At 44.2% G+C, this 57,671-nt stretch carries 56 protein-coding genes and 1 pseudogene (1 of these 57 running past the window's edge); 24 read left to right on the forward strand and 33 right to left on the reverse strand.

From position 1 onward, the window contains the following. Nucleotides 1–716: 716 nt before the first annotated feature. From LAY57_RS06090 to LAY57_RS06110, 5 genes are all read right to left on the reverse strand, one after another. Nucleotides 717–2,450: a helicase HerA domain-containing protein gene (locus LAY57_RS06090; RefSeq protein WP_249065434.1), complete on the reverse strand. Its 1,734-nt coding sequence runs from the start codon at nt 2,448–2,450 to the stop codon at nt 717–719. 414 nt (nt 2,451–2,864) lie between these two features. After that, on the reverse strand, nt 2,865–3,701 hold the full coding sequence (locus LAY57_RS06095; protein WP_338022362.1) for a glutathione S-transferase family protein: 837 nt from the start codon (nt 3,699–3,701) through the stop codon (nt 2,865–2,867). Between the two features lie 171 nt (nt 3,702–3,872). Beyond that, nucleotides 3,873–4,142 (reverse strand): GlsB/YeaQ/YmgE family stress response membrane protein, encoded by a 270-nt coding sequence (locus tag LAY57_RS06100; RefSeq protein ID WP_249065435.1) that lies wholly within the window; start codon nt 4,140–4,142, stop codon nt 3,873–3,875. Nucleotides 4,143–4,378: 236 nt separating this feature from the next. Then, nucleotides 4,379–4,555 (reverse strand): hypothetical protein, encoded by a 177-nt coding sequence (locus LAY57_RS06105; RefSeq protein WP_249065436.1) that lies wholly within the window; start codon nt 4,553–4,555, stop codon nt 4,379–4,381. A 168-nt stretch (nt 4,556–4,723) separates the two neighbouring features. Continuing rightward, the gene (locus LAY57_RS06110; RefSeq protein ID WP_249065437.1) at nt 4,724–5,302 is read right to left on the reverse strand and encodes a GNAT family N-acetyltransferase; all 579 of its coding nucleotides are present in this window, start codon (nt 5,300–5,302) and stop codon (nt 4,724–4,726) included. A 162-nt stretch (nt 5,303–5,464) separates the two neighbouring features. Here LAY57_RS06110 and LAY57_RS06115 point away from each other — a divergent pair, with 162 nt between their 5' ends. The 3 genes from LAY57_RS06115 to LAY57_RS06125 all read left to right on the forward strand — a co-directional run bounded on the left by LAY57_RS06115 (nt 5,465) and on the right by LAY57_RS06125 (nt 7,501). Further along, a complete protein-coding gene (locus LAY57_RS06115; RefSeq protein WP_249065438.1) occupies nt 5,465–5,878 on the forward strand; it encodes a HEPN domain-containing protein in 414 nt (137 codons plus the stop codon). Further along, on the forward strand, nt 5,857–6,249 hold the full coding sequence (locus LAY57_RS06120) for a hypothetical protein (protein WP_249065439.1): 393 nt from the start codon (nt 5,857–5,859) through the stop codon (nt 6,247–6,249). The genes LAY57_RS06115 and LAY57_RS06120 overlap by 22 nt, the downstream gene beginning before the upstream one ends. A 61-nt stretch (nt 6,250–6,310) precedes the next feature. Beyond that, on the forward strand, nt 6,311–7,501 hold the full coding sequence (locus LAY57_RS06125; protein ID WP_249065440.1) for a glycosyltransferase: 1,191 nt from the start codon (nt 6,311–6,313) through the stop codon (nt 7,499–7,501). Between the two features lie 35 nt (nt 7,502–7,536). Here the strand turns inward: LAY57_RS06125 and LAY57_RS06130 are convergent, their stop codons facing one another. Continuing rightward, complete coding sequence (locus LAY57_RS06130) at nt 7,537–8,280, reverse strand: carbonic anhydrase (RefSeq protein ID WP_249065441.1); 744 nt, start codon at nt 8,278–8,280, stop codon at nt 7,537–7,539. 277 nt (nt 8,281–8,557) lie between these two features. Between LAY57_RS06130 and LAY57_RS06135 the strand changes: the two genes are divergently transcribed. The 9 genes from LAY57_RS06135 to LAY57_RS06175 all read left to right on the forward strand — a co-directional run bounded on the left by LAY57_RS06135 (nt 8,558) and on the right by LAY57_RS06175 (nt 18,769). Further along, nucleotides 8,558–9,331, forward strand: a complete 774-nt coding sequence (locus LAY57_RS06135; RefSeq protein WP_249065442.1) for an MOSC domain-containing protein — start codon at nt 8,558–8,560, stop codon at nt 9,329–9,331. Nucleotides 9,332–9,702: 371 nt separating this feature from the next. Beyond that, nucleotides 9,703–11,463 carry an alpha/beta hydrolase gene (locus LAY57_RS06140; protein ID WP_249065443.1) on the forward strand — a complete coding sequence of 587 codons (1,761 nt, stop codon included), beginning with the start codon at nt 9,703–9,705 and terminating at the stop codon, nt 11,461–11,463. A 240-nt stretch (nt 11,464–11,703) separates the two neighbouring features. After that, nucleotides 11,704–12,420, forward strand: coding sequence for a Uma2 family endonuclease (locus LAY57_RS06145; protein ID WP_249065444.1), 717 nt, complete (start codon nt 11,704–11,706; stop codon nt 12,418–12,420). A gap of 113 nt (nt 12,421–12,533) precedes the next feature. Beyond that, nucleotides 12,534–13,208 carry a Uma2 family endonuclease gene (locus LAY57_RS06150; protein WP_249065445.1) on the forward strand — a complete coding sequence of 225 codons (675 nt, stop codon included), beginning with the start codon at nt 12,534–12,536 and terminating at the stop codon, nt 13,206–13,208. A 333-nt stretch (nt 13,209–13,541) separates the two neighbouring features. Then, nucleotides 13,542–13,883, forward strand: a complete 342-nt coding sequence (locus LAY57_RS06155; RefSeq protein WP_249065446.1) for a hypothetical protein — start codon at nt 13,542–13,544, stop codon at nt 13,881–13,883. A 2-nt stretch (nt 13,884–13,885) separates the two neighbouring features. Beyond that, nucleotides 13,886–14,077, forward strand: a complete 192-nt coding sequence (locus LAY57_RS06160; RefSeq protein WP_249065447.1) for a hypothetical protein — start codon at nt 13,886–13,888, stop codon at nt 14,075–14,077. Nucleotides 14,078–14,311: 234 nt separating this feature from the next. Beyond that, on the forward strand, nt 14,312–16,171 hold the full coding sequence (locus LAY57_RS06165; RefSeq protein WP_249065448.1) for a hypothetical protein: 1,860 nt from the start codon (nt 14,312–14,314) through the stop codon (nt 16,169–16,171). Nucleotides 16,172–16,193: 22 nt separating this feature from the next. Next, complete coding sequence (locus LAY57_RS06170; RefSeq protein ID WP_249065449.1) at nt 16,194–17,261, forward strand: DUF533 domain-containing protein; 1,068 nt, start codon at nt 16,194–16,196, stop codon at nt 17,259–17,261. A gap of 62 nt (nt 17,262–17,323) precedes the next feature. Continuing rightward, nucleotides 17,324–18,769 carry a hypothetical protein gene (locus LAY57_RS06175; RefSeq protein WP_249065450.1) on the forward strand — a complete coding sequence of 482 codons (1,446 nt, stop codon included), beginning with the start codon at nt 17,324–17,326 and terminating at the stop codon, nt 18,767–18,769. A 52-nt stretch (nt 18,770–18,821) separates the two neighbouring features. Here LAY57_RS06175 and LAY57_RS06180 read toward each other — a convergent pair whose 3' ends face one another. The 11 genes from LAY57_RS06180 to LAY57_RS06230 all read right to left on the reverse strand — a co-directional run bounded on the left by LAY57_RS06180 (nt 18,822) and on the right by LAY57_RS06230 (nt 30,777). Further along, complete coding sequence (locus LAY57_RS06180; RefSeq protein WP_249065451.1) at nt 18,822–19,367, reverse strand: type II toxin-antitoxin system VapC family toxin; 546 nt, start codon at nt 19,365–19,367, stop codon at nt 18,822–18,824. After that, nucleotides 19,360–19,749, reverse strand: a complete 390-nt coding sequence (locus LAY57_RS06185) for an STAS-like domain-containing protein (RefSeq protein ID WP_249065452.1) — start codon at nt 19,747–19,749, stop codon at nt 19,360–19,362. Before LAY57_RS06185 ends, LAY57_RS06180 begins: the two co-directional genes overlap by 8 nt. Before the next feature lie 431 nt (nt 19,750–20,180). After that, nucleotides 20,181–22,283: a M3 family metallopeptidase gene (locus LAY57_RS06190; RefSeq protein ID WP_249065453.1), complete on the reverse strand. Its 2,103-nt coding sequence runs from the start codon at nt 22,281–22,283 to the stop codon at nt 20,181–20,183. Between the two features lie 285 nt (nt 22,284–22,568). Beyond that, nucleotides 22,569–24,827 (reverse strand): PAS domain S-box protein, encoded by a 2,259-nt coding sequence (locus LAY57_RS06195; protein ID WP_249065454.1) that lies wholly within the window; start codon nt 24,825–24,827, stop codon nt 22,569–22,571. Nucleotides 24,828–25,338: 511 nt separating this feature from the next. Beyond that, entirely contained in the window at nt 25,339–25,653 is a 315-nt protein-coding gene (locus LAY57_RS06200) for a carbon dioxide-concentrating mechanism protein CcmK (protein WP_249065455.1), read from the reverse strand. Between the two features lie 389 nt (nt 25,654–26,042). After that, on the reverse strand, nt 26,043–26,480 hold the full coding sequence (locus LAY57_RS06205; RefSeq protein WP_249065456.1) for a DUF3574 domain-containing protein: 438 nt from the start codon (nt 26,478–26,480) through the stop codon (nt 26,043–26,045). Between the two features lie 92 nt (nt 26,481–26,572). Next, a complete protein-coding gene (locus LAY57_RS06210) occupies nt 26,573–27,220 on the reverse strand; it encodes a DedA family protein (protein WP_249065457.1) in 648 nt (215 codons plus the stop codon). Between the two features lie 208 nt (nt 27,221–27,428). Beyond that, nucleotides 27,429–28,208: a hypothetical protein gene (locus LAY57_RS06215; RefSeq protein ID WP_249065458.1), complete on the reverse strand. Its 780-nt coding sequence runs from the start codon at nt 28,206–28,208 to the stop codon at nt 27,429–27,431. After that, nucleotides 28,201–28,761: an Npun_F5560 family protein gene (locus LAY57_RS06220; protein WP_249065459.1), complete on the reverse strand. Its 561-nt coding sequence runs from the start codon at nt 28,759–28,761 to the stop codon at nt 28,201–28,203. The genes LAY57_RS06215 and LAY57_RS06220 overlap by 8 nt, the downstream gene beginning before the upstream one ends. Nucleotides 28,762–29,016: 255 nt before the next feature. Further along, nucleotides 29,017–29,340 (reverse strand): 30S ribosomal protein S6, encoded by a 324-nt coding sequence (gene rpsF, locus LAY57_RS06225; RefSeq protein WP_249065460.1) that lies wholly within the window; start codon nt 29,338–29,340, stop codon nt 29,017–29,019. 258 nt (nt 29,341–29,598) lie between these two features. After that, nucleotides 29,599–30,777, reverse strand: a complete 1,179-nt coding sequence (locus LAY57_RS06230) for an AI-2E family transporter (RefSeq protein ID WP_249065461.1) — start codon at nt 30,775–30,777, stop codon at nt 29,599–29,601. A gap of 181 nt (nt 30,778–30,958) precedes the next feature. Between LAY57_RS06230 and LAY57_RS06235 the strand changes: the two genes are divergently transcribed. From LAY57_RS06235 to LAY57_RS06245, 4 genes and pseudogenes are all read left to right on the forward strand, one after another. After that, nucleotides 30,959–31,294, forward strand: coding sequence for a 2Fe-2S iron-sulfur cluster-binding protein (locus LAY57_RS06235; RefSeq protein ID WP_249065462.1), 336 nt, complete (start codon nt 30,959–30,961; stop codon nt 31,292–31,294). 71 nt (nt 31,295–31,365) lie between these two features. Further along, nucleotides 31,366–31,806 carry a hypothetical protein gene (locus LAY57_RS06240; protein ID WP_249065463.1) on the forward strand — a complete coding sequence of 147 codons (441 nt, stop codon included), beginning with the start codon at nt 31,366–31,368 and terminating at the stop codon, nt 31,804–31,806. Nucleotides 31,807–31,818: 12 nt separating this feature from the next. Next, a pseudogene (locus LAY57_RS36425) lies at nt 31,819–31,905 on the forward strand (hypothetical protein); the annotation flags it as partial. Continuing rightward, nucleotides 31,868–32,071 (forward strand): hypothetical protein, encoded by a 204-nt coding sequence (locus tag LAY57_RS06245; RefSeq protein ID WP_420839068.1) that lies wholly within the window; start codon nt 31,868–31,870, stop codon nt 32,069–32,071. The pseudogene LAY57_RS36425 and the gene LAY57_RS06245, both read left to right, overlap by 38 nt. A 12-nt stretch (nt 32,072–32,083) precedes the next feature. Here LAY57_RS06245 and LAY57_RS06250 read toward each other — a convergent pair whose 3' ends face one another. Then, nucleotides 32,084–33,631: an ABC transporter ATP-binding protein gene (locus tag LAY57_RS06250; RefSeq protein WP_249065465.1), complete on the reverse strand. Its 1,548-nt coding sequence runs from the start codon at nt 33,629–33,631 to the stop codon at nt 32,084–32,086. A gap of 345 nt (nt 33,632–33,976) precedes the next feature. Here LAY57_RS06250 and LAY57_RS06255 point away from each other — a divergent pair, with 345 nt between their 5' ends. Both LAY57_RS06255 and LAY57_RS06260 read left to right on the forward strand, forming a co-directional pair. Beyond that, on the forward strand, nt 33,977–34,294 hold the full coding sequence (locus tag LAY57_RS06255; protein WP_249065466.1) for a slr1957 family protein: 318 nt from the start codon (nt 33,977–33,979) through the stop codon (nt 34,292–34,294). A gap of 82 nt (nt 34,295–34,376) precedes the next feature. Next, on the forward strand, nt 34,377–34,742 hold the full coding sequence (locus tag LAY57_RS06260) for a hypothetical protein (RefSeq protein ID WP_249065467.1): 366 nt from the start codon (nt 34,377–34,379) through the stop codon (nt 34,740–34,742). Nucleotides 34,743–34,817: 75 nt separating this feature from the next. On the opposite strand, the gene LAY57_RS06265 is transcribed toward LAY57_RS06260, so the two are convergent. From LAY57_RS06265 to LAY57_RS06285, 5 genes are all read right to left on the reverse strand, one after another. Beyond that, nucleotides 34,818–35,648 (reverse strand): ABC transporter permease, encoded by an 831-nt coding sequence (locus LAY57_RS06265; RefSeq protein ID WP_249065468.1) that lies wholly within the window; start codon nt 35,646–35,648, stop codon nt 34,818–34,820. 47 nt (nt 35,649–35,695) lie between these two features. After that, nucleotides 35,696–36,049 carry a four helix bundle protein gene (locus tag LAY57_RS06270; protein WP_249065469.1) on the reverse strand — a complete coding sequence of 118 codons (354 nt, stop codon included), beginning with the start codon at nt 36,047–36,049 and terminating at the stop codon, nt 35,696–35,698. Between the two features lie 120 nt (nt 36,050–36,169). Further along, a complete protein-coding gene (locus LAY57_RS06275) occupies nt 36,170–37,180 on the reverse strand; it encodes an ABC transporter permease (RefSeq protein WP_249065470.1) in 1,011 nt (336 codons plus the stop codon). Between the two features lie 296 nt (nt 37,181–37,476). Further along, nucleotides 37,477–39,108: an ABC transporter substrate-binding protein gene (locus LAY57_RS06280; protein ID WP_249065471.1), complete on the reverse strand. Its 1,632-nt coding sequence runs from the start codon at nt 39,106–39,108 to the stop codon at nt 37,477–37,479. A gap of 371 nt (nt 39,109–39,479) precedes the next feature. Continuing rightward, on the reverse strand, nt 39,480–40,406 hold the full coding sequence (locus LAY57_RS06285) for a DUF8832 domain-containing protein (protein ID WP_249065472.1): 927 nt from the start codon (nt 40,404–40,406) through the stop codon (nt 39,480–39,482). A 497-nt stretch (nt 40,407–40,903) separates the two neighbouring features. Between LAY57_RS06285 and LAY57_RS06290 the strand changes: the two genes are divergently transcribed. Genes LAY57_RS06290 through LAY57_RS06300 form a run of 3 tightly spaced genes read left to right on the forward strand, consistent with a single transcriptional unit; the run spans nt 40,904 to nt 43,962 of the window. Then, nucleotides 40,904–41,296, forward strand: a complete 393-nt coding sequence (locus LAY57_RS06290; RefSeq protein ID WP_249065473.1) for a response regulator — start codon at nt 40,904–40,906, stop codon at nt 41,294–41,296. Continuing rightward, on the forward strand, nt 41,280–41,930 hold the full coding sequence (locus LAY57_RS06295; protein ID WP_249065474.1) for a chemotaxis protein CheC: 651 nt from the start codon (nt 41,280–41,282) through the stop codon (nt 41,928–41,930). The genes LAY57_RS06290 and LAY57_RS06295 overlap by 17 nt, the downstream gene beginning before the upstream one ends. Continuing rightward, nucleotides 41,887–43,962, forward strand: coding sequence for a sensor domain-containing diguanylate cyclase (locus LAY57_RS06300; RefSeq protein WP_249065475.1), 2,076 nt, complete (start codon nt 41,887–41,889; stop codon nt 43,960–43,962). The genes LAY57_RS06295 and LAY57_RS06300 overlap by 44 nt, the downstream gene beginning before the upstream one ends. Nucleotides 43,963–44,294: 332 nt before the next feature. Here the strand turns inward: LAY57_RS06300 and rnc are convergent, their stop codons facing one another. The 5 genes from rnc to LAY57_RS06325 form a co-directional block, all read right to left on the reverse strand. Further along, complete coding sequence (gene rnc, locus LAY57_RS06305; protein WP_249065476.1) at nt 44,295–45,080, reverse strand: ribonuclease III; 786 nt, start codon at nt 45,078–45,080, stop codon at nt 44,295–44,297. Between the two features lie 114 nt (nt 45,081–45,194). After that, entirely contained in the window at nt 45,195–45,941 is a 747-nt protein-coding gene (locus tag LAY57_RS06310; RefSeq protein WP_249065477.1) for an NYN domain-containing protein, read from the reverse strand. Nucleotides 45,942–46,128: 187 nt separating this feature from the next. Continuing rightward, nucleotides 46,129–46,272 (reverse strand): hypothetical protein, encoded by a 144-nt coding sequence (locus tag LAY57_RS06315; RefSeq protein WP_249065478.1) that lies wholly within the window; start codon nt 46,270–46,272, stop codon nt 46,129–46,131. Nucleotides 46,273–46,593: 321 nt separating this feature from the next. Then, nucleotides 46,594–47,181 (reverse strand): Uma2 family endonuclease, encoded by a 588-nt coding sequence (locus tag LAY57_RS06320; RefSeq protein ID WP_249065479.1) that lies wholly within the window; start codon nt 47,179–47,181, stop codon nt 46,594–46,596. A gap of 169 nt (nt 47,182–47,350) precedes the next feature. After that, the gene (locus LAY57_RS06325; protein ID WP_249065480.1) at nt 47,351–47,929 is read right to left on the reverse strand and encodes a Uma2 family endonuclease; all 579 of its coding nucleotides are present in this window, start codon (nt 47,927–47,929) and stop codon (nt 47,351–47,353) included. Nucleotides 47,930–48,241: 312 nt separating this feature from the next. Here LAY57_RS06325 and LAY57_RS06330 point away from each other — a divergent pair, with 312 nt between their 5' ends. Beyond that, a complete protein-coding gene (locus tag LAY57_RS06330) occupies nt 48,242–48,463 on the forward strand; it encodes a hypothetical protein (protein WP_249065481.1) in 222 nt (73 codons plus the stop codon). An 81-nt stretch (nt 48,464–48,544) separates the two neighbouring features. Here the strand turns inward: LAY57_RS06330 and LAY57_RS06335 are convergent, their stop codons facing one another. Both LAY57_RS06335 and LAY57_RS06340 read right to left on the reverse strand, forming a co-directional pair. Next, nucleotides 48,545–48,982 carry a DUF4112 domain-containing protein gene (locus LAY57_RS06335; protein WP_249065482.1) on the reverse strand — a complete coding sequence of 146 codons (438 nt, stop codon included), beginning with the start codon at nt 48,980–48,982 and terminating at the stop codon, nt 48,545–48,547. A 170-nt stretch (nt 48,983–49,152) separates the two neighbouring features. Continuing rightward, complete coding sequence (locus LAY57_RS06340) at nt 49,153–49,602, reverse strand: acyl-CoA thioesterase (protein WP_249065483.1); 450 nt, start codon at nt 49,600–49,602, stop codon at nt 49,153–49,155. Between the two features lie 316 nt (nt 49,603–49,918). Here LAY57_RS06340 and LAY57_RS06345 point away from each other — a divergent pair, with 316 nt between their 5' ends. Further along, nucleotides 49,919–50,503, forward strand: a complete 585-nt coding sequence (locus tag LAY57_RS06345) for a hypothetical protein (RefSeq protein WP_249065484.1) — start codon at nt 49,919–49,921, stop codon at nt 50,501–50,503. Between the two features lie 396 nt (nt 50,504–50,899). On the opposite strand, the gene LAY57_RS06350 is transcribed toward LAY57_RS06345, so the two are convergent. Next, nucleotides 50,900–53,740 carry a two-partner secretion domain-containing protein gene (locus tag LAY57_RS06350; protein ID WP_249065485.1) on the reverse strand — a complete coding sequence of 947 codons (2,841 nt, stop codon included), beginning with the start codon at nt 53,738–53,740 and terminating at the stop codon, nt 50,900–50,902. Here LAY57_RS06350 and LAY57_RS06355 point away from each other — a divergent pair. Next, nucleotides 53,727–53,954 (forward strand): hypothetical protein, encoded by a 228-nt coding sequence (locus LAY57_RS06355; protein ID WP_249065486.1) that lies wholly within the window; start codon nt 53,727–53,729, stop codon nt 53,952–53,954. The two genes, LAY57_RS06350 and LAY57_RS06355, sit on opposite strands and share 14 nt — an antisense overlap. 197 nt (nt 53,955–54,151) lie before the next feature. Here LAY57_RS06355 and LAY57_RS06360 read toward each other — a convergent pair whose 3' ends face one another. Together LAY57_RS06360 and LAY57_RS06365 are read right to left on the reverse strand one after the other, a co-directional pair. Beyond that, nucleotides 54,152–57,136, reverse strand: coding sequence for a two-partner secretion domain-containing protein (locus LAY57_RS06360; RefSeq protein WP_249065487.1), 2,985 nt, complete (start codon nt 57,134–57,136; stop codon nt 54,152–54,154). Beyond that, nucleotides 57,096–57,671, reverse strand: the end of a protein-coding gene (locus LAY57_RS06365; RefSeq protein WP_249065488.1) for a two-partner secretion domain-containing protein. 2,226 nt of this gene lie beyond the right edge of the window; the window shows 576 of its 2,802 coding nt (coding positions 2,227–2,802); its start codon lies off the right edge, out of view; it ends in the stop codon at nt 57,096–57,098. Before LAY57_RS06365 ends, LAY57_RS06360 begins: the two co-directional genes overlap by 41 nt.

A 57,671-nucleotide genomic window follows, 5' to 3' on the forward strand; every position in this document is an offset into this window, starting at 1 on the left:
TAGCAAGGTTATACTGGGTAAGTGTAAGCGAGTGCGAACTGCTAGCCTGTGCATGAGTACCCTGCTTAATAGGGAAACTAACGCTTGGAAAGACGATCGCATTTTTTCTCCCTTAAGAGAGATAATGGCAGAGGATGAAATGTTTATTCGCTGGCATAGCTGGGCAACCTCAAAGAAGTGAACTACTTAAACCAAGAACCCGATCTGCTTTAGCATTGGCAATAATAAACGTTTAGACGGGGAGCGAGGGTCAAAGGTTCACTGCTATATTTAATATTCCCCAGATTTGCTCAAAAATTGCGCTGCGATTAGAAATCTTTTGTTTTTGATGGCACAAGGGATGATATAGCTAGGGACTAGGGTCTAGGGGCTAGGGACTAGGGAAGAGGGAAGAGGAAAAAGCTTGACGAAGTAAGGGATTATGGACTAAAGGTAACAGTTGGAGTTGCCTTAATCGCCCTAAAGTTGCTATATCTAGTCCTATTTATAAGTATGGGCTAATCATCCCCTGACTGAAAAGCCCCAAGCGTATGAAATAACCGAACTTTTTGGGCGTAGTTTTCCACACAGGTGCAAAAGTCAAAAGTCAAAAGTCAAAAGTCAAAAGAAAACAGGGACTAGGGACTAGGGGCTAGGGGAAGAAGGGTTTGGTGGAATTAAGAACGTCCTAACCGCCTTGGTGGTTGCTATACTTAGAGTAAGTGACAAAAGCAGCACTAAAAGCCTAGATCGGCTTTAGCGGCTTCAGCAGCTGCGAAAACTTCTCCATCAGACCTTTCTTCCCAGCAGGTATCGCCAATTTCTCGGTAGAAGGTTTCGTCGTAGGGACGGGTACGTATGACTACCGGCATGGGGACGGCGTGGCCCAAAATCAAAGCTTGTTGCTTAGAATCGAGCTTAGCCAGAACGGATCGGAGGCTACCACCACCGGAGACGCCAGTAAAAATGGCATCGATGTCCTTTTCGTCGTTGAGTAAGGCGGTGATGCGCGTGCCGATTTGGGACATAACTTCGTTATCGATTCCAGAGGGACGCTGATCCACGATCAAAAGCGTAACGAAGTACTTCCGCATTTCACGAGCTATTATACCAAAAATTGTACTTTGCACAATGCTCGGATCGAGAAATCTATGAGCTTCTTCGATCGTGATTACCAGCGGCTGGGGGCGATCGATCGGATTTTTGGTTTGCAAGAACAACTCTGCCTTGCGGACGTATTCTTTGTGAATGCGACGGGTGATGACGTTGGTCACCAGCATATAGGAGAGCATATCTGACTGGGAACCAAATTCCACCACGACGTGCTTACCTGCTTCCAGGGATTGCAAAATTTGACTGACGTAATTGCGGGGACAGGTCGATCGCATATATTTAAGGTTTTCCAGACGCAGGAGTTTGCGCTGCAAAGCCATAATCGAACCGATATGACCTTTCTTCTCCTCGCAAAACATCTTGATATCTTCGTTATTCATATTGAGCAACTGAAGAATCCAAGCGTTGCCAAACTCGCCGCGAAGGATGTTAGCGTTGTCTAGGCTGGCTTCGGAAAGACCTAATTCTTGTCCTACCAACTTAATATCTTCTACTTCAATTTGGTCGTAAGCCAGGTAAAGTTCTTGGGCGTCGCGCACACCCCGCCGCGTGGTGGATTGGGGGTCGAGGGTGTACATTTGCACTTGTCCTGGAAACAGCTGGCGCAAACCTTTGACAGTGTTGTAGTTTTTGCCTTCGGAAACAGCTTCCCAGCCATATTCCGAGTGCATATCAAAAATTAGGTTAACTGCTGCTTGCCTGCGGATGATACCAGATAACAGTACTCTGGTGAGAAAAGATTTGCCAGTTCCAGATTTGCCAAATACGCCGTTGCTGCGTTCCACAAATCTGTCTAAATCGATACAGACGGGAACGTCCATATCCAAGGGTTGACCGATCGCAAAGTTGCGTCGATGGGGGTCATCTTCCCAACCGAAGACAGTGCGAAAATCTCGTTCCGTGGCGTCATATACTTGGCTGAAATGGCTGGGAATAGTTTTGACTGGACGCAATTCTAATTCTTCGCTGCTTTGGGCCTGAAAGGATGCCAGTACTGCCTGACCCTCCGATGGTAGCTTAGGGGTTTTCCCGTTGGAAATATATAAGCCGGGTGGTTCTGGTGTCGGAGTAAACATCAACATCGGAGCGAGTTCGATCGTCCCGTAAGTACCGCTTCCCGCCAGGACTTCGCGCAGGAAATCGTCCTCAGCTGCTGGTGGATTGGCGATAATCCGAGGGCTGGATGTGCCTAATTCTACATCGGTTAACAGGCAGAAAAAACGCGATCGCACCCCCTGCACCACCAAAAACTTGCCCACGCGCATATCTTCTACCGAAATATCCGGGTGCAGTCGTACTTGCAACCCTTCGCTGAGGGAACCTTCAATTACTGAACCTAATGGTTTACTTAAATCCATGTGGAGTTCATCGGGGAATTGCTAATGCTTAAAAGCCTATCCGAAAAATCAGATTTTATGTGCATACCTGATGATAAAAATATTAGCAATTAGCTCTTAGATATTAACGCAAGTTCCTAATTATATCATGTCCGGTGGCATCGGTTGCCTAAAAAAATCCCCTCTTATCTGTGTTCATCTGTGTTCATCTGTCTACCCTACGGGAAGGCGAAGCGCCTACATCTGTGGTAAAAATTGAACCACCGATGACAACAAAAAATTTGACGATATCACTCTTACACTAACAATGCTACCGGACATGATATTACTTGCATTCGCTCTTGTTTGGAATGGGTAATGGGTACGTAGTTGCGCTAAAGCGCTTTAGCGCAACTACGTACCTAAGCTGCTACGCAATTTGCGCTATTAGCGAGACTAATCTATTTCGATCGAAGTGGGAGCTTTGGGATTGGTGGTTGTGGTTGGTGTAGGTTGTTTGCGATATTGGGCGTAGAGACGATCGCGCCAGTTAAAAAACGTCTCGTATGCGGCGCTATCAGCCAATCCTGGGACTCCTTTACCTTTTAAGTTTTCTGGAATTTCCAGATAGGGGCCTTCGGGGAATTTGATGTACATACTCAAACCAGCGACGGCAAAATCTGCCAACGTAGGGTAATCTGCCACCAAATAGGGCCGATCCAGCAGTATAAGGCTGAGGGCTTCCAGGTCTTGTTTGAGGTCTTCTTGTGCTGATTTTACAACATCCGGGCCGAAGCCTATGCCCGAACCCAGCAGATTGAGAAAGTCACCTGGCACTGCCCCCACCAGCAGTTTAACAAAATCGGGCGTTGTTGAGGGCAAAACGGAAGTGCGGAAGGTCTGACTTTGGCTAAGACCTCCAAACAACGCTTTACGAGCTTTAAGCCCGATCGACTCATCGGCCCACTCTTCTATTAATAAGCACAGTCCTCGCTGTTCGGGATTTACGGGAATAATGGGCCGTTCTGGGTATTTGCGATCGAGGTATTTTGCGATCGCCGTCGAATCTGCCACAATCTCCTGACCGTCTTTCAGCACTGGCACCTGTCGCTGACCGGACATTTTGTAAAGTTCTAATTGTCCAATTCCTGGCGTCACCTCTATTTTACGGTACGCCAGCCCTTTATAATCCAAGATCAGCCGCACTTTCTCAGCGTAGTGGGACATTTCAAACTGGTATAACTCCAGCATTTTTTCTCCTTGCTGCTTGTTTGGATAACGTTTCTGGCTCATTCTTAAAGAGTTTAGTCTACTTTAGTCATTTCTTATTTGTCAAAATTTATTTTATTTTAAATTAACCAATATCCACCCTGACTAATGACCAATAACTAAATTACATAAAAAGCCCCCTACTTTGTGTGGGGGGTTTTTGATACCGTGTTGAAGGGAACAGATATTTGACTATTATGCACTTTGACGAGTTAATAAACCCCACAGGAAAATCAGAACCATAGCGCCGATGACAGCGAAAGCAATACTCGGAATTGACAGCGCTCCGTAGGCGGCTCCGCCACTTGTCCCCAAAAACAAATTGCCCAACCAGCCACCAACCATCGCGCCCAAGATTCCCAAACCCATTGTGGCAAATATACCGCCACCTTGATTACCTGGATATATTGCTTTAGCAATTGCTCCAGCAATCAGACCTAAAATAACCCAAGCTAAAATTCCCATTTCGTTTTCTCCTTTGTTATTGACTATTTTTGCTTTGTTATCTATACGTTATCAAGCTAAATCAAACGGCAACCTCTATCAGAGGGAATATCCATAGGGCATAGCTTTTCTGGCGATCGCTTACCTTTTTATAGGAGAATAGCATCTCTACCTTTTTATAGTTTCAAAATATATTTAGATTGCTGAAATATTTAGTGCTTCAAGTCGGGTCTGTTTCTACAGAGTCATCTATTTGATTAAGTATCCCAGTCGCCAAGGCGATTAGGACAGTATGAAACGCTCAAAGCAAGATCGATCGGGACGGTGTTTGTACTAAAGCCGAAGCACGGCTTCCGTTGCACTTTGCTATAGAAAAACTTAGCAACCATTTCGAGGGGCTTTTCCGCGATCGCCTTTTCGGCTTTGAGTTGCACAAAGGACACCCCAGAAACCGGGTTTCTTTGTAGCCCACTCACCTAAAAATGACTGTAAGTCCAAGCCTTTGGCATCACCCCATCGACAGATAAAATATATCTTGACAATCTTTAATAAATTAGCCCTAAGTCAAGAGCTACCGATCGAGTTAAATTTGGACGTAATTTTTAACTTTTAATTAGTAATTCAACCCATTCTCTCCTTAAAATAGAGTACATTTTGAGGTCGTGATAGATGCCTTTGACAAATAAGTGTTCCCGCAGGATGCCTTCAAATTTCATACCAACTTTTTCCATTACTTTGGCGGAAGGGATATTTTCAATTTTGCATCGGGCTTCAATACGATTTAGATCCATAGTACTAAATCCAAAGGCGATGACTGCGCGAACCGCTTCGGTCATATATCCTTTTCCCCAATATTTCCTAGACAGTGCATAGCCAATCTCAGCGCGATCGTCGTCAACAATCCAATTAACGAATCCGCAAGTTCCAATTAGCTTATTGTCTTCTCGATCTACGATTCCCCACGGTGCAATCTGATGGTTGTTGTAGTCTTTGATGACGGAGATGAGGAAATTTTTGCTCTCTTCTATTGATTCATGTACTGACCAGGTGGTGTACTTACAAACCAATGGGTCTGAGGCGTAATCAAAAATATCTTTTTTATCATCTAACTGAAGTTTACGTAATAGGAGTCGATCGGTTTCTAAAATTGGTAGCTCGCTAAATATGTCTTCGATTTCCACGGCTATTTTCCTTTGTTAAGGCTGTGTTTAAATTTTACCAGTCCGCCGTGCTTGCGATCGCACTTTGGAGAAAACATACGCTTCCACTTGTGCTACGCCAAAAATGAGGTAATGTAAAAATATACCTCTTCACGTAAAAATTATCCAAACGCCGCTAATTTTGTGAATAGAAAGCATCTCCAAGACATAGCTCGCCTTAGACTGAAAGAAGCAAAAGTGCTGCTGGATAACGGACATTACGACGGAGCATACTATCTTTGCGGGTATGCAATAGAATGCGCCTTAAAAGCTTGCATTGCTAAAAAAACGAATAAGTATGACTTCCCAGACAAGAAGACTGTTCTGGACAGCTATACCCACGATTTTAAGAAGCTTGCTCAAGTGGCTGAAATTTCGTCATTTATAGCACAGGAAAGTAACAGCGATCCACTTTTTGCGGCTAATTGGGCAATTGTTGTACAATGGTCAGAAGAAAGTCGTTACCAAAGATGGACTGAAGCGGAAGCTCGGAGTATCTACAACGCAGTTGCTAAAAGAAATCATGGAGTTTTGCAATGGATAAAGCAATTTTGGTAGAAAAAGATATAGAAGAAGGACGAAAAGTGATAGAAGCTCTCAAAGAAAATGGCTTCCCAGTAAATTCGGCCTTCTGGCTTTACAAATCTGAACCAGATGAATGGCGGCTGACATTCGCATCACCATTATACGACGAGCAAGGGCCATTTAAAGCTTACAGCTTTGTTCAAAAAGTATTGTCAAAGTTTTCACCTCCATTGGGAATAGCTGTCGCGGAAACTACAGTCCTCAGCGATAAGGATGAATTGGTGGAAGGATTGCGGCGTATGGACAAACAAACTCCCGGCATATTACCGAATATGAGAATGAGGAGAAGCTCGATCAATAAGAGATACGTGGATGATATTTATATCTACTATGCTACGCCATAGGTAATGGTGCGATCGCTCCTCTATAATTGCACCTGTTGCATAACCAGTTCCCCGGTGCGAGATGATGCTTAGCCTTTGTGCGATCGTTAAAAATGAGGAAAAATCCCTATCTAGCTGCCTCAGCAGCGTCAAGGGTGTCGTAGATGAGATAGTAGTGGTGGATACCGGCTCGACTGACAGGACGCCTGAAATTGCCAGGGAGTTTGGCGCGAGGGTTTATCATTTTGAATGGTGTAATGATTTCGCAGCTGCTAGAAATGAGTCGCTGAAATACGTGCGGGGGGATTGGGTGCTGGTTTTGGATGCGGATGAGGTGCTGACGCCGGAAATTGTGCCGCTGCTGAAACAAGCTATTCTCCAGGCAGACAATCTGGTTGTAAACTTAGTACGGGAAGAGGTAGGCGCGACAGGATCGCCGTATTCTCTGGTTTCGCGGTTGTTTCGCAATCACCCGGCAGTTCGCTTTTCTCGCCCTTATCATGAGATGGTGGATGATAGCGTTGTGGAACTTTTGCAGCGCGAATCTCAGTGGCAGGTGGGTTATTTGTCGGATGTGGCGATTTTACACTACGGTTATCAACCAGAAGCGATCGCATCCAAACACAAATTCCAAAAAGCACAGGCTGCAATGGAAGGTTATCTGGCAAACCACCCAAATGACGTATATGTATGCAGTAAGCTCGGAGCATTATACATCCAATCGGGTGACATTGCACGCGGTGTCCAACTCCTGAAACGCAGTTTAGACTCAGGATCGGTCGATGATTTGGTGCTGTACGAACTTCACTACCACTTGGGGATTGCTTACGAGCATTTGCAACAGCTAAGCTTGGCTAAATACCATTATCAAGCTGCTACCCAGTTGCCTATTTTACCTAAGCTAAAGTTAGCTGCTTATAATAATTTGGGTAATGTGCTGAAGGATAATTCTAAACTTCAAGCAGCTAAAACGGTATATGAAACTGCTTTGCAGATTGAGCCAAGTTTTGCCGTGGGTTACTACAATTTGGGGATGACGTTGAAGGTGTTGGGGCGTTTGGAGGATGCGATCGCATCTTACCAAAAAGCAATTGATTTGAACCCCGATTATGCCGACGCTTACCAAAACTTGGGCGTTGCGCTGCTGAAAGTAGGCAGTGTCTCCGAAAGTTTGTCAGCGTTTAAAAGAGCGATCGCACTTCACGAACAGCGCAACTCATCAGAAGCACAACGACTCCGCCAAGGTTTAAGGGAAATGGGTTTCAATGTTTGATTTATACTGACTACAGATTCCGTATGATTTATCAATTAACTAATCATACTTACTATTCCTGTATCCAGATCGTAACGAGCGCCCACAATTTTTAGTTTGCCTTCCTTAATCATTTTAGACAGTACGAGCGAGTTTTCTTGCAATAATTCAACTTGAAGTTGAACATTGGCAGTGACTGCATTATCAATTAAGTCGCCCGGTTTGTTTCGTACTCTTTCCACCGCTGGCTTGATGTCTTCAACAAAGCTGCTAATTCTACCAGGAAGTAGTTCGTCTTTTACCGCCGCCGATACTGCGCCGCATCTTTTATGACCCATTACCACGATTAGCTGAGTTCCTAATATCAATGTAGCGTATTCAAGGCTGCCCATAACCTCGGAATTGACGACATTCCCAGCGACGCGAACTACAAACAAGTCCCCAAGCCCTTGGTCGAAGACAATTTCCCCAGGTACCCGCGAATCAGCACAGCCCAGCAAAGTTGCAAACGGATGTTGAGCTGCGGCGGTTTGGTGAAGGCGTGAGGTTGATTGGTCGGGAAATTGACGCTTTTGGTCTACAAACCGTTTATTACCATCCAGCAATCTTTTTAAAGCTTCATCAGATCTGACTGGGTTAGGGTTTTCTGAAGGTTGATCGGCTGTAGCTATTTGTGGCCCAACAGCTTGCTGTGCGCTCCAGAGTGCCCCAGTGGTAGCAGTCACTGCTAAACTAACCCCGCCAATGCCTGCCAGCTTCAAAAGATTCCGACGGCCAAGATATCCATTTATTCGAGTCATAAGTATGTTTTGATTTTGACGGCAATTGTAAAATTAAAGATAAAGCATTATAAGTATATATAAGTGTTGTATGTCAATAGTCTATAATATAAAGTGAGTGTGTAATTAATCACAGGTTTAAGTTTTTTAGATCGGTACAAAACTTACTTCTGAGGACTAAAGTCCTCAAGATGAACTCTGCGATCGCGATCGGGTAGGATTAAGATAACCAAAATAGGATATATTAAAATATTTGATGCGATCGGCATATCGCTCCCCTATCGTCAGAACTATCCAGATGCCATATATTGCAAGCATTTTCATTTACCCGATTAAGTCCCTGGATGCAGTAGCAGTGACTCAGGCAACCGTTCTAGCTAGTGGCGCTCTAGAGGGCGATCGCGAATTTGCTATAGTTGACGCACAAGGTCGATTTGTCAATGGCAAGCGCAACGCCAAAGTTCATTTATTGCGATCGACATGGGATGCAACAGCGAAAGCCGTCTCCCTCCAAATCCAAGGCACAGAAGAAAAACAAACATTTCATTTAGAAGAAGAACTTACCGAACTAGAAGCTTGGTTAAGCGAGTATTTCGGCTTGACCGTCCAACTGGCCAGGAACTCGCTCTTGGGTTTTCCAGACGATCCCATTGCGTCGGGGCCAACCGTCATCAGCACCGCCACCCTGGAAACAATCGCATCCTGGTTTCCTGGAATCAGCGTCGATGAGATGCGGCTACGTCTACGAGCTAACATCGAGATTGGCGGCGTCCCACCATTTTGGGAAGATCGACTATTTGCGAATGCCGAAGAGGTGGTTCGGTTTCAAGTCGGAGAAGTAATGCTTGAGGGGATTAATCCATGCCAACGCTGTGTTGTTCCCACACGGAACCCCCTCAGTGGAGAAACTTATCCCAACTTCCAAAAAGTGTTTTCCGAAAAGCGGCGAGAAACTTTGCCATCCTGGGTAAATTTATCGCGCTTCAATCATTTTTATCGGCTGAGTGTTAATACGAAAGTATCTCCATCTTCAGCGGGAAAAGTTTTACATATTCAAGATGAAGTGGGGTAAATTTCAGATTTATAGCGGCTTGCAGTTGGATGAAGTTGTCACTTGAAAAAGAAATTGGCCAGGTTTAGAAGAAGAAATGGTCATTACCCTTTTCATAATTGCTCTTAATTTCTATAAATTACCGACTTATTTTAATATTTTAGCACACTAAGTACGGAAAAACCGAGAATTACCGTTAACGATCGCTCTGTGCAGATGATAATCATTCTCATCTGCGTTCAGCTAGTGGTAGCTCAAAAATTAAGGCTGGTAAAGCTTTGGAGTTTTGCACCAGAATCTAGTCTAAACTCCAGTATATAGCAAAACATTGATTACTGTTCGGTAATACAGGTAAAATACGGCTGTTTCCAAAACTCTGCTCTGCAAAAAAAATGGCAAGAACTATAAGTAATCTGATTGGGAATCGTCTTTTTCTAGATGTTTCCAATATTGCTAAACATAATAATTGGATCGGAATTGCCCTTGGTTCATTGGGATTTTGGTTATTTCCCACAGTCTTAACCGGAATTCCTGCCTTTAGTGCCGAGCAAGTGGCTGTTTTTTACGGCCCTTTGGAGTTTTCCCTTTCTGTTGAGGCTTTGGAAGCGTTCGCCAAGGAAGGTAAAATTACCGAGGAACTTGCTCCCTATGCTGGAACTATTCCGCCAAAAGCTCAGGCGCAACTGCGTGAACTCTTACAACAACGCTTTGAAGCAAGTCCTACCCTGATCTCTCAGTTTACCGGCGCTGCGGTGGGAGGAACTGTGTTGGCGCGGATGGGGAAAATACTTCAAACTGAAACTGGCGAAAATGGCTCCACTGCTTTGCGTACCGCTTTAATTTCAGCTGCTGGCGATCCGCAAGGTTTGACTCTCCTAAATATACTACGCAAATTCCCCAACCGGGTTATCCGAGTTAACTTAAGCTTGGGACTGCAAATTACGGAACAGTTTGAAGAATTGACCAGAAATAAAGATGCGATCGTCAAACTAATTGAACAGCAAGCAGCAACTGAGGCTGCAAGTGCTAATAAAGTCAACTTTTCCCAACAGTCAGATTTACGGCAACCTGGATCTTTTAAATGGACGCAACAAACGATAACGCTGACTGACACTTTGCGCGATCGCCCTTTACCCTTCGATCTTTATCTACCTCAAACAGCAGATGGGGGAACTACTCAGCAGCCATCTCCCGTAATTGTAATCTCTCACGGTGCAGCTGGAAACCGCACAAGTTTTGCTTACTTAGCGCAACATTTAGCATCTTATGGTTTTGCAGTAGTTGTCCTCGAACACCCTGGCGATAACACTAAACTTTTCGAGCAATTCTTTAGTGGATTAAGCGCTTCGCCACAACCAATAGAATTGGTAAACCGACCTTTAGAAGTGAAATTAGTCTTAGACGAACTTCAGCGTCGCGAACAATCGGAACCGGCACTTCAAGGTAAATTAAATCTACAACAAGTGGGGGTAATCGGTCAATCTGTTGGTGGCTACACTGCTTTAGCTTTAGCAGGGGCAAAGATTAATTTTGCACAACTGCAAAAAGATTGTAACAGCGACCAATTATTGAATTTGTCCCTGTTAGTTCAGTGCGAAGCTGCTAGGTTACCTATATCCAATTATTCTTTACAAGATGAACGGATTAAAGCAGTTTTGGCTATTAATCCTTTCACTAGCTCTATTTTCGGACAAACTGGTCTTAGTTCGCTAAAAGTTCCCGTCATGCTAGTTGCAGGTAGCGACGATATTTTCACGCCAGCAGTACCGGAGCAAATCCAACCTTTTACTTGGTTAAGTACTCCAGAAAAGTATTTAGTTTTGATCGAAAAAGCAACTCATTTTACAACTATTGGAGGCAGTAGTTCGGAGAGGAGCGTACTGCCTATTCCTGCCGAGGTGCTAGGCCCAAATCCTTCTCTCGCTCGTCCTTATATCAATGCTTTGAGTACGGCTTTTTTTCAAAATTATCTGGCTAATAAATCAGAATATAGTTCTTATTTGAGTGCTGCTTACACTCAATCAATTAGTCAAGAACCGTTTAAACTGAGTCTTGTGCGATCGCTAACCGCAATTCAGATAAATCAGGCAATTGATAGCGTCACCCCAAAATCACCTTCCCAACCGCAACAAGCGCCTAATTCTCAACCTTGATTACTGAGAATATCGCCCTTTTCAGGTGAATGAGATACAGAGAAACCCGGTTTCTTGAAGAAACCGGGTTTCTGGGCTACAATACATAATTCTGTAGAGACACGGCACCATCACATAATATCGATCGTCCAAAAATTTTATTATGCCGTGTCCCTACAAAAATGTTAACCTTGGAACATCAGCATAATAATTCCAAAAGACTCAGTTATCGTAAAATTATTAAAGTTGGATAAATCTGCTATGTTAAAGTACAAACCGTTAGACTGTTTACCCCCTGCGGAAGCTCTACCCAACTCAGACGATACTCCTGTGGATAACGAACTGCAAGATTTAATTCCCCACCTGCTGAAATCGATATTAGCAATGGTGTGGGCAAACCGCTGGGATTGGTTCTTTGGTGTTGATATGGGTATTTATTATGACCCCAAAGAACCTGCCATAGTACCGGATGGGTTTCTTAGCTTTGGTGTTGAGCGGTTTTTTGATGAAGGACTGCGCTCTTCTTATGTACTTTGGGAAGAAAATTATATAGTGCCGATTTTAGTGCTAGAAGTCGTATCCCATAAACCAGGAGGGGAATATAAGCGGAAAAAAGGAATGTATGCCGAAATGGGAGTTTTGTACTATGCAATTTACAATCCCCTGCGTCGCCAAAAACCCCGTTTGGAAGTGCATCATTTAGTAAATGGTTCATATAACTTGCTGTCGGGAAATCCCATTTGGCTACCTGAAATTGGTTTGGGAATTGACAAAGAAAGGGGAACATTTCAGGGAATCACGCGAGAGTGGTTGTATTGGTACAACGAACAAGGACAAAGATTGCTGACACCGGAAGAACAACTAACCGAAGTACAACAGGTAGCTCAATTTGAGCTTCAACGCCGTCAAGAAGCGGAACGACGCGCCCAGAGGTTGGCAGAACAATTGCGAAATGCTGGAATAGAACCGGATTTCTAGGAAAGGCAAGTTGCTAGTTATTAATTTTCAGCCTGTAGGGTGCGTCAGAGGGCAGAATTTTGGTTCTTTTTCTGCTCGCTATCATAAAGCTATTAGTTTTGAGGAAATCCATCATGTTAAAGTACAAATCGTGGGAATACTTGCCCCCAGCCGAGGAGCTAGCCTACTCTGACGATACACCTGTCAATAACGAACTGCAAGATTTAATTCCCCACCTGCTAAAAACGATACTAGCTTTGGCGTGGGCAAACCGCTGGGATTGGTTCTTTGGAGTGGGTATGGGGATTTATTATGACCCGGAAGAATCTGCCATAGTGCCTGATGGTTTTCTCAGCTTAGGAGTAGAGCGGTTTATTGATGAAGGACTCCGCTCTTCGTATGTACTTTGGGAAGAAAATGATATAGTCCCTATTTTAGTGCTAGAAGTCGTATCTCAGGTATCAGGCGAGGAATATATCACGAAGAAGGAAACCTATGTGGAAATGGGAGTTTTGTACTATGTAATTTACAATCTCCTGAGTCGCAGAAGACCACCCCTGGAAGTATATTGTTTAGTGAATGGTTCATATCATTTGCAGTCGGGAAATCCTGTTTGGCTAACAGAAATAGGTTTGGGAATTGGCAAAGAACGGGGAACTTTTCAGGGAATCACGCGAGAGTGGTTGTATTGGTATGACGAACAAGGACAAAGATTGCTGACACCGGAAGAACGCGCTGTGGAAGCGGAACGACGCGCTCAAAGGTTGGCGGAACAATTGCGATCGCTTGGAATAGAACCGGATTTGTAATATTGGCGATCGCCTAACGCTTGCGAACAGCTTCCTGTAGCGTAGCGATCGCACTGTCTTCTCATCACCTAACAAATTGGCGAAAACACTGTTTAATCATCGATCCAAAGGGGTATACTTAAACCAGCACTTTGAACTAGAGCGATCGATAACTAACCCTAAATCAAGGATAGGTCGCTTAATTTGTTTGCGTTTGGCCCAAAGCGATTAAATCTCAAAATGAATCTGTCTGCTTCCAGTCCGCCAGTTAAAAATGAAGAAAATCGCAGCTACACTAATACTTGGTTACTCTATTATTGATATTATGCTCTAAAGGTTCGATTTTAATTCACAATGCCTATACCATCCCAAATTTTAGCTCTCATTGACCGACTAAATCAAGAACTAGAGCAAACTGAACGAGATGCTACAGAGGGACTGAACTTAGTCAGACAAAGATTGTCCCGCTTTCCTGATAACGTTGTGCTTACTCAGTTTTTTGCTGCTCTGAGTAATATCCTGCTTTTTGTAGAAATATATAGAGGGAGAATTCAGAGTATTGTCGATCGCATCTCGCCAGAAAATGTCGCTAGTGAAATAATTCAGGAGGCGGGAGAAGATTTAGGAATAATCCTGGGGCGGGTATTGGAAGTTAAAATAAATGCTAATAGGCTCAAAACTCGTTTGGAGAACTGACAATGACACAACCATCAATGAGCGAACAGGAACTAGCCGAACTGACAGAACTGCTTGAACTTGCGAAAATAACCGAACAAAAAGCTAAAGAATTGTGCGACCTGACATTGGAAATAGACCAAAAATATGAAAAACGTTTGGCCGAGTTAAGAGTTGCTGAAAAATTGAAATTGAAAGTTGCGGGAATTTCGTAAGATGAAGGAATGGTGTAATATCACACTCCTAACTAATTACTGAGGTCTAACGACTAAGTGAGAAGTCCTGGGAAATTGATGAGTGCGATCGCCTAACGCTTGCGAACAGCTTCCTGTAGCGTAGCGATCGCACTGTCTTCTCATCACCTAACAAATTGGTGAAAACACTGTTTAATTATTCATCCAAAGGGAGTAGACTTAAACCAATGGTTAAAGTCCTCACCTCTGCCAATTATGACTCAGCCGAATCTTCTGGAACTTGCCAAGCAGGGCGATGTGAATGCGATCGCAACCCTGATGAACCGCAAGCTACAACCCAAAGGCATCACTGCAAAAGCTTCCATGAAAAATGATTGTCTGCAAATCATGTTGGAAGCGGCGCAAGTGCCACCGCAAGAAACTTTGGTTTCCCTGCTGCGTAAGTCGATACCGAGTTTAGGGGCTGAGTCGATTAAGCGCGTAAAGGTTTACGGCAAACAGGTAGGGGAAGAATTTCCGGCTTGGAATGAGGAATTTGAGGTAGAAGCGCAGAAGTTGCCGAATGGGGAAGAGTTGGCTAAACAGGGTGATGTGAATGCGATCGCAACTTTGATTAATCAGTGGTTAAACTCCGAAAGCATTACTGCAAAAGTGAGTCATAAAGATAGTTGCTTACAGGTAATGCTGATATCAGCCCAAGTTCCAAAACAACAGACAGTTGTTCCGCCGATTCGTGAGGGATTGATAAGTTTAGGTATTCAATCTGTCAAAAAAGTCAAGATATACGGACGAGAAACGGGTGAGGATTTTCCTGATTGGCAACAATACTTTGAGTTAGAAGAACAGATAAATTTACCTTCGTTAACATCTGAAGCAGCAACAAAAGTTGAAAATTTGACTTCTATTATCAAAACAGAAGCAGATAGCCAATCATCTATAGAAAAGAGGTCTAACCAACCATCTTTTTGGGGTTCAATTACTAAGATGGCTACAAATGCTGGAGGTGCGATCGCAGGCGCTACCATGCAAGCAGGTAAAGCGGCGATGGGGAAAACGCCAGAAATTGGCGGTGCGATCGCAGGCGCTACCATGCAAGCAGGCAAAGCGGCGATGGGGAAAGCTTCAGAAGTTGGCGGTGCGATCGCAGGTACTGCCACCCAAGCAGGTAAAGCAGTTGTCAAAACAGCTACATATTATGTAGTTGCGCCCATCGTTGATACTACTGGCAAAACAATTGAAAGAGCCAAAAAGGTAAGCACTGATTGGCTAATCCGCTTCATAGACAAAGTTGATATAGTTAAAGCCGAAGCGGAAGTAAGACAGCTAGAGCAGCAGTACCCCGACGAAAAGCCAAGTCAGATTGCCCATCATCTGATGCTAAATAAAGCGCTGCTTGCAGCAGGATCTGGGCTAGCTAGCAACTTGCTGCCGGGAGCAGCGCTGGCAATGGCAGGAGTCGATTTGGCAGCTACTACTGCATTGTCAGCAGAATTGGTTTATCAGATTGCCGCTGCTTATGGACAGGATTTACAATCGAGCGATCGCAAGGGCGAAGTCCTCACAATTTTCGGTCTGTCTCTTGGTGGTAATTTAGCGATCGATGCAGGTTTGGGCTTGTTGCGAAAGGTGCCGATTGCAGGGGCAGTGATTAATGCCAGCGCTAGTGCAGCAATGATCTATGCACTGGGATATGGAGCTTGTCGTTTCTACGAAGCCAAAAACGAGCCATTGACTATGGAAGCTATACTTGAAACTTCTCTGGTAGAAAGTGAAAAGTATTTAGAGGGTGCGATCGAGCAACAAGTAGTCATGGATCAAATTTTGGTTCATGTTGTTTTGGCAGATAATCCAGACAAAACTTGGCCGGAGATTTTGCCAGAATTACAAACGTTGAATCTGAGTCCCGCTTCAATGGATGCGATCGCTGCCAATATCAAATCACGACCACCTTTAGAAACATTGCTGGAGCAAATCAATAGCGACTTTGCTGTACCGCTTCTGGCTCAATGCGAAAAACTTGCACAGCTAGATGGAGTTATTACTCTTGAAGAAGCGAAGGTAATTGAGACTATTACCAAAAACTTTGGTATCGAAATTAATTCCATCGTTAAATAAAAGTGGGAAATCTAGATTAATTATGGCACAATCTAATTTTTGGGAATCAATCACAGAAACAGCCGCCAATGCCGGAAAAGCTATTGGTAATGCGGCATCACAAGCTACTAAAGCCGCAGCAGAAACAGCCGCCAATGCTGGTACATCTGTTAGCACCGCTGCATTTCAGGCAACTCTAGCAGCCACAGATATGCTAAAAAAAGGTGAAAACTCAAACCCACAGCAACCCTTAGATTTGGCCCAAGTACCGGAGAGCGATCGCATTTCTTTCTACGGTGCTTTATTTGCCATTGCGACAGCCGATGGTTCCCTCGACAAAGACGAAATCGATCTAATTTTTGGCATCATGGATTTAGATGGAATGTCTGAATCTGCCAAACGCCAAGTGCAATCATATATTATTGAGCCTCCATCATTACAACATTGCTTAAAAGCGTTGTCAAATGCAGACGAAAAACTGCGTTTTGGATTGATGTTAAACCTTATAGACACTGCATGGGCAAACGATGAACTCGACCCGAATGAAGAAAAAGCAATTAAGTTGGCACAGCAAGAATTAGGCGTCACGGATAAACAGGTAGAAGCCATTGAAAAATTTGTCCAAGAAATAAAGAAAATTCGCGATCGCGGTTTAGATGACAACCAAGCTGCTGACGCGATTAAAACTGCTGCTTCTGGGCTTTCTGCCGTTGGCGTTCCCATTGCTGCCGTTTATTTTTCTGGTTCCGTGATAGGATTGAGCGCAGCCGGAATTACATCAGGATTAGCAGCACTTGGTTTAGGTTTTGGGATGGTTCCCGGTATTGGCGTTGCCGTTCTTTTAGGTGCAGGTATTTTTTGGGGAGTATCCCAACTTTTGGATACGGGAGGTACACGCGCCAAAGAAGAAGAAATGCTCAAAAGAGAAAGGAAAGCACAACTTGTAATTCAAAATCTGCAAGGCGCACTCAATCAATTAATCGAAAGAATAGATAATTTACAAAAAGCTGCTGCTGATGCCGAAACTAATCGAGAAGCGATTCAGATTTTAACTGAAAAAATGCGATATCTCCAGCAATTACTTGCCAAACGGAAACCAGCACAAATTTAAGTATTAGGTACGTTATTGCGCTTTAGCGCTAAAGCGCAACAACATACTCAGAGGAGTTTAAAATGATTTGCGATCGCTTTGTTGCCGAGTTAAGATCTGTACTGCAAACACAGCATCATATCCTGCGCCAGCTTGATGTTGCAGTCACAGATATAGAAGTAAAACTAGCAGATGTTTCCCAGCAATCTCAAGATATTCAAGAACTTGAGAAAATGATAGCAGAATTAGAAGCATCTGTCGATTTTCTTGATGCAGATGACTTCAGTGATTTTGATGCAGATGAGATTTTACAATTGTACGATCGTCGTCGCAATGCTGTCAATCGAGAGTTAGTAAAAATTGGTTTCAAAGATTGGGATAGTTTTGTCAGACAGTGCCAAATTTACGCACTTCAGCAACAACTCGATCCGCTTGCACCTTACGAAGCTTTTTTAACAGATGCAGACTTGAATAAATTGCAAAATGAATCCTACGATGCACAGTACGCCTGGGATAAATGGGATTATATTTTTGTTGGCGCTAGTGGCGTTTTGGCAGCATTAACTGATTTCATGTTAGTCAGAATTCCCGCCACGATGACTAGCGGCGAATATAGCGGACAAATCGGCAGTCCTCTCACCGCATGGCTAAAGCAATACAATATTAAAAAAGCCGATGATTGGTTTGCACAATGGGCGAAATATCTAGAAAAAGTCTGCAAAGTTCCTTATGATAATCAGAAACTTATTGGGGGAATGTATCCCAAATCTCATCGCTTCCAATCATTAGGACACGATCCCGTTTTGGGATTTATTTTTGGTGTCCTTGACATCATGCGAGGAAGCGTTACTGGTTTTTCCTACGAAACGCTTACTGGGATGCACAATTTAGAGATTAAATTTGTGCCAAATAGCCAACCTGTCGGACTAATTGAAGCTATTTTAAAACATATCGGCCATTTAATTTCTGATGTTGCAACGCCGATGGGATTACCCGCGCCATTTATGACTTTAGTGCAAGGAATCAATGCTGGTAGCTTTGGCGAAAATAATCGAACTTTGGGAGAATTATCGCGATGGATGTATTTGAATGGCTACGATTTTCGGCATTTTCTAGTATCGGGAATTACACCAGCGGTAATAGAAATCGTGCTGAGAGCTTATATAATGTTAAGGCACTATTCCGAACATGGGGAAACTAAATTTATTTTAAACGACCATCCCAAATATCGTTCTATGCTGCTGGTAGCGCATAGTATTGCTGCTTTGGGAAATGCAGGTAAAATTGCACTCATGCAAGGTAATCCGTTAGCTTTCAATTTAGCAGAATGGATGGCTTTGATTCGGTATCTTTTACCCAGCCTTAAGTATTGGGTGTTTGACGAACATCGCCTGCGCCTGGAACAGATAGAGCGAATTAACGAAGCTGGTTGGAATGAACTATTGCAAAATAGTGAAAAAATTGTGGAAATTATTGCTAAAACTGAATCTTCCTCGATCGATCTCGTACACTTGCCAGTTTTGTGTTAGGGTTAGACTATAGAAAAATGCGATCGCACCCCACCATCATCTCAAAAACCCATCATCTAAGTAACTGTGGATTACCCGTAATAATCGTCAAATCTTCACCCTGAAAATCAGCATCGTGCGTCACCAACTTCAGCCCTTTTGTCCTGCACAATTCAGCTAATATCTGGTCATTAAAATCCTTCTCTCCAGTCGCGTAATCGCTCATTATTGGGATCAAATCTGCTGACTCAAAACCGCTCTCAGTTCGCTCAGACTTCTCTAGTATTCTCCGAGAGTATTTGGCAATTTGTTCGGCAACAGGTTTGAAATCAGCACTATTCCTGAAAGCCTTAAAATTTTCTTGTTTTGTAGTTTCGGACAAATTGTTGTAAACAAATCGAGAGTAGGCATTAATAAATTCAGAAAGCACAAGCACGTCGAGCAATATTCGACCTTTCGCACTGCGAATCCGCCTAAATGCCCAAGTATATGCTCTCCGGTATTGAGGATATCGATCGCCATGCGGCCCATAAATGTAAAGCCAAACATTTGCATCAAACAACACAGCATCAGCATTGCCAAATATATATTGATCGATGCTGTAGACTTGGTTACTCATAGTAATCACCGAAAGCTTCCCGTGCAGCTGCCTCAAATCTCTGCGGGTCTTTTAAATACTGCTTTGTCCAATAAATTGCGTCATCAATCATGTCCGCATCATCAGTATCTATATCAATTACGCTGAGTGATGTTTGAATTTGCTCTTCGGGAAACGTGGCGTACAAATGACCGATCGCATCGCTTAAGAAAGCAGGAGTGATATCCTCACCATTTTTAAACGAAAGAATCACATTTTTACCTTCTTTAAAAGCTGTTGCAATCAGTTCATAAACTTTCTGTCCGTCATCTGAGGCTATACACAAATTGTCTCCGATAACTTCCGTTACCACAATTTTGACGGTATTCTCGGTTTGGGGATGGGAGTAAATTAAGGAATTCATATTAAACTAGGGTGAATTGATTTTTAAGATAATTTTAGCAGAAAATTAGCGATCGCACTCACTGAGCCTACACAATAAGGAGAATTTTTATATTTTAGACCGCGTAGGCAGTCTTTGTTTGTGTAGCCGCGACCGCTTTCGTCGGTTAAGCCATAAATCTGGGGAGGGGGCTAGGGGCTAGGGGCGAAGCATTCGGGTAGTAAATCTTCGGTTTTAACCAATAAATTATATGCCCGAATGCTAATGCCTCCGGCACGCACTTGCGTTCGCCCCTACTGCCCTAATCGCCTTGGCGGTTGCTATAGCCGCGACTTTAGTCTACTAAAAAATAGCCAGCATAGAAAACCCCCCTTTCATCCCTCCGTCAACGGAGGGAAAGAGGGGGGGTATAGCCGCAGATTTCCATCAGACGGCATTATTAAAATAGCTAATTAAGCAGCAACCAAACCGTTATGCCTCAGCAAAGCTACCACACTCGGTTCCCTTCCTCGGAAAGCTTTAAACACTTCCATCGGGTGCAAACTCCCACCAGAAGCTAACACCGTATCCCGGAAGCGCAAACCAGTATTAGTTAAAGCTTTCTCATCCTCCAAACCGGCTTCTTCAAAAGCAGCAAAAGCATCTGCACTCAATACTTCTGCCCACTTGTAGCTGTAATAACCAGCTGCATAACCGCCAGCAAAGATATGCCCAAACGCACATAAGAAAGCGTCTTCTGGCAAAGGTGGCAAAATAGTAGTGGTTTTGGCAAGACGGTTACGCACATCAGCGGGAGTTTCATCGCCACCAGGTTGATAGCGATGGTGCAATTCTATGTCAAGGCTGCTAAAGTGAATTTGCCGCAACGTTACACTGCCACTCATGTAATTGCGTGCAGCCAATAGCTTTTGATAATACTCTTCTGGCAGGGTTTCACCAGTTTCGTAATGCTTCGCCATACCGAACAGTGTTTCCTGGTGATAGCACCAGTTTTCCATAAACTGGCTGGGCAATTCGACGGCATCCCACTCTATATTATTGATGCCTGATGCTCCCGGATAATCCACTTTGGTCAGCATATGTTGCAAGCCGTGACCGAATTCGTGGAACAATGTTTCCACTTCGCCAAAAGTCATTAGGCTAGGCTTATCATCTATCGGAGGAGTTTGGTTGCATACCAAATATGCTACTGGTAAGCGAGTAGTGGATGTACCATTTTCGATGATTTTGGCGCGGACTATGCACTCATCCATCCAAGCACCGCCGCGTTTTTCGGCTGGACGACTGAAAGGATCTAAATAGAAGTAAGCTATTGGTGTACCAGTTTCATCAGCAATTTGAAAATAACGCACATCTTCATGCCACACTGGCGCAGTACCATCGGCTGCGGTGATAGTGACGCCAAACAACCTTTTTGCTAATGAGAACAACCCATCTAAAACTTGGGGTAAGGGAAAGTAAGGGCGCAATTCTTCTGCATTGAAGGCAAATTTTTCTTCCCGTTGGCGTTCTGACCAAAAACTAACATCCCAGTGCTTCAAATCGCTACTTTCTTTAACACCTTTAGCAGCAGCAAAGGCTTTCAATTCTTCCAAATCTTTGGCAGCAGCATCGTAACTAACGCGGCGCAGTTCTTCTAGCAAAGCTTCTACTGCTTCAACAGAAGGAGCCATTTTGCGGGCTAAGCTTAATTCAGCGTAACTGTTAAAGCCGAGCAGCGCTGCTTTTTCCTTACGTAATTGTAAGATGCGATCGATCGACGGTTTGTTATCCAATTCCCCACTAGAAGCGCGGCTGATGAAAGCTTTATACAGCTTTTCGCGCAAATCTCGACGGGTGCTGTGCTGCATGAAAGGGCCATAACTGGGGAAATCTAAGGTGATCCGCCAAGGGCCATTCTCAGGGGTGGCGTTTTCTTCACCGGCTGCACGCGCCGATTGTGCTGCTAAACTCAGTAAGCTTGGGGGTAATCCGTCAACTTCCTCAAAGCTTGTCAGGGTAAGGCTAAAGGCTTTGGTGGCGTCGAGTACGTGGTTGGAAAATTTGGTGGAAAGTTCTGCCAGTTCCAGTTGAATGGCATTGAAACGCTCTTTCTGTTCGCCTGACAAACCGACGCCAGAAAGTTCTGCGTCTTTGATGGCAGTTTCCACAATGCGGTGTTGTGCTGATTCTAGAGTAGCCCAGCGATCGCTCTCACGCAATGCCTTAAAAGCGTCGTAGATAGGTTTGCTTTGGCTGAGCTTGTTGTAAAACTGCACCAGTTTTGGCTGCACAGTTTCGTGGGCTAGGCGCAGTTCGGGGCTATTCTTGACGCCCATCAAATGGCTCACCGCGCCCCAACTCCAGTTTAGGGGATCTTTCAGGCGATCTAGTGGCTCTACCAAACCGCTCCAAGTCGGCTCTAACTGAGCTGACAAGCTGGCAAGATCGGCGTCTAGTTTAGCCAGCAGCTGTTCAAAAGCAGGCACCACATACTCTGGCTTAATGGCTTCAAACGGGGGCAATCCTTTGCCAATTAGCAAAGGGTTCTCAGTAATAGTAGCGTTGTCACTCATTTGTAGTTTTTCGGCTCGTATTGAAACAAGTTACTTAAAGTATTAGCAAGTCTTGGCAAATTTTAACATATATGTTACGATTTGGCTCCAAACAACCTTTCAACTGCTGACAAGATTGATTATAGCCAATTTCTAAATTATAAAACGCATTTGCTTTTATAATTACTAGGACGCTGTGGAAATTCCATCGCCAGCAAAAAGCGATCTTGGCTGTAGCCCAGATCTGATTTTATCCGATCTGAGCGATATTTTTAAGTTGCCAAGGCGCTGCATTATAATACAATTTTATTTTTTTGCTGGCGTTGCGGTGTTCTGATTTTGCTGTCGAATTGGAATCTTAATCACGAACTCCGTCCCCTGTTTTTCTTCGGAATTACACTCCAATTTACCGCCGTGTCTTTCCACAATAATTTGATAACTAATTGACAAACCCAGTCCTGTACCTTTACCCACTTGTTTTGTTGTAAAGAATGGGTCAAATATTCTTTGCTTCACTTCAGATCTTATACCAGGTCCGTTGTCAGAAATCTTGATGACCGCGTAATCCCTATCTATTACTTCGGTGTGAATGCTAATCTTACTAACATTCTTTTGCATCTCTTGGGATGAACACTCTTTGTGGTAATCATCCATAGCATCGATCGCATTGCTGAGAATATTCATGAATACTTGGTTCATCGGGCCTGGATAACACTCCACTTGAGGAAGATCGCCGTATTTTTTGACAACTTCAATATTAGGCTCTCCCGCCTTAAATTTGAGGCGATTTTGCAAAATCAGCAGCGTGCTATCAATACCTTCGTGGATGTTAACAGGTTTCATCTCTGCTTCGTCAAGGCGCGAGAAGTTCCGTAGCGACAGGACAATCTGACAAATGCGCTCAACACCCAGTTTCATTGAAGACAGTATTTTGGGTAAATCCTCAACCAGAAAATCGAGTTCAATGGCGTCCATTTTCTCTTGAATCTGCGCTCCTGGGTTAGGATAGTGTTGGTGGAATAGTTGTAGCAATTCTAACAATTCTTGAGTGTATTGATTGACATAATTGAGATTCCCGCTGATAAAGTTTACCGGGTTATTAATTTCGTGAGCCACCCCTGCTACCAGTAATCCCAAACTGGACATTTTTTCACTATGGACGAGTTGAGTGTGGGTGCGTTGCAATTCGTTTAAAGTTTCTTCCAGCCTAGTTGCTTGCTCTCTAGATCGAGTTTCCGATCGCCGCAATGCTTCCTCCGCCTGCTTGCGTTCGGTAATGTTCTGAGTCATGACCATGCCAGCAAAAATTTCGTCGCGATCGTTTCTCAGCGGCAAAACGTGAGTATCGTAGATATAGTCGCCCCAAGGCAATTCGCAGACAGTTGTTGTTCCAGCTAATGCTCCCCGATATATTGGCTCTATTATTTCACAGAACTCAGGGGATAAACTCTCCCAAATTATCTTCCCTTCCAATAACTCTTTAGAAATTTCTCCTGCTCCTAAATCTGTACCTTCAACAAGGGTGTAGCGTAAGTCTCGATCGAACAGAAACACCGCCCCATTGGGTAAATTACGAGCCAGAGTGCGATATAATTCTTCGCTGTTTCGCAGTGCTTCTTCCACCTGTTTGCGTTCGGTGATGTCGGTTTGCACTCCGATGAAATGAGTCAATTTACCAGTGCTAGAGCGCACGGGAGAAATTGCCAAATCGTTCCAAAAAACGCTGCCATCTTTACGGTAATTCTTAATCACAACCCGACATTCGCTTTGAGTACTCAAAGCTTGACGAATTTTCTCCACCGCAGCTTCTTCCGTATCATCACCCTGCAAAAATCGACAGTTACGCCCAAGCACTTCATCCCGCGAATAGCCTGTCATCGTTTCAAAGGCAGGATTGCAATGCACAATCGGATTGTCCGGTTTGGTTGCATCAATAATCAGGATGCCGGAACCAGCCGCTTCCATAGCTCGACTGTACAGCCTCAGCATCTCTTCTGTCTTTCTGCGATCGGTAATGTCGCGCAGGGTAACCAGATAGGCTACTTCCCCTTCCCATTCTGTTTCCACCACCCGCATTTCTGCCACAAGTTTTTCTTGGTCTTTGCGGATAACTTCTACTTGTGTTTGGACTACATATATTCCTGCTGTATCTGTTTCTCCAACTCCAGGAATAATTTCAGTGTCCATCTCGCAAACTATCCCTTCAACTACAAGGCATCCGAAAAATTCTTTACCTAAAATTTCCGACTCGTCGCAATTGAAAAGAGATTGAGCGCATGGGTTTACAAAACAGACAATGCCTTTTTGGTTGACTATCACTATGCCATCCGCACTCTTAGCGATCGCATTATGAAAGCGGGCTTCGCTGGCTTGTAACTCTCGCTCTAGCCTCTCCAGTTCTATTTGCATATCGTGCCGACTCCTTTCCTTAGAGCAAGAATAATCAATCTGTCCCAAAGTAGAACCCTCTCTATCTTTATAAGTCCTATATACTCGCAAGTAACTTTCTATGGATTTTTTATATAAATAACCTTGCGATTGTTGACTTTTTGTTTTGCTTGCCATTTTTTTGTTTTGGTTGCTATGGTTTTCAGGAATCATTTTTTTATTCTCGGATATAAATATGCTTTATTAGCTTTAATAAAGAATGTCTTAACGATTGGGGCAAAAAAATTAGTCTATATTTATGTATTGTAAAAATTTAATAAAATCAACATTCTAGGGGATTTAGATAAATTTGGCTCAAAAAAGTTCCATCTCCCAAAACTAAGCCCTATTACTATCTTAACTAAGGAAATGTGAAAAACTGGTGAAATTAAGCTACACAAGGCAATCCAGCCAGCCTAGAGAGTGGCTTAGGCTTAAGCGCGGGGCAAGAAAAGCGTCTGGTGCAGCCAAATAAACCCGGTTTCTCACTCCACTGCCAACTTTTCAAACACCCTTTATGCTTCCTTAAAAAACAATATTTAAATTTTACGCAAAAAGTATCATATTATACCTACATCTGGTACACCTTTTGATATACCAGATGAGGAGCAGTTACTCTCAGAGCTTTCGACTAGCTCAGTTATCTCGATTACACACGAAACTGTTCTACTGCTGCTCTAAAATGGATCGGCAAAACAGTATCGATATTTTCATGGGGGCGAGCAATAACATGGTAAGAGAGCAATAGTTTCTCTTCTGTAGTGACTCGCCCTACGGACTCTACCCCAGCCGCAACAGAAGCTTGCACGTCCGAAACATTCCCTCGCACGATGACTGTGTAGCGAGCGCTACTAACCTTCTCTATATAGACCAGTGTCACGCTGGCGGCTTTAACCATCGCATCTGCCACCGCTAGAGCGGGAGGAAGACCCTTCACTTCAACCATACCGACCGCTACGCCCATCGTTAATCTCCTAATCTATCAAAGAGGTGACACTAATTGTAAAATCTTAGCAATGTTTACAATACATTCTTCCAAGCTTCCGATCTAGGAGGCATTTGTAAAGTATTGCAATTTTATCTAAAATCAATGCTCACACAATTTTTGATATAAAGTACGATCGATCTGTTTCGGTAGTTATAGCAACCGCCAGGGCGATTAAGCCAACTCCAACTGTTACATGAAGTCCATAATCCCTTACGGAGTAACCTCTTCCCTCTTCCCTAGCCCCTAGCCCCTAGCCCCTAGTCCCTAGCTATAACCTATTTTTGACTTAGTGTTTACCGAAGGGAACGCATCATGGCACTCGAGGACATTTTTAAAGGATTTTAAAGATAGTGGAGTATACCTATTCAGAAAGAAACTTTAGCAGAACTCGTCACGCGGAGAACAGACTCTTGGTGAAAATCCTGCTTATACTTAGCGATAATTTCTTCAATTAACTGATTTTTAACGTCGCTGTTTTGGTACAGCAAAATAACTAACTTAGTTTTCTCTTTATTCAATTGGCCTTTTTTATTGAGATACTGTCCGTAGGCATCCAGCACAGTTAGCCCTTCCGGAAAGTGAGGTGTGATTACCCGCTGCAAAAACATCTGCCATTCAGCCTCGGAAATCTTTGCCCCTCCTGGTTTTGATAAGCCAAAATACAACTCATCGCGAGTAAGGATATTGCCGCCAGAGTCGGCTGTTAGCGTTTTGGGAGATTGAACGCGAACATTTGGATGAGCGCTGGCAGGAATTAGCAAAAGTAGACCCACCAGCAAAAGACCGTTGAGACTTTTTGGCATTTGGGAATTGGTAAAGGCGCAAAACACCCCCCTCTCCACAGGCAAAGAGGGGGGTTGGGAGGTTAAACAATGAGGAAGGAATATCATTTTGATTAGTCTGGTTGCTTCAGTTCGTTGGTGTATGATTGTTTGACTTGACGGGACTCCAACCAGATGGGTACGAAAATCCAGGCAATTACAAGTAGTAAAGCTACTACGGCAAATTCAGCGACCCAAGCGACTAATTTCTCTAGGGGAACGACTTGCCCTGCAAAAAATGATAAAGTTACCATCACTAATGCCCATGCGGTTGCCCCAGCAAAGTTATAAAGCATAAACTTGAGGAAGGGCATTTCTGCAATTCCGGCTAATGGGCTGGCGAATATCCGCAGCAGGGCAATGAATCGAGCGATAAAGACAGTTTTTCCCGAATTTTCGCTGAATTGCTGCTTAAGTTCTAAGAGTTTCTCTTCACGCATACGGAAGATTTTTCCTATGCTCAATAGCAACGGCCAGCCGCCATATCGGCCTATCCAATAGCCGCAGTTACCGCCGAGAAATGCGCCTGCGATCGCACTACCCAATACAATCCAGTAGTTTAGCTGACCGCTGCCTGCCAAAAACCCCCCTGCTAGAGTAATCGTTTCACCCGGCAAGGGAAGTCCCAGATTTTCTAGCAAAATTCCCAGGAATACCGCCAAGTAGCCGTATTGATGGGCAATTTCCTGGATATTCTCTACGGATATAACTTCCAAAGACATTTACACCAGCCTTTACAAAGTTTAATACTTGTTCTAATCTTGACGTAATTATGGTAATGTTGTCAACGAAGCTAGTCAGTTGTCAGTGGTCAGTTGTCAGTGGTCAGTTGTCAGTTGTCAGTTGTAAATCTCTTCCCCTCTTCCCCCTATCCCCCTAGCCCCTAGCCCCTAGCCCCTAGCCCCTAGCCCCTAGCCCCTTCTTCCGCTGTCAGTTGTCATTAGTGAGATTCCCCGGATTCAAAGGTACGATCGCGAGGTCGAACAGGGGCCGATCGGTCAAGCAGTGCCAATGGCAGGCGAACAGATCGGGTGATTGGACGCCTAAACTGGCGATCGCAGGTGCGGCTGGAAATGGCCAAAGTCGGTCAAAGCAGATATCTTCGCCTTGAAAACTAAATTGCACCAAGTAGGTTGCTGGTGGTGCTGCGAGTAATTGCAGTAGTCTGTGAGCTAGTTTGTAGATTCTCTGTCGCTTAGCATCGCACAGATGTATCGGTTGAGAGTAACTCAAGCAAAGGGTAGAAGAACTAGAGCGTCTGAACTCATCAGTTGTTTGCTCGCGCAGACCGATCGCTTCACCATAGAGAGGCCCTTTCCCCGTCAGCACCACTGGTAGCCAAAAGTAACCATCTCCGATTGCGTATCCCAATTGCCTCAAGACCTGTTGCCGCAAACCCACCACATCGCGACAAGCTTGATAGATTTCCTGATGTGGAAATGAAAAAGTAGTTGGAAGATTCAGCGTCAAAGGACACAGGAGAATTTCAGTTTCATCCTGGCTTTCCACCAAATTGCCACCGTAGAGATAGCTTGAGTATAAATTATCCAGATCGCCAGAGCTAACTACTCGCGCTACAGCACTTCTGACCGGATAAGTTGCCATAGCTTCTTTCAGAGCCCCCACCATAGCAGAGGTAGTAGGAGATGAAACAACCGCTTTGTCGATCGCATTCACCTCCGCCTCAACTACGAGCCAGACTTCAAGCATTCCCGAAGCTAGGCAGACTAGCCCGACCGGAACCCAGCCTTGGGAAGCTAGGCAGATCGAGTTTGCCATCAGTGTTGCGGTTTTTCACAGCCAGACGATAGCTTACACTTTGCAGTTCTGCGTGCAGTTGTCGGTTTTCCCGTTGTAGCTGAGCCAGTTTTTCTTTTACTGGAACTAGGCGTTCGGCAAACTTCTGGCGATAAATTTGAGGTAGTTCCTGCACCACCTGTTCCAACATCCGACTGCGGTCTGTCAATTCTTGGACAGTTTGGCGCAGGTGATAGATTTCCCCATCGCGATCGGAAATCTGCTCTTGGTAAAAGGTTACCTGCTGCTCGACTCCTTGCAGTTCTTCCCGCAGGGCAAGCATTTGAGACTGATTGCGATCGGAAACCTCTGGAGTGGGAAGGAAAGTTGTATTTCCTTTTACCAGGCGGAACAGTTCTTGGGATAACTGTTGAACCAGTTGGTCTCGCAGCTGCAACTCTTCGTGCAGGTGAGATACCTCTGATTGTAGGGCGGCTTGTTGGGTATAGGTGTCAGTTTGGCTCACAAAAGCTCACAACTCCTCTGCGACGATCTTGCCGGTGGTGGTGGCAACACAGGCCAATTGTGTTGCCAAATATGGCTAATTCTACCATGCCCAGAGGGAAGTAGGCATTTGAGATTTTAGATTTTAGATTTCAGATTTCAAATAAAATCTTCCCCTCTTCCCCTCTTCCCCTAGCGCCTAGCCCCTAACCCTTCTTTACTTTTGACTTTTGACTTTTGACTTTTGACTTTTGTTGCCCCTAGCCCCTTCTTCCTATTAGGCTTCTACTTCAGCAGGCTCTGGTTTTACTGAGGCTTCTTCCTGCTTGAGAGTCAGGTAGCGAATCACCTCATCGCTCAGACGCATAGCCCGTTCAAAGGGAGCTACAAAGATGCCATTACCCTTGTAGTTCATCTGGATGTAGACGCCATCCCGCTGTCTTTTGATTTCGTAAGCCAGACGGTGCTTGCCACGATTCTGGATTTCAATTTCTTGGGCTCCTTGATCGCGCAGCAGAGTTTGATATTTCTCGATCGCCTGATTAACTTGCTCTTCTCCGAGATCGGGACGCAAGATAAACATTGTTTCGTAGATATTCATTTCAATGTTCTCCTTATGGACAATAAGGCTACTTTCAGCTCGTTTCGACATGGGGCATCGGCAAGAATGCAGTCAATGACCGATGACCTGTTGACCAATTTGGTAAACAGTCATGCAAATGAGGCTAAAGTAGCAAGGATTTTCTATTGTATCAGTAATGGGTATTTTATAGATGAATGGCACGCTTGTTAAGCAAAACTTGCTGCCCAGATCCCCGACTTCTTGAAGAAGTCGGTGAGCTAGATCCAGCTTCTAGCGTCAGCGTGGCGCTGGTGTATCGTTTCTGACGTTGGCATTTTCAGAAAGCTGTGAACCTGTAGAGGCTCTAGCTTGGGGTTCGCCGGAAGCTAGAGCCAAAGGTTCTCTGTCAAAGGGGTTGTGAAAGAAAGATCCGGTTTGAGGTGGTAGAGTCGGCTCAAACACAATTTCGGCAACGCTTTTCACCACACCGGTCATCGGAATGGCCAGAATGACCCCCAACAGTCCTCCCACTTTGGCACCTAACAGCAGAGAAACGAATATAATTACAGGCGACAAACCAGTGAGATTGCCCATAAGTCGGGGAGCTAACAAATTATCTTTCACTTGCTGAATTGCGATCGCCACCACCAACACTTGCAGCGCTTGCCACCAGTTAATAAACGCTACCACAATTACTACCGCCCCAATTCCTAAACTCGCCCCCACAAAAGGAATCACTTCCATAACGCCGATAAACACGGCAAATACTAGAAAAAAGGAAACCCGCAGCAACCAAAATGCCAGACTCAGAGTCACCGCCATAAACAAACCCAACAGCAATTGACCGGAAACAAACCGCTGGAGATTGCGTTGCAGGGATTCCGTCAACCCTGCTTGGATTGGGGCCGAGAAAATACTGGTCAGACTTCGCCAAACTCTCTCGCCATCAATGAGCATATAAAACGAGATCACGACAATTAGAATTAAGTCCAGAAACCAGTTAAACGTACCTAATACCAAGCCAAAGCCTTTGGCTGCGATCGCTTCTGCTTGAGTTTGTACTCGCGCCAACTGTTGCGAAGCTAAAGTCCGTACATCAAACGGCAAATTATGATCGAAACTCCAGATTTGAAAATTATCTAATTGCTGCTGAGCCGACTGCACCAGAGACGGTAAATTCGTCAGCAATTGTCGCCCTTGGTTAAACACTGGCGGCACCAGCGTCAGGGCAATAAATACCACCGCTATGGCTGCTACTAAATATACCAGACCTGCTGCCAAAGTGCGGGGCAAAAAGGGTTTCAGCACTTTGACAGGATAGTTGAGTAGAAATGCAATCAACCCCGCTGTCAGCAAAATACTGATCTGCTCGCCTATGTAGGCGATCGCGCACCAAGTAGCCCAACCTGCGCTTAGGATCAGCAGCCAAGTGATCAGGAACTGTTGGAAAGATGTAAATATACTTACAGGTTTCATAGACAAATATCACACTTGCCTGGTACAACCGTTTTGTAAGGTGTGACCCTTACCGATGGTAAATGCCTTGTGATTGGTAGGAACATTAATTCAGTGGTCGGAAAGTTTTTCTGTTTCATTGCGCGATCGCCAGTCTTGGTAAAATCAGAAGTTATGCGAAGAAAGCGTATGGGGCAATAATATGGCAGTTTATCAAATCAGGCTGGTAAATCCGGCTATTGGACTAGACCGCACGATCGCAGTTCCAGACTCGGAGTATATTCTAGATATTGCTGAGGCTGCTGGTATTAGGTTACCATCTGGGTGCAAGCAAGGAGATTGTTCCGCCTGTGTCGCCAAGCTGGTCAGCGGTGAGGTAGACATGAGCGAGCAAAAGTTTCTGCGCCAGCAAGAGATAGAAGCTGGCTACACTATTACCTGTGTGGCTTACCCTTTGTCTGATTGCACTCTCCTCACTCATCAAGAACAATTTTTATATCAATCGGCCCTTTATTTTTCGTCCCATCCAGAATCTTAGAGCAATTTTAATTATTTCGCTCATTAGTTAACCCCAAATCCCAAATCTAAAATCCCAAATCCCAAATCGATATGAGTCGGTTACTCTACGAAAAGTCGGTTGCCTACAAAGGACATCTTATCATCCCATTTGTTTTTGGGATAGTTGACGGTCAACACATTTACTCTTATCATTTACTATCTGAATTAGGAAATAAAGGTAAGTTTCAAAAGGCCAAAAATCCATCTGGCATTTATTCTAGTAGCATTAATACCATAATAGATGTCGCGAAAGAACATCTTGATGAGTATTCCGATGTTGTATATCCTCTAGATATTTTTAAGTCTAGATATACTTATCGCGACAATCTGATTATGATTTACGGAATGTCTACAAGATTTTTTTATGACCATTACCCGCCCGAAGAATTAAGAAATATTGCCGCCCCTAAATTATTCAAATCGGAAATAGATTGTATGAACTGGGTGAAACAGGGACTCGATCGGGCCGCCAACGGACAAGAAGTTCAGTAGGGTCAATGGTCAGTGGTCAGTGGTCAGTGGTCAGTTGTCAGTGGTCAGTTGTCAGTTGTCAGTGGTCAGTGGTCAGTTGTCAGTGGTCAGTGGTCAATGGTCAGTGGTCAGTGGTCAGTGGTCAGTGGTCAGTGGTCAGTGGTCAGTGGTCAAGAAAATTTCGCCTCTGCCCCTCTGCCCCTCTGCCCCTCTGCCCCTCTGCCCCTCTCCCTCACTCCCCCACTCCCCCACTCCCCCACTCCCTCACTCCCTTCTTGACTTTTGACTTTTGACTTTTCTAGTGTCCGGCCATACGTTGACCGATGGTAGCGAAATCGGCGTCTTTTATCTCACTTTCATAAACAAATTTACCTTCGCTGATGACAAGGATGCGATCACTCAATTTCAATATTTCATCCAAATCTTCACTCACTAGCAACACCGCCACGCCTCGATTTCGCGCTGACACAATCTGACCGTGAATAAACTCAACTGCCGCAAAATCCAGACCGAAACAGGGATTAGCAGCGATCAGCAATTTCACCGTATCCGATGAAAGTTCCCGTGCCAAAACGGTTCGCTGCACATTGCCGCCGGAAAGGTTACCAACTGGTGTGTCTGCGGAGGGTGTTTTGATGGAAAACTGAGTAATTAAAACCTGGGCTACTTGACGGATGATGTTTTGGAGGAGGAACACGCCGCTTTTGGCTTGCGGTGCGCGATCGAATGTGCGTAATGCCAGATTTTCTGCCACACTCATATAAGGTACGCAGGCATTTTTGAGCGGTTCCTCCGGCAGCGAGAAAATTTGATGTTTGTACATTTCCTTTCGCGTTGCCTTATAAACTTCCCCATTTACCAAAATTTCCCCAGCCGTGGCGGGACGCTGACCTGCTAATACTTCTACCAGTTCCCGCTGACCGTTACCAGAGACGCCAGCAATTCCCACAATCTCGCCAGCGTGTACGGTGAGGTTAACACCGCAAACTGCTTCCAGTCCATTATCCTTATTGGCGTGAAGGTCTTGGGCTTCCAGGACGGCGATGCGATCGCCTGGTGCAGTCTTCTCAACAGGTTTTGCTTCGCGCCTCTCACCCAGCATCATTTGCGCCATGTCGGCGACGGTGAGATTTTTTACCAAGCCGTTACCGGCAAACTTACCTTTACGCAGTACGGTGACTTCATCCACAAAAGCCATCACTTCGCGGAATTTGTGGCTGATCATCAATACGCTTAACTTTCCGGCGGTTACTTCTTGGCGCAATAATCCTAGAACTTCATCGGCTTCGAGGGGAGTAAGTACTGAGGTAGGCTCATCCAAAATTAGAATTCGACTTTTAAGATAAAGCTGTTTGAGAATTTCCAGTTTCTGCTTTTGTCCGGCTGCCAATTGTGCGACGGGAGTATGTAAATCTACCTGAAAAGGAGCCGATTTCATAAACAGGGTGAGGCGATCGTACTCTTCATCCCACTTAATTATATTGGCACTGTCGAAGCGGGACAGCACCAAATTTTCTGCTACGGTCATGGCAGGCACTGAGGTGAAGTGCTGATAAACCATGCCAATGCCGTATTTGTGAGCATCGCGGGGACTGCTAATGTCGCGAGATTGCTGGTCAATCAAAACTTCCCCGCTGTCAGCAGTATAAAAACCCATCACGCACTTGACAAGGGTACTTTTGCCCGCCCCATTCTCGCCCAGCAGCGCGTGGAATGTCCCCGGTTTCAGTGTCATTGAGACATTATCCAGCGCTGTCATCGTGCCAAAACGCTTGGTCATGTTCACCACCTCTAGTTCTGGTGGCTTGGTTATCTCTACCGTTTTGCTGTTTGTAGTTACAGTCATCTAAGACCTCACCTCGATCGGGGACACTTTTAGCCAAATATCTCATTATCCGTTAAATTAAAATGTTCGGCTAGAACGTTTTTAAGTGTCCCCATCAGATTCAGTAATCGCTCCGTTAAATTTGGTATCTTTTACTTTTATTAGAAACCAGGTTCTGTTAACCTATTCTGAACATGGCGTAGTTTTAGAAAGTCACAAGTTAACAATACTTAAAAACTTTTAACAACTCTTTATGGTCAGTTGTTTATTTCCTAGTGACTGACCGCTGTAGGCAAGGGTTTACCCCGCGCCTACGCGACTGCATCAGATGTGACTTTTGGATTGAGGGATGGTGAGGGAATAAAGATGAAGCATTACGCTGAAGAATGGATCTCGGAATGGTGCCAAGAAAATGGCTGGACTGATTTAGTTGTCGCGGGTTATGACACCTACTGGGCTTTTCCGCCCGGAGCAGTAATGCCGGAGCCAATACCTAGTAAAGCGCTCAGATTAATTAAAGCACAAAAAGGATTAAGTGCTGAGGAAAGATTGTGGGCGATCGCATCTGTGGTTGGGGCGATGGTAGCCGCAATTATAAGTTATGTCATGAAGTGTCCGATGCCAATGGTTGCGGCTTTTGGTTTTTGCGCCGTTACGGTAGGTCAACTTGAGGTAGAAGATTGAGGGATTTAAGATGGTAAATTTACGTACTTGCCGTTCAAAAAATCAGCGGATAGAATAGCGATATTTATCAGGTGGATAAGCTATGAAACCCAGCCTAATAATAGCTCTACTCATGGTAGTGGCTCTAGTCGGTGTGGCGATCTGGCATAATAATTCCAGGAATACCGATGGGATAGATCCAATTTTGCTCCAGGCTGTCAGAGGAGATAAAGCCTTAGCAAAACGACTGCTGGAACACGCGAAATTTAAGTATCCAGGAAAGTCTGACAGATGGTATCGAGAGAAAATTATTTACGATTTAGAACGTGATGGCGCAGGCGGTAGGGGTCGTGCCACAACCTATCGTATGAGTTCCAGAGAAACTTGGCAAAACATTTACCTGATTAGTGCTGTCATCGGGCTGGCCAACTCAATTGTATACTCGATCACTCGCTTGTTCAAAGGTTAATATTTTCCGACTCTAATCATTTTATATGCCAATTCGGAACACAGTGGAGCGTAAACACCTTCCAGTCACCAGTCCCTAAGAACGCGGATCGAGACTATCGCGCAAACCATCACCCAAAAGATTGAAAGCTAAAACAGTCAGGGTAATAAATAAACCGGGGAAAATTGTTGTCCAAGGTGAAGAAAGAGAATAGCCACTTTTAAAAGCATCAGATAGCATCGTTCCTAACTCTGGTGTAGGAGGTTGTGCGCCTAAACCCAAAAAACCCAATCCTGCCGCTTCCAGGGTAGCAGTACCTATAGAAAGAGTGGCTTGTACGACTAACGGCGATAGGGTGCTGGGCAAAATGTGGTTGAAAATAATGCGCGTTGGAGAAGCACCGAGAGCTTTCGTTGCTATTACAAATTCCTGTTCTCTCAGGGATAGTACCATGCTGCGCGTAAGTCTGATATAAATCGGGATTTGTACTACTCCCACGGCGATCATAACGCTTTGCAGACTGGGGCCACTAACGGTGACGATCGCGATCGCTAACAGTATAGAAGGAAAAGCTAACAAAATATCAGTTAACCACCCAATTACCGTTTCGATATAACCTCGGAAATAGCCAGCAATCAGTCCCAAAATTAATCCTACAATTAATCCCAATCCTACCGATATCAGTCCGACAGTCAGAGAGGTTCGCATTCCGTACCACACCAGAACTAAAATATCTCTCCCTAACCCGTCAGTGCCAAACCAATGTTCGGAATTCGGAGGTTTCAACCGCAACAGATAGTTTCTGTCGGTGGCGGGGTCGTAGGGATGGAGAATTGGCGCTAAAAGGGAAATTAGTAGGATAGCGATTGTTAGGATTAGGCCAATTTTCCCAGAAGTGGATTGTAAAAACCGTTTAAGTGGATTCATGGAAAGGAGGGAGAGGGACGAGGGAGAGGGACAGGGACGAGGGAAAGTTATTTGTTGCCCAGAGACTTCATCATTGCTGAGAGCATTTGACGAATTTCAATACACTGTTTGATGACTGGTTGCAAATCCGTGTCAGTCATTTTCATACGCTGAGCTAGTATTAACTGTGTAATCACTTCGTTTGCCGAACCACGAGCAATTCCTAAAAATTGAATGTATTCACCAGTTGTACGACGACCATAACCTTCTGCAATGTTCGATGCAACAGATATTGATGAACGCTCTAGCTGCTGGCACAGACTAAACCTATACTGGGTTGGAAATGTTAGTGCCACTCTGTATACTGCCTCTGCCATATCCATCGCTTTCTGCCACACTTGCAACTCTTCAAAACTACTCATAGGTAATCTACCCCTTAATTTCACCAAACTAAAAGCTTTTTTCTGACCTTTCGCCATTTCTATGCAAATGTTCGTAAAAAACATATTTTTTACCCCCTCCCTCTCCCTCTTCCCTCTCCCTCATTTGTATTGAATTCTCGGATCGAACAAAGCATAAGATATATCAACTAACAAATTAATTAGCACAAAAGTCACGGACACAAACACCACCCCGCCTTGCACAACAGGGTAATCTCGCGCTAGAATTCCCTCATATATCCAAGAACCAATTCCCGGCCAAGAAAAGATTGTTTCAGTGAGAATGGCTCCACCAAGAAGGTTACCGAATTGTAAACCTATAGTGGTACTAATTGGCAATAAAGCATTTTTCAGCGCGTGTTGGAATATAACTAAGTATCTGGGAACGCCTTTTGCTTTAGCAGTGCGTATATAATCTTGCAATAGCACTTCCAGCATGGCACTGCGCGTAATCCGAGCGATAATTGCTAGGGGGATAGTGCCTAATGTTAGTGCTGGTAAAATAAGGTGAACTAGCACATCTTTTAAGTTTGCTATATCAAATCTGAACAAAGAATCCAGCACATAAAAGTTTGTGATTGGTTTGAAATTGAAACCAGTTTCAACACTAATTCGCCCGCTGGGAGGTAGCAGTTGTAGGTTGACTGCAAATAAGTAAATTAGCAATAATCCTAACCAGTATACTGGTAGAGAAACACCAATCAAAGAGCCACTCATTAAGAGATTATCGAGCCAGCTATTTTTGCGAACTGCGGCGAAAATTCCGGCTGGTATTCCCAAAGTAATTGCTATTAACATCGCGGCGACGGATAACTCAAATGTAGCAGGCCAGCGATTTTTTATCTCATCGGCAATCGGAATACCGCTGATAATACTGGTGCCAAAGTCGAAGCGAATTAGCTTTTCTAGAAATGCGAGATATTGTAGGGGTAAAGGCCGATTTAAACCTAACTGCTGTCTGAGTGCTTCCACTTGTTCTGGTGTGGCTCTTTCTCCTGATAGTACTACGGCTGGATCGCCTGGTATTAGGTGCAACAATACGAATACTAAAAGGGTAATTCCTAATAAAACTGGTAGGAGGCTGAGTAGGCGTTTGGCGATGTATTTCCACATAAATTTTTGCGATCGAGTAGGGTGCGTTAGTAACGCATCATACCAAATCCTGGTTAAATACTCCCTTTATCTTCTTCGTCTTCTCTCTTCGCTCTCTGTGTCTGGAGCGATTATTTAAAAAGGGGCTAACAAACCCGGATTTGGTATCGGATCATGTCCTGTTACATGGGCATTTACTGTGAGCATCATTGGTTAAATTTAACCACAGATGAAGACAGATGAACGCAGATGAACGCAGATAAGATCGGATATGATTCATTACTGCAAGATCTGAGATTAATATACTGCTAAAATGCTCACTTTTTCTCAATTTGCTCAAATGACTCGCTACCTAAAGGACTGGGAATCCATCCTTGAATGTTTTTGCGTTTAGCTAAAAGCGGCTGTGAATGTACGATCGGCAAACGTACTGCTTCGTTATGCAATATTTCATCGACTTCAGCGTAAATTTTACCTCTAGCTGCTTTATCCCCAGTTGCTCTACCTCGATCTAAAAGTTGGGTAACTTTATCATTTTTCCAATTACCTATATCATCGGTGGCACCAGGGCTAAAGTGGGGATAATAGAAGCTGTCGGGGTCGCCGTAGTCGGGTGTCCAGCCTAACATGAAAGCTTGAAAGCCTGGGGGTTTTCGACGATCGCTCAAGTAAGCTGCCCAATCTTTGGTATTCAGTTTGACGCGAATGCCGATCGCACTCAAGTCGGCAGCAAAAGCTTCAGCAATTGGCTTGGGAGTAGGAAAATAAGGTCGCGAAACGGGCATATACCAAAGTTCTAAGTCAAAGCCATTGGAATAGCCTGCTTGAGCTAGTAATTGCTTGGCTTTTTGCGGGTTATACTTGTATTCCGTAATTTTACTTGATTGGGCCCAATTTAAAGATGGCGGCGTAAAATGGCTGTCGTGTTTGCCTAAATTGCCCCAGAAGGCTTGTACGATTTGGTCGTTGTTGATGGCAAGGGCGATCGCCTGCCGCACTTTCGCATCCCCAAGTGGCTTGTAGCTGGGATTCAGCGCCAAATAACCTACATTAAAGGAAGGACGAGGAATGGCGACTAAATTGGTATCGCTCTCCACTTCTTTGCGCTGATCTGGTGCTAAATCTACCGTAAAATCAATCTGACCGGCTCTGAGTTGTGCTAATCTAGCTGCTGGATCGGTGATAAAACGGATTACCAATTGGTTGATTTTGGGGTCGCCTTTTTTCCAGTAATTGGGGTTTTTTTCTAGGAGAATGCGATCGCCTGTACGCCATTCCTTAAAAATAAATGGCCCCGTTCCTACTGCCAACGAACCTGGAGTCCCGTAACTAGCGCCAGCTTTCTTAATAGCAGCAGGACTGGCAATCCCGAAGTAACCCGAACCAATGGCGACAGGAAAAGCAGCAAACGGCTGTTTGAGCTTAAACTGAATTGTAGAATTATCCACCACCACAACATCTTGCAACAGTGATTCCGATTTCCCTTTAAAACCGCCGAAAACTTGCTGCCAAATTTCATAAGATTTGCCAGCATTGCGGTAACCGTTGGGATGTTGGGGGTTCCACCAGCGTTCTACATTAAACTTAACCGCCTCGGCATTAAAATCGCTACCGTCGTGAAATTTAACACCAGGACGAAGTTTAAATGTCCAGACCTTACCATCCGCAGAAACAGACCAGGAAGTAGCTAGACTGGGTTGAAACTCGGTAGTACCGGGCTTAAATTCAATCAAGCGATTGTAGATTTGTTGCTGCACAATGATTGAATTGCCGTCGGTGATATTCCCCGGTTCCAGGTTTACGGGTTGTCCCCCCGAACCGTAGACTAGCACTCCTTGTTGGGTTGCTGGTGGAGTAGTGGGGTTTTCAGATTTGCCACAGTTCGAGAGTATGATGGCAAAGGAACAAACTGCCGCCAAAAGAGGGAAGCGCCATCTTTTATGGTTCATGAGGCATTTTTGAGTAAAGTTGCGATCGAACGATTAACATTTTCACCTATTAAACACTGTTTAAGGACAATTTAACAGTAAAAGTGCTAAGTAACTCCAGTTGCTAGTTATATCATCTCCGGTTACCTAAAAAATTCCTGTTCTTATTCTTATCTGTGTTCATCTGTGTTCATCTGTCTTCATCTGTGGTAAAAACCTAACCAACGATGAAAACAGACAATTTGACGATATCACTCATGTACTAACGATGTAACCGAACACGATATTACGTTCCATAGGTTCTTGTTCAGAATGGATAATGGCTACGTTGTTGTGCTTTAGCGCTAAAGCGCAACAACGTACCTGACTGTACAATTGCAACTGCGATTTAGCTACTGAACATTTACCCAAAAATCAGCTGTAACAACTTTTCCATTACGATTGAACTGGCCCCAGAGTTTATATTTTCCCGGTTGAGGGAATTTAGTCATAAAATGAACTTCTCCCCCAGAGTCATGTTTCATTGCATGAGCATGAATATAATCTGCTTTCGTCAAGTTCGAGGATTGTTTTACTATGACTAAATGCCCTCGTTCTCCCAAATAAGGCTGCAAGTTTGTAACTGGTTGATTGTTAGAAGTATTTTTGAGATTAAAGATCGCGTGTACTTCTTCACCAGCTTTGAGTTTGGGTTTGGAAAATGTGATATTCACCTTGGTATCTCCAAAAGTCTTAGCAGTATTCAGGTCAATTGCTGGGGCAGATGGAGTGGCTCCGGGGACTCCTTTTTTCAATACTGAGACTTGTTCGTTTTGGCCAGATGGTTTGTAATCGGCGAAAAAAGTATATTGGCCCGATCGCGGAAAATTAGCCGTTACTTCAAAACGTCCATTTTGTTTATAAGTGGGATGAAGGTGATCGAAAAACTGAAGATCGTCGCTGACAACAATCAGGTGCATGATTTTTTCCTGAAAGGTATCAAACTTGGTAATTGCCTTCCCCTTGGAGTCTTGAATATTAATACCAAGCACAACAGGCTGATTCGGTTGAATATTTTTGCGATCGCTGAATAACGCCTTCGCTTGCGCTGAATTATTCCCATGATCCATATTATTGTGCATCGAATGTCCGGCATGAGGATCGGATGCAACAACAGGTGTTTCGCCTTTATCCATTAAATGACCTTCATGCTGCTTTATGGCAACAGAGTCAGATGTTTCTCCAGATTTAACTGCTTCTCCAGATTTAACCGTTGACGAACAACCTTGTGCAAGCAGGAGGGTTGAAATTATACCAAATGTTGTGACTAAGTGTTTCATAAAGTTTCCCCAATCTCCAAAAATTACCGATTAAAGCTAAAGCGACCGTTCACCTTTGCACCATTAATATCAGAAAGTATAACAACTTTGTAGTCTCTAGGTGCTTTTTCAGGTAAGGCATTTAGTAGTTAGTAGGTACGTTGTTGCGCTTTAGCGCTCTTATTCCCCCTGGGATAAGAGCGCTAAAGCCCCCAACAACATACCTAGAAAGCAAGTAATTAGTAATTTGAGTTAGTACTAATTTTAGTTTAAACTAAAATTGCGATAAATAAATTACAATTGGTTTAGACTTTTGTGTTAGGCTTAAAAAAGTTGATGAAAAGCAGTAAGAAATAAATGGTAAAAGTAGCGATCGCACCAGCAAATCGCTATCTAATGACATGGAATTAATAATTTATGTCAACCATTATGACAAAGTGCTGTAGTCACTACGATTCACCTTTGCTGTATTATTACAGAAATTTACTTAAATTTAAAAAAATTGAGGAAAAGAAATAGTGGCATTGATTTTAATCGTAGAAGATGCAGCTTTGATCCGGAAGATGCTCCAGAAAATCCTAAAAGCAGAAGGACATACCATCCTGGAAGCGCCGAACGGACTACAAGGTCTACAGATGATTCGCACCCACAACCCAGAGTGTATAGTGTTAGACCTCTTAATGCCGGAAATGGGCGGGCGGCAAGTGCTTCTGGCGCTGCGGGAAGAAGGTTTGCAGATTCCGACAATTGTAGTGACGGCAGATGTTCAGCAAACCACTCGCGCTGAATGCTTAGAACTGGGAGCCTTAACAGTTCTCAACAAGATCCCCAAACCAGACGAACTGCGCCATTGGGTCAAAAAAGCGATCGGGGTTGTCACCCAGGAAGAGATATATGAACCTAACAGTTGACCAGGTAGATGTTTTGCAGGAGTTGGTGAATATTGGCGTGGGTAGAGCCGCTGGCGTCCTCAATGAAATGATCGGCTCCCCGATTTGCCTGCGTATCCCTTATATAAAGGTGCTTTCCCCACAAGAGTTGCAACCAGACCTCGAAATACGATTCAATGGAGATCTACTTTCCACAGTAGGCTTGAACTTCTCTGGCTCGTTTGCTGGCACTGCCGAGTTAATTTTCCCAACCGAAAGTGCATCTACCCTCGTGGAAGTTCTCACAGGTGAAACTGCGGGCACTCCTGACCTTGATTCTGTGAAAATAGGAACCTTGCTTGAAGTAGGCAATATTGTTCTCAACGGCATTATGGGTTCCCTGAGTAACGTCTTAGTACAACACTTGGAATACTCACTGCCCACTTATCTAGAAGGGAGGATTGACAAGTTGTTCAATTCAAAGCATCTTGATGCCAAGGCCAGCGTTTTCTTGGCACATACCCGTTTCATCATCGAGCAACTGCAAATTGCTGGAGATATTATTGTAATTTTTAAAGTGGGTTCCTTCGACGCTATGCTAAAGGCCATTGACCTAGCTTTTGAGGGTGATAATGAACGAGATCCAGGCAGCCCAGAAAGAGTTTGGCATTCTTGATCGGGTTCCCGAAGGAGTTTGCGTTCTCCGAGAAGATTCTAGCGTTCTTTTTTGGAACCGATGTCTGGAAGACTGGACGGGAATTTCTAGAAGCGAAATTCTATTAAAGGATATCGGCGTCTATTTTCCTCATCTGCATCAGCCTAAGTACGCCCATAGACTGAAGCAGATTTTTGAAGGAGGACCCCCAACTATTTTTTCTTCTCAGCTTCACAAGTCGATTATTCCCGCTCAGATGGCGGATGGACGGTGGCGCATCCAGCACACAACTGTCACGGCTGTACCTGCACCCGATTTTAGATTTAGCTCGTTGCTAAGCAGAGCCTGCGAATGCGATTTTCGATTGGGCAATGCAGCTTGTGAGTCAGATATTGTCGAATCCCACCAACAGCTTAATAATCCAAAATCGTTCTATGCCCTTTTCGTAATCGAGGATGTTACGGATCTGACTTATCGTATCCAAGATTACCGCGCCATGCGAGATCGGGCTTTGGAAGAGATTAAGGAACGCACAAAGGTAGAGGAGGCGCTCCGAGAAAGCCAGCATTTTATTCAAAAAATTGCCGATGCCACGCCTTGTCTTATATACATCTATGACTTAATAGAAGGGCGGAATATCTATATCAATCGCCAAGTGGATTTATTGCTGGGTTATACAGCTGAAGAGATTCAACAAATGGGGTCGCAGTTATTTCCTAACTTGATGTATCCAGAAGATTTATGGCAAGTCTCTGCACACCAGGAAAAGTTCACCACTGCACAAGATGGTGATATTTTTGAGAGGGAGTATCGGATCGAGCATCGATCGGGTGAATGGTGCTGGTTTCACAGCCGGGAAATCGTTTTCGCTAGAACGGCTGAGGGTTTGCCCAAACAAATTCTGGGAACAGCTCAAGATATCACAAAACGCAAGTGGACGGAAGAAGCAATGCGGCTGCAAACCGAACGGGAGCGGCTGATGGGGGTAATTACTCAGCACATTCGCCAGTCCCTGGATCTCAGTGAAGTTCTCAACACTGCGGTGACGCAAGTGCGACAGTTTCTAGGGACCGATCGCGCGATCATTTTCCGCTTCATACCCAATACGCACAAAGACAGCAATATCGTCAAGATAGGCAATGTGACCGTAGAATCTCTAGCCTCTAACTGCACATCTATACTGGGAGCGAACATCCCAGACTGTTGCCTCAGAGATGGTAATTTTTCTTATTATCAGCAGGGTAACATTCGAGCTATAGAAGATGTTTCAACTGCCGCCAATTTTCCCAATTGCCACATCGAATTATTAAGAAAGTGGGGCGTAAAAGCCAACTTGGAGGTTCCTATTCTGCAAGGAGAACAGTTGTGGGGACTGTTGATGGTTCAGCAGTGTGGGACAGTCAGGGCATGGCAGCCTTTGGAGATTGAGTTAATGAAACATCTGGCGAATCAGTTAGCGATCGCCATTCAACAAGCGGAACTTTATCAACAGTTGCAAGCCGCAAACGAACAGTTGCAGCGCCTAGCCAGTTCCGATGGTTTAACTCATATAGCTAATAGGCGCAAGTTTGATGAATATTTGCTACAGCAATTGCTGATTTTAGCTCGCGACAAACAACCGCTGTCTCTAATTTTGTGCGATATCGATTTTTTCAAATCCTATAACGATACCTACGGTCATCAAGCAGGGGATGAATGTTTGCGGCTGGTTGCTAAAGCTATCCAGCGGGCAGTGAAGCGCCCTGCCGATTTAGTTGCCCGTTATGGAGGAGAAGAATTTGCGGTGATTTTGCCCAACACCGATCTCAAAGGGGCATTGCGAGTGGCAAAGGAAATCCAAATCAGAGTCAAAGATTTGCAGATTCCTCATTTCGCTTCAGAAGTCAGCGATTGTATTACCCTCAGCGCTGGGGTAGCTTGTCTGATTCCGACTGCTGACATTTCCCCAAAGGAATTGATTGCTGGGGCCGATAGGGCACTTTATCAGGCTAAAAACTTGGGACGCGATCGCATTGTAATGTGCAGCGAATCGTCGTGCCTCAGTCAAGTTTAGAAGGGGCTAGGGGTTAGGGGCTAGGGGCTAGGGGAAGAGAGGAAGAAGGAGAATATTTTAGATCGCAAAATTCAGTTAGATGAGAAAATTCTGCTCTTTCGGAGTCAGCCCGCCAGCGATTCAAATCGCTGGCTAATAGCTTAAGTCCACTCAAGTGGACTGAATACTAATCTTCCAGTCCATTAAAATGGACTTTCGCTATTAGCTGGGGACTTGAGTCCCCAGCGGGTGAGCGGCTCATCACCGACTGATTCGCCAACAGCATCATCAATTCCCTTAGAGGTGAGAATGTTAGTGCAATATCCGAGATTCATCGCACAGAGGATCAAATTCTACATCATTCCTTGTTTTTTCAGCTTGAAAAGCGCATCTTCAGCAGCGCTTTTTTCAGCATCTTTCTTGCTGCGTCCCTTCCCTTCTCCATATTTTTCTTCACCTACAAACACTTTGGAAAGAAACTCTGGGGCGTGAGACTCTCCACCTGCTTGAACTGTCACATATTTAGGAAGTTGACTTGTGCCAATATTCGCCATTACCCATTGCTGAAATTGATTTTTAGCATCTACTTTGGAGCGAGACACTACTATATTTTCAGGCACGGAATTAAACAGCTTTTTCACAAAAGCGCGGACTGGCTCAATGTTATAATTGTTATCCAGATAGTACGCGCCAATAAAAGCTTCAAAGGTGCTACTGAGCAAATTTGGATTGGTGAAACCTCCCTCTCTAATTGTACCTTTACCGAGTCGCATCCTAAAGTCTAAACCCAGATCGGTCGCGAATCTTGCTAACTGCTTTTCATCTACCAGGGCCGATCGCCGACGGGTCATTAGGTCTTCTGACATTTCTGGGTAAATACGATAAAGATACTCCCCACTCAAAAAATTTAGCAACGCATCACCCAGAAACTCTAGACGTTCGTTATTTTCTTCCCCTTCTCCGGGGTTATCGTTGACATAAGAACGGTGTGTAAGCGCTTGGCGCAGTAGCTTTTCATTATTGAATGTGGGAATTTTTCCTTCCAATTGTATCTCTCCTTTTAGTGGGTAAATTAACTGGCTAGAATCGGTATAAGTATTATCGCTTTCAGAGGGGATCGTTGTTAAGTTGGTAGTCATGAAAAAACGCCAATAATGAAGGTCGTGGAGAAACCCGGTTTCTCAGAGAAACCGGGTTTCTGATAGCTGTAGCAAGCTTAAGCAAAAGGAATTTTAGGCAGCAGTTTTGTATTGCTAGATTAAAAACAATTGTTGTTCGTTAATTCGCACTTTCCCATCCTTTGCCGCCGCTTCAACAAACTTTGTAAACTTTGAAAATGTCTTTCCATCAGGTGTACGAATAGATTTTACTCCCTGATACTGGGAACAAACCTTACGCATCAGTTTGCCAATCAGGGAAAATCCTGTACGCTTGCCTTCGCTTATCGCAGTCTTGATAGCTTCGATAAGATAGTTTATAGCATGATTGTAACTGATATGAGATGGGATGGAACTGATCTGAGGTTGAACATTATCGATATTTAGCTCAGGTAATTGGTCTACAGAGTAGAATTCAGCCAGTTGAATTAGGTTCCTACTAGCATTAGCAGATTGAGCAAAAATTATTACTTCCTTGCCCTCTTTTTTTAACTGGCGAACTAAGTCAGCGTAGTCTCCATCTCCAGTCACAAGAATAACTATGTCTAATCCAGATCGATCGCGCTTACAGTCAGCTATCAACTTTTCATCAACACTATTTTTGGTTATTAGAGGTACATCAATACAGTCATAACCAAGTTCGTGTAAACGCTGTTCAATCGAAATATTTTCCTTTCGCCAAAAAGAGTATACTTTTTGGCAAACTATATAACCACGCAACTGGGCAAAAATCAACAAGTATCGACCTAGATACGGATTGATAGGAACGTTCTGAATATCACCATAAATGCCAACTTTCTGCTGGGTTGTTTGTGCGTCCGAGCCTATATTAATGTCTGACATCTTAATATCTCCAGTTTGGTATTTTTGGACTGGACAGCATCAAGAAATCGCACATCTAGCTGCAACAAAGCTTTGCACAAGGAACTTCTAAAAAAGAAGATATTCCCTATGACAAAACTGGCAACCTACACATTCATCTGGTCAAAGTCTCAGCTGTAAGGGTAATGATATCCGGCCAAGGGTCGGCTTAACCCATTGCATGATTACTGATGTCAAGTTGCGGAAAATTGATTGAGGAAACTTGAAGAGGGATGGTACTATCTGCGATCGCATCTCTATGGTCAAGCAAATAACAAAGCGCATAAGACACAGGTAGTTTTACCCATGACATACGCGCCATGTTAGATTCTTGACAATACGATGCAGCCGCAGATAATATCATCCCTCTTCAAGCTTCCTCAATCAATTTTCCGCAACTTGAGATCAATAATCATGCAATGGGTTAAGCCGACCCTGGGTCGGATATCATTACCCTTACAGCTGAGACCGCAACCAACATTAAATGCTTTTGCGGCTCTTTCAGCTGTCTTTTCAATTCTTAGCATAATACCACTTGGGTGTCAAGGGTATAGTCAAATTTATTTTTTCACTAGCTACCCCCAGAAACCCGGTTTCTCCAAGAAACCCGGTTTTTTTCCACCTTCGAGTTAATTTAAGCATTCAATTTTGGCGGAAATACTCTACTTAAATCCAAAGACAAATCAGGAAAACAAGGCAAAGCTATTACCTGATTTGGCAAAACAATTCGCCTATTTTTATATCCAAATTTCCCTTTATTATCCTGATAAGGTTCACTGCAAGCTTCCAGTTGATTATTGAATAAATTAAAGATCCAATAGTCAGAGATACCCGCCTCAGCATAGAGGGGTATTTTAACATTTTTGTCATAATCGATAGAAGAATCTGCTACTTCCATCACCATCAGCACATCACCTGGACTTGGGTGAGCGGATAAATAGTCGTCAGGACGGTTTTGCACGATCGCAAAATCCGGTTCGGGTTCGCTGTTGTTCGCTAGCACGATCGGAGATTGACAACGGAGGGTTGCTGCATCTCCTAAGAGTCTGACTAATTCCCGCAGCAATTTAGAAATACAAGTTTCGTGAGCCGTACCTTTTGCTGCCATTTGGATAATTTCTCCTTGAATTAACTCAATTCGATCGTCTTCATGGAAAAATCCAATTTCTGTGAGTTTGTGGTATTCATCCAGTGTAAAGCGCTTAGCTTGAGCAATAGTCATTTCTTTCTCCTTACAAACGCGCATCCTCACATCTTGCACATGACTCAATAAGGCTGAAGAAACCGGGTTTATCAACCAAAAATCTATGCTTTCAGGTTTAGCTAGTTGCTAGAAACAAAGGCGATAGCCCTGGTGCAAGATCTGAGCATCCCTATTAGTGCTAGTTTAACTATTTTGGCGGAAATACTCTACTTAAATCCAAAGACAAATCAGGAAAACAAGGTAACGCTATTACCTGATTAGGTAAAACAATCCGCCTATTCTGATAACCAAATTTCCCTTTACTATTCTGATAAGATTCGCTGTAAGCTTCCAGTTGATTATCGAATAAATTAAAGATCCAATAGTCAGAGATACCCGCCTCAGCATAGAGAGGTATTTTAACATTTTTGTCATAATCGATAGAAGAATCTGCTACTTCCATCACCAGCAACACATCACCTGGACTTGGGTGAGCCGATAAATAATTATCCTCTCGGTTTTGCACGATCGCAAAATCCGGTTCTGGTTCGCTGTTAGGCGGTAAGATAATCGGAGACTGAGATTGGAGAGTTGCTCTGTTTTCTACAAGTTTTGGCAGTTCCTTCCACAAGTTTCTCAGACAAGTTTCATGAGCCGTACCTTTTGCTGCCATTTCGATAATTTCTCCTTTAATTAACTCAATTCGATCGTCTTCATGGAAAAATCCAATTTCTGTGAGTTTGTGGTATTCTTCCAGCGTAAAGCGCTTAGCTTGAGCAATAGTCATTTCTTTCTCCTGACAAACACGCATCGCCATTATTCTTATTTTACCATTATAATTTAGGAATTTTGCTTTCTATGGGCAAAGTTGTGGGTTTGCTGGCGTTTGGGATTGCTTGTACTCCAGATTTAGACTAAAATTTCATCCAGTTGGATGAACCAAGAGAAGGAAGTGGGAAGCTTCTAAGACTATCCAATATAGGAGCGTGCGTAAATCACACATTAATGGCGATCGCAAAAAACTAGGCTATAAGCGATAATATACCTACCACTAACGGCGCTAACGCCTATTATTCCCTCGTTGATAGTGAAAAAAACGATGATTACTATGACTCTGACTCACCTATTTATTCCCCCGTTGCTGGCTATAACGACTTTCTGGACTTATATGCACACAAACGTAGAGCGACCGACAGGAGAAATTCTGGGTGCATTCACCGTTACGATCGTTGCCATTAGTATCGTTTGGTTTTTCGCCTCCGCTCCTTGGTTTTTAAATCTGGGTATTGCGATCGTACTTATGCTCAATAATAGGTATTAGCTGTTATTTCTGCCAATACCTATTACCTACATTTATTTAAAATAATTAACCAGACTTGATATCCAAAGGCAATAATTCCAGCTACGAACTAACTTTTTGATAGGTTTTCGTAGTCGGAACTGGCGAAACTAGATCCGGCGTTTCCAAATAGCTTTGCTGGATAACTTCTGGCTCAACTACCATGAGATGTCGCTCTAAAAGCTCCAAGTTACGGATATTGGACTTGTAATAGGCATCGAACAAGTCACCTACCAGAGGTACTGCACCTACTACAGCTTCTAGACCGATATTTAAGATCATTTTGTACATGACTTGCGGCGGCAAGCCGAAACGAGCAGCCAAAAAGATAATGTAAGCGGAAAAGGCTGTACTTACAAGATCTCCGGCACCTGGAATTAAACCGATAATGGGGTCTAATCCAAAGCGAAAGCCTATCACTGGGATGCGGAAAGCGCTATCCATCAGGCGGCTGAATTTACGGATGCGATCGAGAGTAGCAAGGCGTTCAGTGGTGTTCATGTATTACATAATGGCACAATAAGCCACTGTTAGTATTGTACCGAAAGAAAGATTTAATTCAGTATTCACAACTTCCTACGTGATAGAAAGAATGCAATTCCTAGAATAATGGGAATTAATTATAATAAACTACACAGAAAGCCAACAATAACCAATTAGCAGATGATTTATTAGCTAATATCTGTTGCTGTTAGCGGTTCGCCGACAGAAGATGACTTAGTGCCTTGGAAGGCTTCTAACATAATTGGAGGAATAGCTTTTGGGCGCATTGTTGCCAAGTTCACCCACACCCACAAAACTTCTGCTTTCACCACTAACTCTTCTTTTCCTAAAATACGAAGTTCGTAACGACGGATCGCACGGGAACCGCGAAGTTCTTGTAACCAAGTAGTAATTTCTATAATATCGCCTGCCACTGCTGGACGCAGATAATCTATTTCCAAACGGCGCATTACGAACACTCCGCCTAATTCATGGTAGCGTTCCACCGTAAAACCTATGTGTTCGGAATGTTCGATTCCCGCCTGTTCTAAATAATGCTGATAAACGGCGTTGTTAACGTGACCGAGGGCGTCCATTTCGTAATGCCGTACTTTTAATTGTGTGATGAATTTTTCCATGATTTTCCTTTAATGCTCTCTGATGTTGGGTTTCGCTGTCCCACGGGCAAAATCTATAATCTTCGCTACCCAGAAACCCGCTTTATTGAAGAAACCGGGTTTCTGGGGTGTACTTCATGCAACTGAAAACCGCTGTAGTCTAGATTGATTTTTAAATTATTATCCCACGTATCCCAATATTGACATAATCAATTATTATTGATTGTATAGCAACCGCCAAGGCGGTTACGACGTTCTTAATTTCTGAAGCGCTTGATTCTAGACCCTTCTGACCCTAGCCCCTAGTCCCTAGCTATAGTGTTGCAGTCAATCAATAATGAAAGAATTACTACTGGGAAAATACTTGACTTTTGAGGACTTTTGTACTTGTACCAATACTTATCAGAAGTACGCCGAACAAATCAATCCCTTTCCCGAAAACTTAGAAGAAACATTGCCTGCACTCCAAGATTTATACCGATTTATTTTAGAGCCGATCATTGAATTTTTTGGTCGCGATAAGTTTCGTCTTACTTATGGGTTTTGCTCGAAAGATTTGAAAAGATATCTGGAAAAGAAAGATCCGGTGACGGGACAAAAAAATGGTCGAGTTGCTCCCAATATCGATCAGCATATAGCGCATGAGGTGAATAAAAACGGTAAGTATTATTGCCAAAGATTAGGAGCGTCTTGCGATTTTTCGATCGAGGGGGAGATGAGCGATCGCATTGTCGATTGGATTTTATCACAAAAGCTACCTTTCGATTCTCTATATTATTACGGTGCGGATAGACCAATTCACATCAGTTATGGCCCACAACACAAAAGAGAGATTTGGACGTTCAATTCATCGGGACAACCGACGCGAAAAGGGATTGCACATTGGGTGGAATTAGCCAACCAGTTAAAAATTAAAAAGTAAAATAGAAGTAACCTTTCAGGAGTTGAGAATGTCCTAACCGACTCATCGGTTGCTATAACTTAAGAAGGGGCGAGCGTTGAGGGAAGAGTAAGAATTGCTTTGTTGGGTTTCGTTGCTACAAAGAGATTAGCTGAAATTATATCATGTTTGTTTTGTCGATCGTGCAATATGGGGAAGTTTGGAAGAGATCGATCGCATCCCCACTCAAGTCCGCCAGCCCGCCTGCGATTCAAATCGCAGGCTAATAGCTAAAGTCCACTCAAGTGGACTGAATACTGAATATTAATCTGACAGTCCATTAAAATGGACTTGGGCTATTAGCCTGGGATTTGAATCGCAGGCGGGTGAGTACGTAGTGCAAGATCTGAGTTGAGCGCAAATTTAGAAAAGATCGCACTATTGCACACCACAACCGGGCATACTATTCCCAGAACTACTAACTGTTCCCCGATCGTTCGCCACCAGTTCCACTTCACCATTAGCATTCTTCTGCCATCCCGTCGCCTCGATAATAGGGGAATGGGGAATGGCGATCGCAAAGATCGAAATTCCTCCACTCCCCCCCTCTCCCACTCCCCCCCTCTCCCACTCTCCCACTCTCCCCCTCTCCCGCTCCCCGTTAAGAGTTCCTGTGTTATACCAACCGTTGAGAGCTTCGTAAGGGGTGACGGGTAAACCGCCGCGTCCGACGACGGCAAAGCGATTTCCCCCTGAAGCTGGACAACCTTGGGCAATGCTTCCGCTCAGTTCCTCGAAATTTGCCGACAATTCCACTAAACCAGAACTGGGGTCAACATCCGGTGTGTTGATTTCTACAGTCCCATTGAACTGAGGGCCAAGTTCAGAAGTAGCGGTGATATCGCTAGAAGGAGTCAGTTCATCCCGGAACTGAGTGCCAAAAATACCTTGTGCAGTGATACTCACCCTACCGCCAGAACCTTGTTGTGCGTTGGCAGTAATGTCGCTATTTTCCAGAGCTACTAAGGTATTGGTATTAATATTGATGTTACCGCCAGTAGTATTACCCGCATCTGTTGCGATGCGACTATTGCGGCGCAATTGGAGATCCCGTGCTTGGAGGTTAATATTTGCTCCTGTACCGGATGCAGTTCTGCCATCAATGCTACCTTGGTTATCGAGAACTAGAGCATCACCTACAACATTAATATTACCAGCCCGCCCCGTTCCCAACGCCTGGACATTGACCGTCGCTCCATCCCGGACAATTAATCGATTTGCATTCAGATTCACCGAACCCGCATTCGCCGTAGCGCTGGGATTGGAAAAGGTCAACACGCTGCCAACGGAAGCCTCAATTTTACTAATAAATCGACCGTTATTCCCACTGCCAATGACTTCTACACGACCCGCATCAATCGTGACGTTTCCGGCATCTCCCGCACCTAAAGATGCCGCAGTAATTATGCCTCCATCCCGCAGGATCAGCACGGGGGTGTAAATTTGGATATCGCCTGCTCGATTCGAGGTAGTGGTTTGAGTGGCGAGAAAACTAGGAATCTGACCCATATTCGCCAAAACCCCAGAGATACCAACCACTTCTATCGACTCAGCGGCCCTAATTGTTAAATTCCCCCCAGATCCCCCAGTCGTAGCAAATAAGCTTTCTCCTATAATGGCACCACTTGATAAAGTAATCCCGGCTCCCTCTGAGGCAATCAACCGCTTCGTGTCGATGGTGACATCTCCCGCCCTGCCATTCAAACCGATCGCGTTCGTACCGATAAAGGTTTGCACCGCAGTTCCAGTAGGACTGCGTAACACTTCTACTGATTCAGACGCTGTAATATTGATATTCCCCGCTGCTGCATTAGTGCGGGTAATGCTGGCGATTACACCACCATCCCGCACTATCAACCGTTCTCCCTCAAAGGTAATGTTTCCTCCTGTACCTGTACTCCCCTGCAATGTGCCGTTGTTGATACCAGAACCAGCCAGATCGAAAACTCTGGCACGGATGGTCAGATTTCCCCCATTGCCGGAACTTAACGTGGCGCTACCTACTCCCACCCCATTTTCTATCAGCACTCTAGGGGCATCAATCGTAATATTTCCGGCGTTTCCAGAACCAGCAGTGCTACTAACGAGAACAATTTGCGGGTCAAAAGGGTCGATAGTTCCCGATACCAGCAACTTAGCGAGAAACTGTTGATAACTCTCAAATCCAATCCCACTGAGTTCAACTGAGTCAGTAGCGCGGATATTCACAGCACCCCCCGTACCATTTCCCACTGTCAGGGTGGATATTAGCGCTCCACCCTCTGCCCGCAACTTTTGGGCATTAATGTCAATATCTCTACCATCAATATTTCCCAGGGTCAGTCCATAAATTCCTGAACTGCTGATGGTGACATTTCCACCCCTGATGTCAATTTTTCCACCTCCTAATCCGCTGGTATTTATAAATGCACCATTCATTTCAATATTGCCAAAAGTCGGAATATTGCTGTAGTTTAAATTCACACCAAAAGCCGTTGGTTCAAATTGCACTAAACCTGGACTTTTGACGCTACCCAGTAATATTTGTCCGGTATAAGCTGTGAGATTTCCTCCTAGCAGTTGGATATCACCACCAATTAAGGCTAAAGTTTGACCGGGAGCTACTGCTAAACCAAGTTTGTTAGAAACAGGAATTTCTATGGGTAAGGGTGGCAAGGTTGGTGTGGGGCCGATCGCTTGGGAAGTGTTGACAATTGCACCGGGATTCGCTCCAAATTGTAAACCTATGGGTACATTTATTGTTAGCAAAGATGGTGCTGTTGGATTTGTGGTACTGAATTCGCTGCCATCTATAAATCTAATACTATTAGCTGTTGAACCTATAAACGAACCGCCGATATTTAATTGGGCATTCTGGCCAAATATAATGCCGTTGGGATTAATTAAAAATAAGTTGGCTGTGCCGTTGGCTCTAATCAATCCATCTATATTTGAGATATTCTTACCAGTGACGCGACTGAAAATATTTTGAATATCTAATCCGTTATTGAAAAATGCTTCTGTACCTGTGGGAACGGAAAATTCTTGAAAACTGTGAAATAAATTGCTACCATTAGTTGTACCGCCTTCGATGCTGATACTATTGCCATTTGGAATCGCTACACTATTGCTCGGTAGTGTGGCATCTGGGATGATTTGTGCAATGGTGGGGTGATTGGTAGTTAGGCACAAAAAGGAAAGTGTGCTGGCAAAACAGAGGGAATAATTGAGTTGCTTCATTATGTTTGAAAGGGCGATCGCACCTAGCTTGAGTCTAAATTCTCGTTTTCTGGCATCTGCACCAATGGCTGATTATATCCTGTTTTGCCTTGTCAATCATCCAATCGGAGGAAATTTGGGTGCGATCGCATCCCCACTCAAGTCCGCCAGCCCGCCTGCGATTCAAATCGCTTTTCTGATAGCTAAAGTCCACAAAGCGTGGACTGAATACTGAATACTAATCTGACAGTCCATTTTAATGGACTTGGGCTATTAGCCTGGGATTTGAATCCCAGGCGGGTGAATACGTAGTGCAAGATCTGAGTTGAGCGCTCGCTTCTCGAAGAGCGAATCAGCACCAATGGCTGATTATATCCTGTTTTGCTTTGTCAATCATCCAATAGGAGGAAATTTGGGTGCGATCGCGATCGCTCAAACACCACAACTAGGATTAATATACCAAGGACTACCATCGGCTCCCTTCTCATTCGCCACCAATTCTACCTGCCCATTTTGATTAATCTTCCATCCCGTCGCTTCGATCGTTGGCGATCGCTGATTCGGAAAAGGGAAATTCTCTGCTTGTATGCCTTGTAACCCTGAGTCCCTCTGCTGTCCAACACTTCGCAAATCCACCCAAACAGCGCTGCCTGTAAGGGGTTGACTGGGGGGTGTCGGTAAGCCACCCCGTCCGGTAACTCTCAAACTATTTCCTTTAGCAGCAGCACAACTTCGGGCAACTAGATTGCTGAAATCGGTGAAATTGACTGACAATTCCACTAAGCCAGAAGCAGGATCGACATTGGGGGTGTTGATTTGGACAGTCCCGCTAAACTGCGGGCCAAGGTCAGAAGTAGCAGTGATATCACTCTGTGGAGTCAGACTTTCTCGGAATTGAGTGCCAAAAATACCTTGTGCGGTGATACTTACCCTGCCTCCACTACCTTGTATTGCATTAGCAGTAATATCGCTATTTTCCAGAGCTACTAAGGTATTGGTGTTGATATCAATGTTACCGCTAGTAGCATTACCCGCATTAGTCGAGATTCGACTATTGCCGCGCAATTGGATGTTTTGCGCCTGGAGGTTAATATTTCCCCCGCCGCCGATGTCAGTTGTGCCATTAATGCTGCCTTTGTTATCAAGGGCAATTGAATCAGCTACAACCGTGAGAGTACCAGCATTTGGCGTACCCTGGGCCCGGACGTTGATCGCTGCCCCATCTCGAACAATCAATCGACCTACATTTAGATTAATTGAACCCGCATTTCCCGTAGCATTGGGAATAGGAGTACCGAGGAAATTGCCAGCCGAAACGTCAATTTGACTAATCAATTGACCGTCAAGAGCAGTGCCACTCACTTCTACGCTAGAGGCATCAATCGTGAGATTGCCTGCATTTCCTGTACCAAAAGCAGACATGAAAATTATTCCCCCATCCCGCACTCTCAGCACGGGCGTGGCAATGTAAATATTGCCTCCCCCATTAGAGCTACTGGTTTCACTGGCGAGGAAACTAAAACTGTATCCTCCATTTGCCAAAAGTCCAGAGATACCTGCTAACTCTACCGACTCAGAAGCCCTAATTGTCAAATTGCCTCCGGGGCCCCCATTAGAAAAGCTACTGTTGCCAAGAGTCCCACCGCTCGATACAGCAATTCCGGCTCCTTGGGCAACAATTAACTGCTTGGTGTCGAGAGTGATATCCCCGGCTCTACCTTTCCCATTGGGATCTATAGATATGGCGCTGATCAAAGTTTGGATCGAACTTCCAGGGAGAGTCCTTAACACTTCTACTGATTCAGCCGCTGTAATGTCGATATTCCCCGCTGCTCCCTCACCGCTGGTGATACTGGTGAGAAGACCACCATCGCGCATGGTTAATTTCTGGACAGCAACGGTAATGTTTCCCGCTGTGCCACTACTGCCCAGTAATGAGCCACTGCTGAGCGTAGAACCAGCCTGATCGAAAACGTTGGCACGGATGTTGATATTTCCCCCATTTCCCGCACCAGAAGTGGGCGTACCTCCTACTACTCCATCGCGCATCAGCAAGCGTCCAGTATCGATCGCAATGTCTCCAGCAGTTCCAGTGCCAACAGTGCCAGTGAGCAGAACAAGTTGCGGATCAAAAGGGTCGATTGTTCCCGATCTCCGAAAATTAACTAATAATTTTTGATAACTGTCAAATCCAATCCCGCTTATTTCTACTGAGTCAGTACCACGGATGTTGATATCGCTTCCATTTCCATCTCCCAGTGTAGGGGTGGAAATTTGCGACCCTTTATCTACTCGCAAGTTTTGGGCATTGATGTCAATCCCTCTACCATCAATATTTCCCAGTGTCAGTCCCAAAATTCCTGAACTGCTAAGAATAACATTCCCACCTCTGACATCAATTTTTCCACCTCCTAATCCGCTGGTATTTATCAACGAACTGTTGATTTCAATATTGCCGAAGTTCTGAATATTGCCATAGTTTAAATTCAACCCCAGTGGCGTTGGTACGAAACTCACCAAACCGGGACTTGCGACACTACCTAAAAGAATTTGTCCGGTACTGGCGGTTAAATTGCCAGCATCAAGTTGGATGTCGCCACCGACTAAGGCTAAAGTTTGACCTGGTTGTACTGCTAATCCAACGTTATTGGCGTTGGGTATTGGTAGGGGAATTGTGGGGATGTTTGCTGGGAAAGTTGCGATCGATCTATTAATGATACTCCCTGGATTCGCTCCAAATTGTAAACCTATGGGTACATTTATTGTTAGCAAAGATGGCGCTGTTGGATTTGTGGTACTGAATTCGCTGCCATCTATAAATCTAATGCTATTAGCTGTTGAACCGATAAACGAACCGCCGATATTTAATTGCGCGTTCTGTCCGAATATAATGCCGTTGGGATTAATTAAAAATAAGTTAGCTGTGCCGTTTGCTCTAATCAATCCATCTATATTTGAGATATTTTTACCAGTGACGCGACTGAAAATATTTTGAATATCTAATCCGTTATTGAAAAATGCTTCTGTACCTGTGGGGACGGAAAATTCTTGAAAACTGTGAAATAAATTGCTACCATTATTTGTACCGCCTTCGATGCTGATACTATTGCCATTTGGAATCGCTACACTATTGCTCGGTAGTGTGGCATCTGGGACTATTTGTGCAATGGTGGGGTGATTGGTAGTTAGGCACAAAAAGGAAAGTGTGCTGGCAAGACAGAGGGAGTAATTTAGTTGTTTCATGTGTTGGGGGGTGCGATCGCACCTAGCTTGAACGCAAATTCTTGTTTTCTGGCATCTGCACCAATGGCTGATTATACCCTGTTTTGTTTGTAAATCATCCAAATGGAGGAAATTTGGGTGCGATCGCGATCGCTCAAACACCACAATTAGGTGTACTATACCAAGGACTACCATCGGCTCCCTTCTCATTCGCCACCAATTCTACCTGCCCATTTTGATTAATCTTCCATCCCGTCGCTTCGATCGTTGGCGATCGCTGATTCGGAAAAGGGAAATTCTCTGCTTGTATGCCTTGTAACCCTGAGTCCCTCTGCTGTCCAACACTTCGCAAATCCACCCAAACAGCGCTGCCTGTAAGGGGTTGACTGGGGGGTGTCGGTAAGCCACCCCGTCCGGTAACTCTCAAACTATTTCCTTTAGCAGCAGCACAACTTCGGGCAACTAGATTGCTGAAATCGGTGAAATTGACTGACAATTCCACTAAGCCAGAAGCAGGATCGACATTGGGGGTGTTGATTTGGACAGTCCCGCTAAACTGCGGGCCAAGGTCAGAAGTAGCAGTGATATCACTCTGTGGAGTCAGACTTTCTCGGAATTGAGTGCCAAAAATACCTTGTGCGGTGATACTTACCCTGCCGCCAGAACCTTTGACGGCATTAGCAGTAATATCGCTATTTTCTAGAGCCGCTAAAGTATCGGTATTGATATT

Source organism: Argonema antarcticum A004/B2, assembly GCF_023333585.1.
Classification (GTDB): domain Bacteria; phylum Cyanobacteriota; class Cyanobacteriia; order Cyanobacteriales; family Aerosakkonemataceae; genus Argonema; species Argonema antarcticum.

Coding starts and splice junctions, on each gene's coding strand:
- LAY57_RS06240 (WP_249065463.1), top strand. CDS start 31,366: ATGAGTCGGTTACTCTACGAAAAGTCGGTTGCCTACAAAGGACATCTT.
- LAY57_RS06160 (WP_249065447.1), top strand. CDS start 13,886: ATGACACAACCATCAATGAGCGAACAGGAACTAGCCGAACTGACAGAA.
- LAY57_RS06130 (WP_249065441.1), bottom strand. CDS start 8,280: ATGACTCGAATAAATGGATATCTTGGCCGTCGGAATCTTTTGAAGCTG.
- LAY57_RS06295 (WP_249065474.1), top strand. CDS start 41,280: ATGAACCTAACAGTTGACCAGGTAGATGTTTTGCAGGAGTTGGTGAAT.
- LAY57_RS06175 (WP_249065450.1), top strand. CDS start 17,324: ATGATTTGCGATCGCTTTGTTGCCGAGTTAAGATCTGTACTGCAAACA.
- LAY57_RS06185 (WP_249065452.1), bottom strand. CDS start 19,749: ATGAATTCCTTAATTTACTCCCATCCCCAAACCGAGAATACCGTCAAA.
- LAY57_RS06120 (WP_249065439.1), top strand. CDS start 5,857: ATGGATAAAGCAATTTTGGTAGAAAAAGATATAGAAGAAGGACGAAAA.
- LAY57_RS06215 (WP_249065458.1), bottom strand. CDS start 28,208: ATGCTTGAAGTCTGGCTCGTAGTTGAGGCGGAGGTGAATGCGATCGAC.
- LAY57_RS06200 (WP_249065455.1), bottom strand. CDS start 25,653: ATGGGCGTAGCGGTCGGTATGGTTGAAGTGAAGGGTCTTCCTCCCGCT.
- LAY57_RS06165 (WP_249065448.1), top strand. CDS start 14,312: ATGACTCAGCCGAATCTTCTGGAACTTGCCAAGCAGGGCGATGTGAAT.
- LAY57_RS06250 (WP_249065465.1), bottom strand. CDS start 33,631: ATGACTGTAACTACAAACAGCAAAACGGTAGAGATAACCAAGCCACCA.
- LAY57_RS06255 (WP_249065466.1), top strand. CDS start 33,977: ATGAAGCATTACGCTGAAGAATGGATCTCGGAATGGTGCCAAGAAAAT.
- LAY57_RS06150 (WP_249065445.1), top strand. CDS start 12,534: ATGTTAAAGTACAAATCGTGGGAATACTTGCCCCCAGCCGAGGAGCTA.
- LAY57_RS06090 (WP_249065434.1), bottom strand. CDS start 2,450: ATGGATTTAAGTAAACCATTAGGTTCAGTAATTGAAGGTTCCCTCAGC.
- LAY57_RS06260 (WP_249065467.1), top strand. CDS start 34,377: ATGAAACCCAGCCTAATAATAGCTCTACTCATGGTAGTGGCTCTAGTC.
- LAY57_RS06320 (WP_249065479.1), bottom strand. CDS start 47,181: ATGACTATTGCTCAAGCTAAGCGCTTTACACTGGATGAATACCACAAA.
- LAY57_RS06300 (WP_249065475.1), top strand. CDS start 41,887: ATGAACGAGATCCAGGCAGCCCAGAAAGAGTTTGGCATTCTTGATCGG.
- LAY57_RS06205 (WP_249065456.1), bottom strand. CDS start 26,480: ATGCCAAAAAGTCTCAACGGTCTTTTGCTGGTGGGTCTACTTTTGCTA.
- LAY57_RS06280 (WP_249065471.1), bottom strand. CDS start 39,108: ATGAACCATAAAAGATGGCGCTTCCCTCTTTTGGCGGCAGTTTGTTCC.
- LAY57_RS06315 (WP_249065478.1), bottom strand. CDS start 46,272: ATGTCATGGGTAAAACTACCTGTGTCTTATGCGCTTTGTTATTTGCTT.
- LAY57_RS06170 (WP_249065449.1), top strand. CDS start 16,194: ATGGCACAATCTAATTTTTGGGAATCAATCACAGAAACAGCCGCCAAT.
- LAY57_RS06345 (WP_249065484.1), top strand. CDS start 49,919: ATGAAAGAATTACTACTGGGAAAATACTTGACTTTTGAGGACTTTTGT.
- LAY57_RS06350 (WP_249065485.1), bottom strand. CDS start 53,740: ATGAAGCAACTCAATTATTCCCTCTGTTTTGCCAGCACACTTTCCTTT.
- LAY57_RS06140 (WP_249065443.1), top strand. CDS start 9,703: ATGGCAAGAACTATAAGTAATCTGATTGGGAATCGTCTTTTTCTAGAT.
- LAY57_RS06270 (WP_249065469.1), bottom strand. CDS start 36,049: ATGAGTAGTTTTGAAGAGTTGCAAGTGTGGCAGAAAGCGATGGATATG.
- LAY57_RS06155 (WP_249065446.1), top strand. CDS start 13,542: ATGCCTATACCATCCCAAATTTTAGCTCTCATTGACCGACTAAATCAA.
- rpsF (WP_249065460.1), bottom strand. CDS start 29,340: ATGAATATCTACGAAACAATGTTTATCTTGCGTCCCGATCTCGGAGAA.
- LAY57_RS06180 (WP_249065451.1), bottom strand. CDS start 19,367: ATGAGTAACCAAGTCTACAGCATCGATCAATATATATTTGGCAATGCT.
- LAY57_RS06360 (WP_249065487.1), bottom strand. CDS start 57,136: ATGGTAGTCCTTGGTATAGTACACCTAATTGTGGTGTTTGAGCGATCG.
- LAY57_RS06100 (WP_249065435.1), bottom strand. CDS start 4,142: ATGGGAATTTTAGCTTGGGTTATTTTAGGTCTGATTGCTGGAGCAATT.
- rnc (WP_249065476.1), bottom strand. CDS start 45,080: ATGACTACCAACTTAACAACGATCCCCTCTGAAAGCGATAATACTTAT.
- LAY57_RS06190 (WP_249065453.1), bottom strand. CDS start 22,283: ATGAGTGACAACGCTACTATTACTGAGAACCCTTTGCTAATTGGCAAA.
- LAY57_RS06095 (WP_338022362.1), bottom strand. CDS start 3,701: ATGAGCCAGAAACGTTATCCAAACAAGCAGCAAGGAGAAAAAATGCTG.
- LAY57_RS06335 (WP_249065482.1), bottom strand. CDS start 48,982: ATGAACACCACTGAACGCCTTGCTACTCTCGATCGCATCCGTAAATTC.
- LAY57_RS06275 (WP_249065470.1), bottom strand. CDS start 37,180: ATGTGGAAATACATCGCCAAACGCCTACTCAGCCTCCTACCAGTTTTA.
- LAY57_RS06310 (WP_249065477.1), bottom strand. CDS start 45,941: ATGTCAGACATTAATATAGGCTCGGACGCACAAACAACCCAGCAGAAA.
- LAY57_RS06125 (WP_249065440.1), top strand. CDS start 6,311: ATGATGCTTAGCCTTTGTGCGATCGTTAAAAATGAGGAAAAATCCCTA.
- LAY57_RS06325 (WP_249065480.1), bottom strand. CDS start 47,929: ATGACTATTGCTCAAGCTAAGCGCTTTACGCTGGAAGAATACCACAAA.
- LAY57_RS06235 (WP_249065462.1), top strand. CDS start 30,959: ATGGCAGTTTATCAAATCAGGCTGGTAAATCCGGCTATTGGACTAGAC.
- LAY57_RS06330 (WP_249065481.1), top strand. CDS start 48,242: ATGATTACTATGACTCTGACTCACCTATTTATTCCCCCGTTGCTGGCT.
- LAY57_RS06145 (WP_249065444.1), top strand. CDS start 11,704: ATGTTAAAGTACAAACCGTTAGACTGTTTACCCCCTGCGGAAGCTCTA.
- LAY57_RS06265 (WP_249065468.1), bottom strand. CDS start 35,648: ATGAATCCACTTAAACGGTTTTTACAATCCACTTCTGGGAAAATTGGC.
- LAY57_RS06285 (WP_249065472.1), bottom strand. CDS start 40,406: ATGAAACACTTAGTCACAACATTTGGTATAATTTCAACCCTCCTGCTT.
- LAY57_RS06135 (WP_249065442.1), top strand. CDS start 8,558: ATGCCATATATTGCAAGCATTTTCATTTACCCGATTAAGTCCCTGGAT.
- LAY57_RS06230 (WP_249065461.1), bottom strand. CDS start 30,777: ATGAAACCTGTAAGTATATTTACATCTTTCCAACAGTTCCTGATCACT.
- LAY57_RS06195 (WP_249065454.1), bottom strand. CDS start 24,827: ATGGCAAGCAAAACAAAAAGTCAACAATCGCAAGGTTATTTATATAAA.
- LAY57_RS06340 (WP_249065483.1), bottom strand. CDS start 49,602: ATGGAAAAATTCATCACACAATTAAAAGTACGGCATTACGAAATGGAC.
- LAY57_RS06210 (WP_249065457.1), bottom strand. CDS start 27,220: ATGTCTTTGGAAGTTATATCCGTAGAGAATATCCAGGAAATTGCCCAT.